Below are 57671 nucleotides of genomic sequence, written 5' to 3' on the forward strand. Positions count from 1 at the left end.
ATTATTGGGATTGACTTGATAGCTATTGGTATTTTTTGTGTTGTTGGCAGCCAAGAGGATGCTATCGCTAGATATATCATTAGAAGCCATTCCTCTTCCTTGCATAGATTTTATCCACTCTGCAAATTGTATATCTTCTCTATGAGGGTTGGATAATTTAGCCAATCTTGTTTGTGTGTTCAAAGAAGAAATGAAATTTGTCATTTGAGCACTCCTTTGAACCCCAGCATTCAAAGAAGAGAATTTCTTTTGATCATTATGGATGGTTTTGAAAGCTTGTTGTTGAGCTTGAGATAGAGCTACCAGTGAATTGACTTTGAGGAGGTTGAGCTTGAATTTATTACTTATTGATTCAAAGGTTTCAATCGGGTGATTTGTTGCAGGTAGATTCATTAAATTACTTAATGCAATGAATCCATCGAATTTTTTTGTTACTTCTTTTATTTTGTCCAGAGCATCTTGTATTGAATTCAAATCATTAGGAGTAACTTCACCTTTTTGTATTGCCTCATAATAATTTTTACTAGCTGCGATGTAATCATTTACTACGTCTGGTGAAAGGTGTAATATTGGATTGGAAGCAGTTTTTTTAAACATTTCGTATATATTTATGATATTTTGTTTATTTGCTTCTTTATCTTCTTCTAGGATATCAGAGAGTGCTTTATTATAATCTTGTTGATTATACTCAATAACATCTTTTAGAGAAGGATAGTTTGGCGGCTTAACAGGTTTCAACTTATTTGGAAGAAAATCTTCGTATATTTTTGAATCATCAAATACATATATTCCTACTGCCTTTAAATCACTGACCCCCCCCCCATAAGCAATCAAGCAAAGTATTGTTGAGATTTTCAAGTATGTTTTTTTCATTTTCATTGTAGAACCTTTTGTCAAATGTTTAGAATATTATAAAACTTATTTTCATAAATGTCAATATAAAATTGATTTTTTTACTTATGGGGGGGGGGGTATAGTAAATTAATTGCTTTCAAAGAAATTAAAGATTTTAATGAAAGATTTTAATGATTGATAAGTTTTTAAGGTTTTTTTATAGAGTAGGGATAAGTTGACCACCCAAATACATCCAATGAATTAGAATTAGGCGATATAACACAAATCAATCCACACAAACTACCAAATTTTGACCTTCTTATCTCCGGATTTCCTTAAAACTTTTAGCATTGTAGGAAAAAGACAAGGTTTAAAAGACCAAAAAAATGGTCAAATCATTTATCATTTAGCCAAAATTCTTCAAATCAAACAACCTTAAGAAGAAATCGACAAGGATTGCTATATGTTTTCAACAAAAATCTCTATAAAATCAGTGCTATAGAAGCATTAAAACTACAAGGATTTGACAAAATTAAAAACTTAGAGGAAAAAGTATCTATTTAAAAGAAAGTGATATTTTAAAACAATATGGAAATGCTATGAGCGTAAATATAATTCAAAAAATAGCAAAGGAAGGGTTTATATAATCTAAAAACATTTTTCAAATGATTATGTCTTTATAATTTTGGAGCGATTTTTGCTAGATATTACGAAAAAATATTCGGAGTATTTCAGTGGAAATCAATTCCCATTTGCCAAAAACATCTTTATACGATCTCCTCAGTCATCAAATGACAAAAGAGCAAAATCCTCCTGATCAAATAAGACCAAAACAAGCAGAAAAAATCCCACAAAACTCAAAGGAAATGAATACAGAAATCCCAAATCCATTCCCTGAAAAGAGAGAAACTTATGGATTTTTAGTCTTAGAATTGATGAGTGATGATGAATATGAAGCTTTTCAAAGAGCTACAGCAGGGATGAATGAAGGAGATAAAATGCTCGCAGCACAATCCCTTTATAGCCTCACAAGTTTCTATAATGGCAAATTCACTCAAGATGATAAATTAAAAGATGAAAACCCTTATGAAAAAAATGCTCAAAAAGCCTTTGGGATAGATGCTCAAAATAATTTCCTCCAAAAATATAAAAATGCTTATAATGCGATTCAGAAAGTGGATATTACCCTTTAATTATTGACTTTTAGAGGTATTTGCCTTATAATTATAGACTTTTTTAGGTCAGGGTAGCTCAGCTGGTTTAGAGCGCTGGTCTCATAAGCCGGAGGTCGGGAGTTCAAGTCTCCCCCTTGACACCAAATCAATATCCTTTTACCTACACTTCACTTTGATGAATTTTTTATTTGCTGGAATCAAAAAAAATGTAAAATAATAATTCGAATTTCAAAAAGAAAGTGAAAATAATATGAATCATGAATCCATAAAAATCATCCCTGAATGGAAAGAATTACTCAAAGAAGAATTTGAAAAACCTTATTTTTCATCCATCAAATCACATTATCTGGAAGCCAAACAAAAAGGAAAAACAATCTATCCTCCCGGTAAGCTAACTTTTAACGCACTCAACCTTACCCCTCCACAAAATGTAAAAGTCGTAATTTTAGGTCAAGACCCGTATCACGGGAGTTTTTCATATAATGGGGTAGAAATCCCTCAAGCAATGGGTTTAAGTTTTTCTGTCCCAAAAAATGTCCCCATCCCTCCAAGCTTGAAAAATATTTATAAAGAATTGAACAATTCATTAGGTTTTCAAGTCCCAAATCATGGAGATTTAAGTACTTGGTGCCTCAAAGGAGTATTGCTTTTGAATACAATTTTTAGTGTGGAAAAATCTAAAGCAGGCTCTCATGCATATTTTGGTTGGGAAAATTTCAGTGATGCTATTATTGCAACGCTTTCAAATCACTATGAAAAAATCATTTTTATGCTTTGGGGAAATTATGCAAAAAAGAAAACACTTCTTATCAACCAAAACAAACACATCGTGATTACAGCACCCCATCCTAGTCCACTAGCACAAGGTTTTGTTGGAAGCGGAGTATTCTTAAAAGCCCAAGAAGCACTTAAAAAATTTGGCAAAGAACCTCTTGATTGGAGTTTACCTATCAATTAATTTTACTCTTCTGGGGATTCAAAATCAAAAAATTCTGTACTCAAATACCTTTCACCTGTATCACACAATATTGTGACAATATTTTTACCCGGAAAACGTTTTGAGAGTTCAGCAGCAGCCCAAAGATTTGCACCTGAAGAAATACCGACTAAAATACCTTCCAATTTAGCCAAATTTGATGCAAAAAGATAAGCATCTTGAGTCTCTACCTGCAAAACCTCATCATACAAATTAGTATCAAGCACTTTTGGAACAAAACCTGCTCCAATGCCTTGAATTTTATGGGGTGCTGCCCTTCCTCCAGAAAGTACAGGAGATAAAGCAGGTTCAACAGCAAATATTTTGACTTCTGGATTTTTTTCTTTAAGTACTTCGCCTACACCTGTAATAGTTCCACCCGTACCTACACCTGTAACAAAAACATCTATTTCACCCTCTAAAGCATCAATAATTTCTTTTGCAGTAGTTTTTTTGTGTGCATCAGCATTAGAAGGATTATCAAATTGTTGCAAAATAAAAGAGTCTGGAATCTCTCTTGAAAGTTCAATAGCTTTCTGGACTGCACCACTCATTCCTTTTTCTGGAGGAGTTAACTCAAGCTGTGCACCAAACATCTTCATCAACTTACGTCGCTCAATACTCATTGAAGCAGGCATCGTAAGGATTAATTTTATACCCAAAGAAGCACAAACTGCTGCCAATCCTATTCCAGTATTGCCACTTGTAGGCTCAATCAAAACGCTATTAATAGAAATTCTTTTTTCGCTTAAAGCTTGCCGAATCATACCAAGGGCAATCCTATCTTTCACAGAACCGCTAGGGTTCATGAATTCACATTTTCCAAAGATATTTGCACCATATTGTGCAGAAAATTTTTGTAGTCTTAAAAGGGGTGTATTTCCAATAATGTCCAATACAGATTGTGCTATTTTCATTAATTTTCTCCTGATGTAAAATATTCTTCAAGTCTATCCTAAGAAAGATTATAATTTTTTAAAACTTGATTACTTTATGAAAACAATAAATCTAAGAATGTGAAGCATAACTACTGATTTCTGACAATTAAACTTTTAGGTAAACCAAAATGATTTATAATTTCCTCTTCTTTCAAACGATGCTCCCCATCATCTTTTTCGTGATCATATCCTAAAAGGTGTAAAATACCATGTATGAGCAACAAAGCAATTTCAAAGTCAATCGAATGCCTCAGCTGCTGACTCATCCTCTTTGCCATATCTACATTAATAACCACACTACCCAATATCAAATCCATCCCGATAATGCCCATATCATCAAAAGGAAAGCTTAAAACATCTGTTGTTTTATCTTGAAAACGAAACTCTTTATTGAGTTCGTGGAGATTTTTATCATCTGTGAGTATCAATTCAATATTTTTTGGACTCAAAAATAATGCAATCTTATCAAACAACTCATAATCTAAAATGGCATCAGTATGATTATTAATTTCTAACATTTATCCCAACACTTTTATTTTAATTTTCCGATTATACAGACCACATTATTAAAATCCAAATTAAGTGTTATAATTTTGAATAAATATTGATTAAATCATTTTGAAGGATAGATGATGGTTGATTATGGAATCAAATTTTGGTCAAATGATGATTTTATCATTGATAATGGGGTAGTCAAAGTCAATCATAAAAATAAACCTGCCATCATTGATATTGTGAATGAAGTCAGAGAAAAAGGATACAAAGGTCCGCTCTTAATTCGCTTTCCACATCTTATCCAAAAACAAATTGAAAAAATATTCTCTACTTTTGAAGCCTCTATTAAAGAATATAAATATAAAGGTAATTTCAAAGCAGTTTTTCCCTTGAAAGTCAACCAAATGCCCAATTTTGTCCTACCTTTAGTAGCCTGTAGTCAAGATAAATGCTATGGACTTGAAGCTGGCAGTAAATCAGAACTCATCATCGCAATGGCATATACAAATAAAAATTCACCAATCACAGTAAATGGATTCAAAGACAAAGAAATGATCAGTCTTGGTTTCATAGCTGCAAATATGGGTCATCAAATCACATTGACAATTGAAGGACTTAATGAACTTGAAACGATCATTGAAGTCGCAAAAGAAATGGGTGCTCCTTACCCCAACATTGGACTTCGTATCAGACTACATAGCACTGGTATCGGTATTTGGGCAAAAAGTGGGGGTATAAATTCAAAATTTGGACTCACCAGCACAGAACTCCTTGAAGCCATCAAATTACTTGAAGACTCTAAATTGCTCAATCAATTCACAATGATACATTTTCATATTGGTAGCCAAATCAGTGATATTTCACCACTAAAAAAAGCTATCCGCGAAGTTGGTAATATTTACGCAGAACTCCGAAAAATGGGTGCAACAAATCTTACTTGCGTGAATATCGGGGGAGGTTTAGCTGTTGAATACACTCAACATGAAGGCAATAACAATCGTAATTATACTTTAAGTGAATTTAGTGGTGATGTTGTATTTTTGCTTAAAGAAATCGTAAAAAACAAAAAAGAACTTGAGCCTGATATATACATCGAATCAGGTCGTTATATCTCTGCAAACCACGCTGTTTTAATTGCTCCTGTTTTAGAACTATTTTCACAAGAATATGATGAAAAAGCCCTCAAATTAAAAGAAAAAAACCCTCCGCTAATAGCAGAAATGCTTGATTTATATCAAAGTATGAGTGAAAAAAATGCAATTGAATACCTCCATGATAGCTTTGATCATATGGAATCTCTGCTTACATTATTTGATCTGGGCTATATTGATCTACAAGATAGGAGTAACACAGAAGTCCTTGTCCACCTCATCATCAAAAAAGTCATCAAATTACTCAAATACAAAAATCATAACGATATCATCCGCATCCAAGAACAAGTTCAAGAAAGATATTTACTCAACTGCTCATTTTTCCAAAGCCTACCTGATTATTGGGGATTAGGACAAAGTTTTCCTGTAATGCCACTTGATAGGCTCAACAGACGCCCTACTAGAAGTGCAAGTTTATGGGATATTACTTGTGATAGCGATGGTGAGATTACTTTTGATTCTTCAAAACCTTTATTTTTACACGATGTTGATGTTACCAAAGAAGAATATTTTTTAGGATTTTTCTTAGTAGGGGCTTATCAAGAAGTATTAGGAATGCGACATAATCTATTCACCCACCCTACAGAATTTATGGTAATGTTTGATGATGATTTGAACAAAGGCTATGAAATACAAAATCTATTAGAAGCACAAACGATTTTGGATGTGCTTGATGATCTTGATTATGATACCAAAGAAATTGAACGTATCTTAAAACAAAGGATTGAAGAAAATCAAGCCATTGATGAAGAAACAAAAAAAGAAGTACTTGGTCAACTTTATATTATGCTAAGCGAAAATGGTTATTTGCGTACTATCACTAATGGTGAAAAAGTTTAAATGGATCAAAAAAAAGAAAAAATTAGCCTTTTCTCTCTCATCAAAGAAGATTTCACTATCCCATTTCAAAAAGATCCAGCTATCCGCTCTAAAATAGAATTATTTTTTAATTATCCAGGATTGATTGCCATCATACATTATCGTATCGCACATAAACTACATATTTCTGGATTTAAAGTGTTGGCTCGAGCTTTGATGGGATTGACACAATTCCTCACCAATATAGACATCCATCCTGCTTGTTATATTGGTCGAAGAGTTTTTATTGATCATGGTATTGGTGTAGTTATCGGAGAAACAGCTCATATCGGAGATGATGTAACGATTTATCAAGGAGTGAGTTTGGGAGGAGTGAGCTTAGAAAAAATCAAGCGTCACCCCACACTTCAAGAAGGTGTTATTGTTGGTGCAGGCTCAAAAATACTAGGCAATATCACGATTGGTAAAAATACTCGAATTGGTGCAAATTCTGTTGTCATCAAAGATGTCCCTGCAAATAGCACTGCAGTAGGAATTCCTGCACGTATCATTAGCAAAGAAGAAACAAAAGAAATAGATACCAGAACAAAACTCCCCGATATAGATAAAGAACTCTTCAAATACCTCCTAAAAAAGATCAATCTCATTGAGCAATCCCTCCCAAATAAACCTCAAAACACCCAAGAAGAAAGGGAGTTACAAAAAATCTATGAACACTATTTGGATTGCTTAAAATAAAAAACTAATTAGAAAAATTATAACGGATATAGACAGCCATATAACTTCTATCAGCAATATTTCTTGGATTACCAGGTACCGGACGACTCGAACCCACACGATAACCAGCCTTTGTTTCATCCCTAAAAAACTCTATAAAGCCTCCCAATAAAATATCTTTTTTTAGATTATAAGAACCTCCAATCCTCAAAGCTTGTTCATTGCTTCGTCTTGCATAAGTGAGACGACCTAAAATATTCCACTCAAAATTTTGATATTTAGCACCACCAAATAAATAAGGCGTGAATGCATCTGCCCCAATAGTATCTGATACAGATTGTCCAATATCATAGACTGAGGCATCCCAAATATCAGCCATCAAAACTGTATTCCCCCTATTGCCTACATATCCGTTCGCACTCCCAAAATTTTTATGAAAACCAAATCCAAAACTGTATCTATCAAGGTTAAAGGTCTGTAAAAATGTAAGTGAAACTGCAAATTTATCAGGCAAATCCCCATACCGATAACGACCTATACCGCCAGGATAATACCTTGCATTATAAAGTTGAAAAGGGGTGAATAATAAAAATTGCGTGTTTGAACCCCAACCTCTTTGCTCAAAAAAATCCTGACTTGTCTGATAAGACACTTTCAAAACAGGGACATTGTAAAGCGTTGGATAAAAATAAAATGCCGGACGAATAGTCAACCCATCTTTTATATAATCCATACCAATAAAATACATCCCTAAGTTTGTAGGTTCTCCTTTTTCATCACTCACCGAATAAGGTGCATACCAATCATACATCCAAGCCATTGAAGCATTTGCGCGTCCAAAACTAGCTTCAAAAAAGGCCCTAAAATACTTATATTTAAAGACTAAATCCACCCCTTGTGTATAAGAAGAAAAAAGATCAGCATAAGAGGATGTAGGAACATTATATCTACCTGCCCATAATTCAAAAAATTCACTATTATAATGCAAATATATCATTGGGATAATAATATTATGCGTATAATTACCAGCTTCCAAAGCACTATAAGGAGCATTCAAAAGGTAGCCTGCCCAAAATCCAGCATAATTATAAGAAAAACCAGCAGGCACATACAACTGCCCATCTATAGTCTTATCTTTTTTAGTAGAATCATAAACAAGTCCACCAATAAAACCTGAAACTCCAAAATTCAATGATGAAGTGTTCCATTTATAAAGCTGCACATCTGCTGCCAAATTGATAGCCATTGTGCTAAAACTCTCAGTTGGGAATACTCCCTTGATTGGATCAATCGTTTTAGGATTACCAATATTAAATCCAACTTTGGTCCAAGAACCAGCCCAGCCATTTAACTGGTATTCAAAACCAAATACAAAAGAAATGCTTGCTATCCATATGAAAATGTATTTCTTCATTTATAACCCTTTTTTTGGTTATTTAAGGCTTCGTTCTATGCCTGATATATAATAGAAAATAAAGCAAGAAATAATTCATAAAGATTTATATTTTTTAGAAATAAAATTTATTTATGTTACTAAAAGTAATTTTATAATCAAATATGCTACATTAAGAAACATTTCTATAAAAAATATTTTGTATAGTTGAATAAAGATATCATAAAGATTAGGATAAAAATCAAAAAACTGCTTTTATATTAATGATAATGCAAGTGGTATTGAATAACAAGAGGTTACATATATGGCGGACAGGGAGGGATTCGAACCCTCGGTAATCTTGCGACTACGCATCCTTAGCAGGGATGTGGTTTAAGCCAACTCACCCACCGGTCCAAAAAATTTAAAGAGGAGTATTTTAGAGAAAAAATCATAAAATACAACTTAACACTTTTCAAATTCTCTTCAAAATGTGATAAAATCACATTTTTAAACTCAAAATTCAAAATACACACTCCAAAAACAAAAGGTTCATCAATGAAATATGCGTTTATTTTCCCCGGACAAGGCAGTCAAAACATTGGTATGGGGAAAGAATTTTATGATAATTTTAGCAGTGCCAAAGAGTTATTTGAAAATGCTTCTGACACAATTAAAATTGATTTCAAAAAACTACTTTTTGAAAATAATGAACAAATCAATCAAACTGCTTTCACTCAACCTGCTATTTTTCTGGTTAGCTATATTGCCCATACTATCTTTCAAGAAGAATTTCCATTGCTTCCAAATATAGCACTTGGACATTCATTAGGAGAAATCAGTGCTTTGAGCATTACAGGAGCACTTTGTTTTGAAAATGCCATCACCCTCACCCATAAAAGAGGAGAATTAATGCAAAAAGCTTGCGAAGGCAAAAATGCAGGGATGATGGTCGTAGTAGGAATAGAAGATGAAAAACTCCAAAATTTTTGTTACCAAAAACAAACTGAAGGAAAAAGCATTTGGTGTGCCAACTATAATGCTGAAGGACAAATTGTATTAGCAGGAAAAAAATCCGATCTCATTGAATCTGAACCTGATTTAAAAGCATTAGGTGCTAAAAGGGCATTACTCCTACCAATGTCAGTGGCAAGTCACTGCCCTATGCTTGAGGATATATGCGAAGAATTCAAAGGATTAGCAAATGCTCTTATCACTGAAGATTTTTCTTTAAGTGTCCTCTCAAATGCGACTATGCAACCCTACAACAATAAACAAGAAGCCCTAGAATTACTCACAAAACAACTCACTCAACCCGTCCTCTATAAACAATCTATCCAAAAACTCAATGACAAAATAGATATTTTCATTGAGTTTGGTCATGGCGGGGTATTAAAAGGGTTGAATAAAAGATTGAGTGAAAAACCAACTTTCAGTATTGCTAATTTAGCCTCACTGAATGAAACAATCTCACAAATACAAAAATAAGGATATAAATGAAAATTGGTATTATCGGTGCAATGCGTGAAGAGATCACCCCATTACTTGAAATTTTTGGCAAATATGAAGAAATTCATTTAGGAGGGAATACTTTTTATTGTGTATTTTATAAAAATTCCCAAATTTATATCGCCTATAGCAAAATAGGTAAAGTGCATTCTGCTTTGACTGCATCAAGTATGATTTTAAAGTTTGGTTGTGAAAAAATCATATTCAGCGGGGTGGCTGGAGGTCTTAGAAAAGATTTAAAAGTCGGCGACTTAATGATTGCCTTAAAATTGTGCCAACATGATGTAGATATAAGTGCTTTTGGTCATCCATTGGGATTTATCCCTGAAAGTAAAATATATATCCAAACAGACCCTGAACTCAATGAAATAGCAAAATCAGTAGCAAAAAAGTATGAAATAAACCTCAAGGATGGGGTTATAGCATCAGGAGATCAATTTATCAACAATGATGATAAAAAACAATTTTTAATAAAAAATTTCCAAGCTGATGCTGTAGAAATGGAGGGTGCATCAGTAGCTGTTGTATGTGATTTACTCCAAGTACCATTTTGTATTTTTCGATCTATTAGTGATAGTGCTGATGGTGAGGCTAATGTAAGCTTTGATGAATTTTTGGATAGTTCAGCTAGGGTTTCAGCCAATTTTGTCAAAAATATGGTTGATACTTTATTGCAATAAAATATTTTAATTAAAAGGAGAAAAATTTATGAGGAATGCTTTTAGTATGATTGAATTAGTTTTTGTTATCGTTATCATTGGTATTATTGCTGCTATTGCTATACCAAGACTTTCTATCACAAGAAGTGATGCACAATATGTTGCTCTGCAAAGTGATATTCAAACTGTATTGAGTGCAGTACAATCAAAAAGTCTAACTGATGATATAACACCTACAAGCTTAAATGGAGATTTAATAATGGAAGTTGCAGGACTCAATCCAACAAAATGGATAGCTACTTCAACAGGGGTACGACTAGCAAAAGATGGCAGTATTGATAATGTTAATAATTGTGTGATGATTGATTTTATAGGCAATTCACTTGAGTTTTCTATTGACAATACGATAAGCTCGGCATTATGTCAAAAACTTTCTAAAATCTATAAAAGAAAATTAACCATCCCATTCAATGATAACAGCATCAAACTCTAATGCTTTTAGCCTTATTGAGCTTGTCTTAGCAATAGTGATTTTTGGCATTATCCTTTCTGTTGCTATCCCCAAATTAAGCTCAAATGAAAAAATTTGTGAAATAAGACTCAGTTCTAAAATAGGTGTCATTCAAAATGAACTCTCAAGGCTTTTTACCCAAGCTTTTTTATCTAATAAAGCCATCAATATCACTAAAATCCACAATCTACTTTATGATATACAAAAAGACAACTCAAATGAGTGTTTTTTAAAATTCGATTCTAAAAATGGGACAATCAAAGCCAAATCCTATTCAAAAATGACAACTTTTGAAATCTCACCTAAAGATTTTTCTACCAATCCAAAAATATTCTGCAACCTCTCAAATTCTCTATGCAAAAGGATAAACCATAAAACCAATAACAAATAAGGAAAAATCTTTTATAATTACAAAAATACCACTAGAGGCAATCAGTGTTTAAAATAACAAATCGTCGCTATACTGGAGCCAAAACAAAACTATTAGAAAATATTTATGGGGTATTGAAAACTTCTCAAGACTTATTGCCAAAAATCTATTTAGTTTTGCAAAGTCTAAATGACTGGGGAAGTAAATAGTATGAAAGCGAAGTCAAGTTAATGATAAATTCCCTCTAAGATTTGATCTTAAGATATAATTTTTTAATTTATCTTATTAATATCTATTATCTTTTGACTTCTTTTCTCTTAATTACCTTTTTGTTTGAACTTAATTTCAAAAGCCCTGCATGCTGATTTTTAATCATCAAAGGCCAATCCATCCATTGTTCTTGAACATTCCATTCAGGATATTTATTATTTTCAAATTCTAAATAATCTTCAATACAAGATTGCTCAATAAGTTTATAACTAATATAAGCATCCTTAACTATCTTTTCTCCAAAAAGCCCCTTAATCTCTTTCTCAAAATTTTCTTGATAAATCATATAAAATTCAATCTTCTTTTGCTCTAATATAGTATGATAAAGAAAATACCATATGCCAAAACTCCTAATACTTGGTCGACCCTTTACTCCACCATCTTGATAAATTGACAAGGTATTTTTGATGCCACCTTCAGATTGAGAACCTCCAATCTTTTTAATCTCACCATCTACGACTATTAAATATACCCTTGCAACATTTTGAGTGAGGATTTTTTGAGGCAAAATCTCGCCTTTTTCATTTCTTAATTCTTTCAAGTAATTGAATTTTAGTTTAGTGCTTCCTTGCACATACTCAACTTCAGCGATTTTAAAAGCTGTTTTTACTTGAGATATCTTCAAAGATTTACTCCTTAATAATCAGTAGTTCATGAGATTTCTTAATATTATGTATATCTCCTCTCTGTATTCTATTCTTACCAATTCGAGTCTCACCTTGTCCCATCGTATACTGCCACTGGGGTTCCAAAATCTTAAAATTTCTATATGTTTCTCTTACCCAACCACAATCATTGTAGCTCAATATAAATTTTCCCTTATGTCTATGAAGTAAATCAGCTAAAAGTTGATGGTCAAATCCATTGTGATGGATAGGAAAATTCCTCTGAGGATATATACCTTTAAACATTTTAGAATCACCATCTAAAAAATAAGGCGGATCAAGATAAAAAAAATCATTTGGATATTTTCCAAAGACCATTTCAAAACTCGCACATTCTACACTCAGATTAGGTAAATAAAAATTCTTAATTTTCTCCAATGCTTTCAAATAACGACTTTTATCTTCATAAATACTACTCATCCAGCCTAAAAATCCAGGACCATAGCTAAGATTAAAATTAAAATAATAATCTCTTGCTAATTTCATAGAGTCTAAAACAATTTCTTTATTCCAATAATTTTTAAGCTCTATTTTTATTTGTTGGTACACTTGCTTTGTAGGTTCAAGTTGACTCAATTCTTTATAAAGTGCTTCTGAATCTTTAAGCAAAACTTTCCAAAAATTTACCAAAATATCAAAAATATCATATGCCTTCACTTCAAGTCCAAGTTCTAATGCACAAGCAATTTCTACACTCCCTCCACCCATAAAAGGACTTATAACCCTATTTAAACTATCAGGAAAATATTCAATTATAAATCCTACTGCTAAGGACTTCCCTCCTCCATATCGGATAGGACTGCCACAATAACGTTTATATGGATTTGCTTTTCCTCTGAGAGATTCTAATAATTTTTTTTTACGTTCAAAATAAGTTAAATTTGTTTCATCAAAAAATAAAGTATTTTTGTTTGCTTCTATCATTGCATTCATTTGAGTATCTCTTTAAAAGTATTTAAACTTCTTATTTGTATTGTAACATAATCTAGCTTTAAAGGCATTTTTAGGATATTTTATAAAATTTTACTTCTTTTTATCAACTTAAAAAAAAATTAGTGTATAATTATCCATCTTTAAAAGCATTCAAAACTTGAGAAAATATGAATATCTCATAATCAATACCCTGCTTTTACTTTAAGAAATCAATAATAGGAGCAAAATAAATATGGCAACAGTAATAAGACTAACCCGAATGGGTAGAAAGAAAAAACCTTTTTATCGAGTTGTTGTTACTGACTCTCGAAAAAGAAGAGATGGTGGTTGGATAGAATCTATCGGTTACTACAATCCACTAGCCGAACCCGCAATAGTCAACATAGACACAGAAAGACTAAATTACTGGAAAAGTGTTGGGGCAAAAATGAGCGAAAGAGTCAGTAAATTATCCTCAGGAAAATAAATATATTGAGTTAAAATATGGTAGAAAAATTTTTAGAAAATTATGTCAAGAAAATAGTACAACATCCAAATGAGGTATCTGTCTCTATTGATTCTTTTGAAGAAGGCTATAAAGATATTGTTATTTATACCTCTTCATTAGATATGGGTAAAATCATTGGTAAAGATGGCAGGATGATCAGTGCACTTAAAACATTTATTTCAGGGGCAAAAGCAAAGGATGGCTTTACCTATAGGATAGTTGTTGAGTCAAATGATTCACAACAATGAGCTTCTTTCTCTTATAGAAGTAGGCAAAATAGGAAAAAGTACTGGTATAAATGGTGGACTCAAATTTCATTTGAGTACCGATTTCCCTCAAAGCCTTCAAAAAGGTCTTGTTCTACAACTCATATCACCCTATATAAGATATACACATATCATTAAACATTTTGATAATAAAAAAAACATTATTTTTTTCGACGGGATAACAGATATTGATCAAGCCAAAAGTTTGACAAATTTGATCGCTTATACCAGCCTTGAAGATACTAAAAAATTCTGTACTTTAAAAGAAGGAGAATATTTTTGGTTTGATCTCATTGGCTGTGAAATTATTGAAAATAATGAAGCACTTGGAGAAATCAATCATATTGAACGTATTGGGATGACAGATTATTTGATTATCAAGACTTCACAAAATCTCATAAACCAAAAACTCCCAAAAATCTTTTTACTCCCTTATATTGAACCCTTTATCCTCAAAACCCTACCCGAACAAAAGATAATCTTTACGCAAGGGGCAAAATCAATCCTAGAAGCAAGCTAATGCAATTTAGTTTCTTGACTCTCTTCCCCAACCTCATATCTTCTTATTTCGAAGACTCTATCCTGAAAAACGCTATCAAAAAAAAATTGATTCAAATCCATATTTCTAACATCAGAGATTATGCAACAGATAAACACCAAAAAGCAGATTATCCTCAAATAGGTGGGAGTGCTGGACAAGTCTTAAGACCCGACATTATCCAAAAAGCTCTAAAAAATATCCCTGATCCTAAACACATCATTTTCCTCACACCTACAGCGACAAGATTTACACATAATGATTCTATTCGTTTATCTTTTGAAAAACATATTGTATTAGTATGTGGTCGTTATGAAGGTTTTGATGAACGTTGTATTGAAATGTGTGCTGATGAAGTATTTTCTATAGGGGATTTTATCCTTACAGGTGGTGAATTGCCTGCATTATGTTTATGTGATAGTATTTCAAGACAAATCAAAGGAGTTTTAGGGAATCCACAATCTCTAATAGGCGAAAGTTTTCAATCACATCTTTTAGAAGCACCAAATTTTTCAAGAACTCTAAATCTTGAAAAAAACTTTGAAAAATTCTTTCCACCTTCAGAGTATTCAAAGGGAAATCATAGTAAAATAAAAGAATTGAAAAATAGTCTGGCAATTTTAAAGACACAATACTTCAGACCAGATTTGTATCAAAAATGGAAAGCAACAAAAAAGGCATACAATGAAAAATAGATATATTGAAAACTTTGAAAAATCTCAAATTGGTGATAAAAAAATTCCTCTTTTTAAAGCTGGCGACACCATAAAACTCGGAATAAAGATCAAAGAAGGTGAAAAAAGTCGTATCCAAATCTTTGAAGGCATATGTATTGCTATTCGAGGAAATGGCGTGGACAGAACATTTACGATTAGAAAAATGGGTGCTAACAACATTGGTGTAGAAAAAACTTTTCCTATCTATAGTGAAAGTCTTGAAAGCATTGAAGTACTTAGGATTGGTAGAGTCAGGAGAGCAAAACTCTATTATCTAAGAGCCAGAAGAGGTAAATCTGCTAGAATAAAAGAACTTAGGAAATAAGTCTTTTTACTTAAATTTAAAATGAAAAACTTCCTCCAATCTTTACATCAAAATATTTAGGCATTTTATATCCACGTGCTTCTCCAATTTTCGTTCCACTTTGTAATGCAATATCAAAAATACCTAAAACATTAATCCCGCCTGTAATGATTATTCCCTCATCTTGACGAATATCTTTCATCACACCTGCACGTAAATCAAGATATTTCAAATCAAATTTAACTCCACCACCAATCATCTGGCTTTGTTGTTTTTTATAGTTAAAATTCAGCAATTCATTGGGTAAAATATCTGCATCAAATGCAAGAGTAAAATAACGTTCATTATAAGCGATACCAACTCGATATTGTGGCTTTACAACAATATTGCCTGAAGAATATTTAAAAGTTGGAAAATTAACATTTTTTGCCACAGCACCAAAAGTCAAATAACGGAATCTGGGTAAATCAATCTCATACATCATTCCCAGATCAATCCCAAATGTGTTATAAGATTCATATCCTCTTGAAGCAGTGAATTGCTTCAACTCATTTCGGATATCCATATGATCACTCAAATAAATATTTTGTTTCGCATTGATACCATTCATATACTTCAAAGCAACACCAAGATTGAGATTTGAATTCTTAAAATAAAATGTTTTTGCATAACCAATGGGTATTTCTGAAAGTATAAATGTCGAAGTTATAATTTTATGTGCATCACCTTGTTGGACTGCATAAGCTATAGAATGAGCTTCATAATCAGCCTGTGTCGTTACAGTATAATCATACCCTCCAGCAGCATTAGGACTAACTTTATAATAATTTGAACCGTTTTGCATTATCAATGCCATACGATTAGGATCAGCGGATAATGAAATATTCGCATATAAAGAGCCAAAAAAACCTACCGCTATTGAACCAAACTCTTCCCTAATTACAGAAGAAGATAATTGAAATACTAATCCATTTTGAGAGATAAGACCAAGATTGTTATCTTTCAAAATACCTTGAAGATTTTGCATATCTTGGGGAGATTTAGCAATATCAAGTAGATTGATATTCACGAGTTTATCAATATTTTTTTGACGGTATTGAATACCAACGCTGTAGCCAAATTTAGTTTTATTATCTGCACTCAAAAGAGCGGGGTTATAATACAAACCATAAGGAGAAGAACTCAACGCAACACCTGCACCCCCCATACCTGCCGATACATTCCCTATAGCCCCAAATTCCAAAGCTTCCATATAAGAAGTCAATAAATATACAATACCAGTGAAAAGAAAAATTCTTTTCATTCAGGTCTCCTCAGATAACGATAAATAAAATCCTTATTTTGCGACCAAAACAGGGATAGGCGATGAATTAATAAAACTATTTTGATGAGAATTAAATATCCTATGCAACAAAGAAGACTCGCTAGCTCCAATGACCAACAAATCATATTTATCAGCAATCTCCAAAACAACATCAATAGGATTGCCAGTTTTTAAAATCTTTTGACAAATAATCCCATCTTCTTTAAAAGTTTTTTCAAAATCGTCTAAAATTTCATTAGACTGCTCTTTTTCAATATTCTCAATAGTGCCATAATCCATAATACCACTTTCAGCATAAACTAAAACTTCAGGAGTTACATGCAACAAAGTCAATTCAATCCCTTCTTGATGTCCAAAAAGCTTAATAATTGTCTTTATTGCTCTTCTGCATTCTTCGGTATCACTCACTCCAAATAATAATTTTTTCATTTCCGCTCCTACTTTATACATTGATAAACTCATCTATTGTATCAGAAAATTCCATAACATAAGGTAATACCTTAATTTGTCCTGATATAGAACTTTTATCCTCACCCATCAAAGCAATACTATTACATTCAGCAATAACATTCAAAGCACCAGAACCATATTTTCCATCATTGTAAGGATTAAACTCACCATTTTCAAATTTGCCTAAAATCATATTCACACGTCCATTTTTAAGCGTAAGAGATTTTTTAAGTGTAGCAAAAATAGTTTTAGGATAAAAAGCTCTAGCACCCCTTAAATATTGCAATGTTGGGATAACAATCGTATTAAGATTCAACAAAGCACTCAGAGGATTACCGGGCAATGCAAAAACCTTACATTGCTTTAAAGTTGCTAACATTATTGGCTTACCAGGTTTAAGTTTTATGCCATGGTAAAGTATATTCGCCCCACAATCCAACAAAGATTTTTTCATAAAATCTGCATCCCCTACACTCACTCCACCACTTGTGATGATAACATCATAAGCATCAAAAGAAGCTATCGCTCTACATTGACTATCAAAATCATCTTTCAAAATCCCTAAATATTGAGCCTGATGTCCATAAGAAGACAACAAAGAAATGATACCGGCAGCATTTGCATTGTAAATTTCATATTCAGCTGCTAACGCACCAGGCTCAATGACCTCATCTCCACCTGAATAAACCCCAATTTTCAAACCATCATACACTTCTATGCTCTCAATGCCTTGTGTAGCTATCAAAGCAATCAGTCCGTAAGTAAGCACATCACCTTTTTTAGCAATTTGATTTCCTAAAGTCTTATCTTCACCCTTGAATCGTATATTTTGACCTTTTTTAATACCCATTGAAGCTATCAAATACCCATCATCAAATACATTAGACTCTTCAATAGGGACAACAACCTCTGTGCCTATAGGCAACATAGCTCCTGTCATCACCTTAATACATTCGCCTTCTAAAACTTTTAATCCCTCCGGATTTTCTCCAGCTAAAATTTTAGAAGTTATTTTAAGTTTTTTCCCTAAATCAGAAACCTTTAATGCATATCCATCCATCGCAGAATTATCAAATGCAGGCAAAGATTTTAAACAAACAATATCTTCAGCCAAAATCTTTCCGCAAGCCTCATAAATATTTTTTCTCAAAGTTTTTAAAATAGGACGTTCCAATGTATAATTAAAATCCATTGCCTCTTTAAAAGAAATCATACTTATCCTTAAAATAATTTGTTCAATGCTAAAAAAACAGCATTGAGTTCATTTTTAAATCGCATCATTATCGCAGGAATAACTAAAATAATCACTACCAGAGCTATGACAATTTTCACAGGAAAACCAATTGCCAAAAGATTAAACTGCGGGTGAGTCTTCATAATCATACCAAAAATAATATCACTCAATAACACCAAAGCTAAAATTGGAAATGCCATTGCAAAACCAATAAGAAACATATCCCCAAAAGCTTTTATCAAATAATTCATCATATCTTGATTCAATACAAACCCACCCAAAGGAATACTTGAAAATGTATGAGATACAAACATCAATAAAAAATGATGGAAATTAACACTCAAAGCCAACACAATAGCCAAGATTGCTATGACCTGACCAACAATTGGTTTTTGAGAGCCTGAAATAGGATCATATGCACTTGCCATTGTCAAACCCATCGAAAAACTAATGCTATCACCAGCAAAAGCAATTGCTCCAAAAACAATCTGCAAGCCCAGCGAAGCAACAAACCCCAACATCAATTCCATAGCACCAGCTAAAAGATATTCTTCTAAAGTAAAATTAAAAGTTGCATGTGGGATAGTTGGATAAAACAAAATAGTCATAAAAAAAGTAAAAGCACCACGTACAGAAACAGGGATAAGGGTACTATCAAAAAATGGGAAAAAAGCAAAAATACCCCCAAAACGTAAAAGTAAGAGAAAAAAAAATCCTACATTCCCATCTGTAAGACTAGACAAAAGTTCCATCAGACAAAATCCCTAAAAATTGCCCCTATATCTACACCCCGTATTATGCTTTTTCCACATTTATCAAGAATATTTTGTGCCCCATCGCACAATTCTAGACTTGATATGCCATGTCCAATAGAAATCCTTGCTTCTAAAAAAGCACTTAAGTTATCGCAGATTTTTAAAAATTCACCATAAACAGGGCTATACTCATCAGAATTGAAACAATCCATCAACTCATCCCCACTAGATACAACCCTATTAAAACATTCCAATTGATAACGATTGCTGAATTCATTTTGAGTAAAATAAATAATATCTTGTGCAATATTTGGAGGAACGATTGAAAGGATTTTTGTCTCTACAGCCTTTTCTTCTATCTTTTTAATATGTTCATCAAGCCCTGCAACATTGCGTTTTATCGGAGAAATAATATCACGAGTAAGTATCTCAGGAAGGTCATGAAAAAGACCACATAAAAAATGATTGATCCTCATCTGCTTACACGCACCAATATCTAAACTTAATAAATATGCACTCACAGCAACCATTAAAGTATGCCCCAAAACACTTGTGGCAGGAACTCTAGGTGTTTGACTCCAACGTTTTTGAAATCTTAGCTGCCCAAACATTGTTACAAGCTCATTTACATTTTTAAACATCACGATTTTTTGAATACCGCATAAATGGTAATGTTCTTCCACTTCATTATCAATGATTTTTTTAATATTGTCCACATCATACATATATGGATTGAAATGATAAATAATGTCAAATTCCCACTTTGAAGCATAATAATGTGCTGCACGTAAAATCTCAACCTCAAGTCCTGTTGGCTGAGAATGCAAATAATCTTTCATCAATTTAAAAAATTCATAGTCTTGAAGTTCATGTTTGAGGTTATCAATGACATAATATGCTAATTCTGCACGATGATGTCTTTGAAGTTCATGAAAAACAGGAGGCTTAATATCAGTCAATACAATGCGAGCAAAAAATTCAAAACAAAAATATAAAATTAATTTTTCCCAATCAATTTCAATACCCTTTTCTTGTTCTTCATAACGAGCCAATAAATAAGCGATGACTATTTTATGAGCCTGCTTGTCAAGCTCTACAAATTCAACTGGACAAGCTTGATCATTCCATCTACGTATCGAAGCAGCTACAAAAAATCTCCTCAAAAGAGAGGATTTTATCCGGGGTTTGAAAGGCATCATATCTCCGATTGTAAAATATAGCTAAGATTTTAGCATAATTTTGTCCTTGAACTGGCTTTTGAAGACTTAAGCTTTTTAAAATTTATAACTCACATAAACTGTGACAGAACGACCAGGTGCAGGCTGTCTACCCTTAGGAGAAGTACCTATCCCTCTGAAATAATATTTCATATTAAAAATATTATTCATTGCCAAACTACCCTCAATACTTTCACGCCCAGATTTCCAAAAAGTTCGGCTTGCTTGTGCATTCCATATCCAATACCAAGGGAGTTGCCCCGCATCTTCTGTTGTATTCTCTTCCTTAGTATTCAAAATATCACTATAGGCAGGGCTATAATAATAACTTGACACACCAAAATTATTTTTCCCCAATGTATAGAGAGCATCAAAAACAAACTGATGAGGAGATACATAAGGCAATCGCTTCCCTTTAATATCAACTCCTATTTTAGTTGTCTTATTATTAGCCGCTTTTGCATTGACATAAGTATAAGCTGCATGCAAAGTCAAGTTTTCTATAGGAGAATAATAAGCTTCTAACTCTACACCTTGAGAAATAGCCGAAATTGGTTCAGTTGCAAACTTACCAATCCGGTAATTATCTGCAAAAATAGCAAAATAATTTGCATTCAGACTAAAAACATCATTAAAAAAATAACGCCCCCCCCCCTCAAGTGTTTGAAAAGTGGTTACATAATTAGTCTGTGTACCATCAATATCACCTGTTTGAGGTGGCAAAAAACTCCTTTGATAATTCGCATATAACAAAATATCTTTGATGGGTTTGAAGCCAATATTGATAGCAGGATTAAACTGATTGTCCAAACGATGATGAGTGCCTGCTCCTTTTCCAGTAGTGTATTGACCTATTTTTGTGTAATTCAAAAATTCATAACGCAATCCAGGTGCGATAGTCAACATCCCATCAAGCAAACTCACAGAATCACTCAAAAACAAAGCTGTATAATTATTGTGCAATACATAAGGGTTAGAATCAGTTGAAGAACCATATGGGTGTGATAAATAAGACATTGCTTCTGTGAGTAGTTTTGTATGATAACCATGCCCATAAACATCTTCAGTCAAAAACCTACCTCCAAGTATAATATTTTGTTTGACACTACCAGAGTTGATAGTTAAATCTAGCTTTGGTTCAATAGAATTCACAACAAAACGACGTATATTATCAATTACCTCTGTTGGACTCTTGTCATATTTTTCAGAGATTTTATTGTAATTACTGTCAATAGTAAAATTCCTTGTCATATCGTGGGTAAAATAAGTCAAGCTAAAATTGCCTCCAATTTTATCAGTGTCTCCAAACTCATTATTATAAACAACTCCAAATCTTTTTGCCACACCATCTTGACCATTAAGGGGTCGTTTGTTTTGAAATCTATCTTGTGCATAGTCTGCTGCACTCAATGATCCAGGATCTTTGGAATAGTAACTATAATATTGATAATACATTTTTACATTATTTTGATCATTGATCTTATATATACCCTTGAGCATATAGTTTTGTATACCAGTGTTACTATTTTCTCTAAAACTTTGTCCAGCTACATAATTAGCCTCTGCTTGGACACCAAAATGTTTATTGATCATCCCACCTGTCTTAAGGTAAGTATCAAAGAGCATATTATTTGCTACAGGCTCAGTAGTTTTTCTAAAAAAGCCTCCTGTATCCTTCCCCCAAAATGTTATCCTTTCTGAAACCTGATTTTCCCATTCTTGAGGTATTTCTTTTGTAATGATATTAATAACTCCTCCAAAAGTATTTGGACCATACTGCACACTCGCTCCACCTTTGATAACATCAATCCTATCAACTGCCTGAAAGGTTACAGGAAAAATTGCTAATTCAAGATTTGAATAAGGACCTCCATAAATAGGAATACTGTCTAAGAGAATAAGACCTGTATTGCTATGCCCGTTTCCAGCACCACCAAAACCCCTAAAACTGATTTTTGGTAAAATACCAGTACCAGTATAATCACGCACTTGCACACCCGGAATGTTCTGTAATGCCTCATCAATACTTTGGTTAGCTGTTTGTTTAAGTTGTTTGTTTGAAATAATAGTTTGAGAACCTGTAAAATTTTTTATGCTTTCTGAACGCCAACTAATATCTTCATTTTTTTGAGCAGAAGCCTCAATTTTTTGTAATGTAATATCTTGTGTTTCTTCAGCGTTCAAAATCATCATTAAACTAAAAGCAATTATAATTACTTTTTTCATTATATATCCTTGAAAATTAATTTAATAATAATTATCATTTATTTTTGCTGAAAATTTATTGAATTTCAATTAAAAATTCATATTCAAACTGATCCAAAATCTTCTACCCTCTTGAGTTACATTATAACGATTTACAATAATGTCGTGTCCCTTGCTATCTTTCTTAACATAAGTATAATCTTGAAAATTTTTATCTGCTAGATTATAGATACCAAAACTCGCACGCAAGTTTTTGCTGAGTGCATAACTCATCACCAAATCAAATACAGCATATGGATTATAATGGCCAATCGTTGATTTTATTTCACTACCTTTAGCACCATTAATAACTGCACTTGTGGGTAAAATAGCTCGTGAAGATTTATAATTACCCATTACATAGATATCAAAAGCTTTATAATTATAGTCAAGTTTGCCATAAAGTTGATTTTTTGGAGTGTCTACTAAAGGAGATCCTTTGAAAATACCTTTATTGTATTTACTATCCAAAAATGTATAAGAAGCCTGTAAAGAAAAACCATAAAATTTAGCTGTGTCAAAATGAACTTCAATTCCCTGCACATAAGCAGAATCTTGATTAGTAAACATATTACAATAGTTGTCAGTTCCAGTTGTTTCAAAAGGTATACATCTAGGTGTGTCACTTTCGTGGACAACAGCTTTAGCAATTTTATCACGAAAATCATTGAAAAAATATGTTATGCTCGCATCCCCAAATCTTTCAAAATCAAATACAGCAGAAAGTTCATAAGTTATACTATGTTCGGGCTTTAATGTTGGGTTACCAATATAAGGAAAAGCTCCTTGATTCCCATAACCATTAATACCCGGTACAAGTTCATTGATATAAGGAGCTTTGTAGCCTGTAGATACACCGCCTTTGAGGGTAAAAAACTTAATAGGAGTATAAGAAATATAGATTCTGGGAGAAAAATTAGAATGATAAGTTTGATTATAGTCATAACGTAATCCTAAAGTCACTGAAAGTGAATCAAGCGGGTCCCACTCATCTTCTACAAACAAAGCTCCTGTATTTTGAGAAAAAGTCTGGGCATCCACAAGCAAATCACGCATCCATTGGAACCAATAACGACCTCCTACCGTCAAATTATTACTATACCAAGAAGTTCCTAAAGCAGAAACTAGCTTGGTATCCAAAATCACATCTCTCCCCTCAAGTTTACGATTATCATAATTCTTAGTTTTTCCAGGTTTATGCCCAATAACCCTCCCTTTATTAGCTGTATCATTATATTGAAGCGAGGTTTCCCAATTCCCAAAATCATATTTACCCTGATGATCCAAGATAAAATTTGCCCTTGTATTGACATAATTTTGCCTTGCACTCAATTCACCCCCTAATTGCTGCTGTGAATTGTCATAATCATCATAAAAATACTGAGCATCTATGTAAGTATAATTTTTATCATCAACCTGCCAAGCAAGCCTACCACCAATATCATAAATATTTGCCTTTGTTGGTAATCCTAAATATACAGGAGTCGCAGGAGTTCTGATTTCAGTTTTGCCATCTTTTGTGTAAGGAACAGCAGTATCCCAAGGTGTGCGAAAATATTCCCTACTTCTTAGAGAAAAAGCAAGCTTGTTTTCTACAATAGGCATACTCAAATACATATCTGAAGAATATTGTGCTCCATATTTATCTTGATGCTGGTTTTGAACAGTTGAAATATCTGCAGCTCCTTCAAAATGTTTCATATTTGGTTTTTTAAGGATAATATTAACAATCCCACCAATGGCATCACTACCATAAAGTGTACTCATCGGTCCACGAATAACTTCAATATGATCAATTGAAGAAATAGGTGGCATAAAACTTGTAAATGCTTGTGACCAACCAACATTATCTGTAGCCACATTCCCTCCAGCATCTTGTCTATGTCCATCCATCATTATTAATGTGTAATCAGAAGGCATCCCCCGAATACTAATATTTAAGCCTCCTGTTTTGCCCATTTCTGTTCCTATATCTACACCCGGGACTCCATTAACAGTACCTGCAAGATCAAAAACCTGCTTTGAACGCAACCATTTCCCATCAACAATCGAAATGCTTGCAGGGGCATCTTGCAAATTTTGCTCAAAGCCGCTTGCAGATACAACAGATTTTGATAAAGTATAAGTTTCTAATCCATTATCCTGAGCTCCTAAAAGTAGTGGTAATAGTAACCATAGCTTTTTATTCATTACATTTTTCCTTAACCAATGAATTTTTAAAATACTATGGTAACAATTCTTATAACTAAATTAAATTATGAATAAAATGTGGATAAATAATCAAATATTTAAGGATTATAAAATAATCCTTAAAGTTCGATAAGAAGTAAAAAATTATTTTTTGATGATATAAGGAACCCCATTTACGCCTGCTTGAGCAAGTTCCTTACCTATAGTAATGATTTTAGAAGTGTCAATATTTTCTTTTGGCTTATAAGTTTTTTCAAAAACAGATTTCAACAAAGCAATTTTATCTTCTTGAGATTTTTTTGTTTTCATTTCCTCATAAAAACTTGCTGCTTTTTTTGCAGAATCCATCCCCAATGCACCTACAACTAAAAGTTCGACATTTGATCCAGACAATATAGAATCAAGTTTTTGTATCTCTTGATAACAATAAGGACAATTAGGATCAACTACAAGATAAGTCGTCTTAGACTTATCTTTACCTTGTAGTTTTACCACATTGCTTTTATCGTATTCTTTAAAAATTGCTAGGACTTGATTGTCTGTGATTCCTTTGTTATGCTTCATAGAATCTTCATAAACCTTCTTAAGGCTATCTTTGAAACCATCATCACTTGAAATTAAAAGCTCTGAAATTCCTATGATTGTTTTTCCATCATTGCTCGCTAAAACAGGAATCCGCAATCCATTGGGTTGCTCTAAAGAAACAATCTGTATGCCTTTAATACCAGTTGGCTTAGAATCCACTACTTTAACATCAATCCCTTCATTGTCTTTAATCGTTTTTTGCAAAGTTGCATTATCTGCCATCAGAATACCAATACAAGCACAACCTATAATCCACAAAAAAGCTTTTTTCATTTTTTATCCTTTGAATATTTTGATATTATAATATTCAACTTTAGTAATTATTGAAATATTTTTATTTAAGAACTTTAAGATAACCCTGATCTTTAAGCAATTTTACAATCTCTTTAAAAATTGGGGCAGCAGTTTGAGATCCATAATACTCTTCGCTCCCATGTGATCCAAAGGCTACTACACCTATTGTATAAATATTCTCATCATCTTTTACAAAACCAAAAAAAGAACCATTATACAAACTACCATATTTCCCTTCTTTTGCAATCCTTGCAGTCCCTGTCTTACCGCCAACAATAACACCATCAACTTTGGCAGAACGACCTGTTCCATTGCTAACAACCTTTATAAGCGTATCTTGCATTTTTTGAGCTGTAAGGTTATCTATGACGCGTTTTTTAGGTGGAAGTTTGGGGATATAAATATCGCCATTTGGAGCAATGAGATTTTGAGTCAGGTAAGGCGTGATCAAAAAACCACCATTTGAAAATACACTGTAAGCACGTAGTAATTGCATAAATGTTGTCCTCAAGCCATATCCATAAGAAGCACTTGCTTTATAAATTTCTCCACTCAAAAGTTTTACACTAGGTATCAAGCCATTTTTTTCATAAGGCAAATCAATACCTGTAAGCTCTGAAAATCCAAAGCTTTTAAGACCATCATAAAATTCTTGTCCACTAAGCCGTTGAGTGAGTTTTATCATCCCTACATTGCTAGACCTAATGATCACATCTTCAATCACTGGTTTTTTTATTGGGAGGGTATCATCACGGATTATATATTTTCCAAGACGATAGATTCCATTGTTCAAATCAATACTTTGCATTGGATTGATAAGGTGTTTGTCTAATAATATTGAATATATAATTGGCTTTATTGTGCTACCTGGCTCATATGAAACCTCAATAGCATCGACATTCAAATATGGATAATCTGATTTTTTAATATTTTTAGGATCAAAACGATTTGTTGTTGCTAGTGAGAGTATTGCTCCTGTTTTAGGATTGATGATACCTACTACAATTTCATTGGATTTATATTTTTCTTTTGCTGTATCCAAAATTTCTTCGACTTTTTTTTGTAATTTCAAAGGGATACTCAACTCTACATCAAATCCATCTTGTCTGGGTCTATATTTAGAATCTTTATTTTGGATAATATTAAAGCCAATATCCCTCTCACCACGCAATTTACCATCCTGTTTTGGGGATAATATACCATCACGATATTTTTCAATCCCTTTTACACCCTCTGTAACTGTAATTTTCCCATTTTCAACTTTTTTGGTATAGCCAATAACAGGTTCAAGCATATCACCATAATTATAAATCCTACTCACACCACTCACTTCAATGCTAATACCCATTTTTTGAACAATTCTTCCATTTTTGTCTTCATATTCTCTAAAAACATCATAAGCTAAAAATTTGGAGTTGAGCTGCCTAAGATTAGCTGCTGTATTAGGGCTAATATTATAAGAAATTACAATATAGCCCTTTTGGGAAATCTTATCTGTAATGACTTGCTTAGGGATATTACTATAAATAGAAAAAAGATTGATAAAAAGCTCTTTTCTATCTGGATCAATGGATTCTGTATTAACACTGACTTTATAAAGCTTTTTGCTAGATGCTATATCAAAACCATCTTGGCTATAAATACTCCCTCTAGTCGCAACATCTGTCTTTGAAACAACTAAAGTAGGTATCTTTCGAGGAAAAATAATCTTAGTATAAACAATACTTACAAAAACAAGAAAACATAAACAAAGGATGGCAAATACAATAAGTAATTTTTCTGATTTTTTTGGAGCACCATCCATTCAAATACTTAGATCTGTGTCCTTAGAATCTCTTTATAAGCACTGATTGCCTTATTCCTGACTTCAAGCATTAGTTTCATGCTTGTTTCAGCTTTTCCAATTGCAATAGCAGCTTGATGTAAATCTTTTATCTGACCACTGGCCATATCTGCTAAAGCTTTATCAGAAGTTTCTTGTGCTAGATTAAGTTCTTCAATGGATTTTTTTAAAATTTGGGAAAACTCACCTTGAACAGCATCATTTTTGGTATTTGATATAGATGAAGTGTTTGAAAGTGATGGGATAAGCCCTGCATTATTTTTAATATTTTCCATTTTTTTCCTTCAGAAATTGCCAAATATTAAGCTTGCAACATCAAAATCGCATTGCTTGCCATATTTTTCGCACTTTGAAAAGCTGCAACATTTGCTTGATAAGCCCTTGTTGCCTCAATCAAATCAGCCATTTCAACCACAGGGTTTACATTCGGATAAGCCACATATCCCTCAGCATTTGCATCTGGATTGCTAGGATCATATTTCATCAAAGGCTCCCTATCGTCTCTAACGACTTTATCAACATAGACGCTCATTATAGCAGGTTTTGGCAATTTTCCAAAATCTCCTTCATCAAGAGGATCTTCATATTCAGCAAGACCATTATCCTTAGCAAGCCTTTCATTCAAAACTTTATTAAAATCAAATGCCTTAAAAATAACTTCTTGTCGTCTATATGGACCCCCTTCATCAGTCCTTGTTGTATTAGCATTAGCTATATTAGAAGAAATCACATTGACACGAAATCTCTGAGCAGATAAACCATAACCGCTAATGTCAAAACTTGATAAAAACATTTCAATCTCCTAAAAATTACAAATTCTTACCTGAATCAATCGCATAAGCAAAAATACCCTTATGCTTTTTCAAAGCTGTAGTCAATGCCTGATACATCAAGCTATTTTTACCCATTTCACTAGTTTCTACATCTAAATCAACGCTATTACCATCATTTCTAGCCAAATGACCATCTCGAAAAAACATCATCGCTTGATTATCATCAAAATTTTTTCCTGCAAAATGGTTGGGAGATGTTTGTGCCATTTGTAATTCTAAATTAGGTTTGTTATTCAAAATTTTATCTTCTTCTTTAGATAAATAAGTTTCAAAATCAATGTCTTTAGGCCGATAAAAAGGTGTATCTACGTTCGCAATATTGCTTGCTATCATATCTTGTCTGATTGATCGATAATCCAGTGCCTGATAAACCAATGGATAAATCTTAGATGATTCAAAAGATGACCCAATCATAACAAACTCCCAAAATCTTGATTGAAAACAATTTTTATGTATCAAAAGCAATTTTTATTCCAAATAAAATATAGTAAAAATTTTATAATGTGAAATGAATAAGTTCTGCTAAAATCACAACTTGTAAATATCAACATTTTCTATAATCAATAATTTTATCATTAACAGAGGTTCTATGGCAGATACAAAATTATTCATGTATGTTAGTATACTCATTACAATCGGTGTAATTATGAGTTATTCTCTTTCTGAATACACTGTTATTATTTATAATTACCAAGAATTCCATTTCCTAGCTCGGCAACTTTTTTCTGCGATTATTGGAATCTTAATAATGTGGATGTTTTCACAAGTTGACCCAGACAAAAATTTTGAAAAGATTGGTTTTACTCTCTTTTTATTCACCTTAAGCCTAATGGTATTGATGCCTTTCTTACCTGAAAGCATCACCTCATCTGCAGGAGGTGCTAAACGTTGGATACGATTACCTGGTTTTTCACTAGCTCCATCAGAATTTTTTAAATTAGGCTTTATTTTTTTTCTTGCTTGGAGTTTTTCAAGAAAATTTGCATTTCATAATAAAAGAAGCATCAAAGAGGAATTCCTTATAATTCTACCTTATTTAGCTGTTTTTATCGTTGTAGTTTTTTTGATCGCTGTGATGCAAAATGACTTAGGACAAGTAGTACTTTTAGCAATAACATTAGGGTTGATGCTTATTTTTGCAGGAGGTAGCTTGCAATTATTTGGTATTCTTTTCTTTGGTATTATTGGATTAGGGACAATCACTATTATAACGAGTTCTCATAGGATATTGAGAGTCAAACTTTGGTGGGCAAATGCACAAGATTCTATTTTAGGTATACTGCCTCATAACATAGCTAATTATATCCGAGTAGATAATCTACCCGAACCATATCAAATCCACCATGCCACTAATGCTATTTATAATGGAGGTTTTTTTGGAAAAGGTCTTGGAGAAGGGCTTATCAAACTTGGATTTTTGAGTGAAGTACACACAGATATGGTTTTGGCAGGTTTAAGCGAGGAGCTTGGATTCATTGGATTAATGGTTTGTATTTTCTTATTTTGTATTGTCATTTATAGAATTTTTAAAATTGCTAATCATTTAAAAAATCAATCCCATTCACTTTTTTGCATTGGTGTAGCACTGCTCATAGGATTTTCTTTTATCATTAATGCATTCGGAGTGAGTGGTATCACACCTATCAAAGGGATAGCTGTTCCTTTTTTGACCTATGGAGGTAGCTCACTTATTGCGAACTGCATTGCTATAGGTATTGTCTTGAGTCTATCAAGACAATCTAGAATCTAGATTATTTGATCACTCCAATAGGAGACTTATAATCAGGTTCTTGAGTGATTTCTTCACAAATCTCTTTGTATACAATTTTTCCCTCTAAATCAACCACAAATACTGCACGAGTCAACAAACCTTCAAGAGGGCTATCAGCAAGTAAAACACCATATTTTTGTCCAAATTCCTTGTTCTTAAAATCACTAGCAACAATTAAATTTTCAATCCCTTCAGTCGAACAAAATCTTCCTTGTGCAAAAGGTAAATCCATAGAAACAACAAAAACAGTTGCATTTTTTAAAGAAGCAGCTTCTTCGTTAAATTTTCTAGTCTGTGTTGCACAAACTCCTGTATCTAAACTTGGAACAACATTAATTACCTGATACTTTCCTTGAGAGCCTCCAAGCTTAATGGCACTGAGATCTTTACCTATAAGAGTTATTTCAGGAGCCTTATCTCCAACATTTAACTCTTTTCCACTCAGTTTTACTTGATTACCTTTAAATTTTACTGGCATTATTTTTCCTTAATAATTATTTTGTCTCATCTAAGAGTATGCTATTATAATCAAAATTCATAAAGTATTTTAGGTATTTTAGAGCATTGAATACTTTTTTATACTTTAACTCAGAGCTTTTTTCCCAATGCATTAGCTATCAATTCCAATGGATGTGAAAAAATAGCATTCACACCTGCATTATCCATTGCATTATCCAATTGCATCCTGCAAGCACTGCATTCTGCACTTACAATGCTTGCACCAGTTTGTTCAATCATCTTAGCTTTTGGAAGACCTGCATTTAGGACCAAATGATACTTGTCACTCTGCATACTGATACCACCAAATCCACAACACCTACTAGAATCACTCATTTCTACTATAGGATAATTTTGTCTCAAAAGCATTCGTGGTTCTTTATGGATATGCAATACTTTATTTGCATGGCAAGGATCGTGATATGTAATAGACCCTCCTTTATAAGAAGATTCACTGAGCTTTTTTTGGAGTTGTGTATTTTTTTGAAGCCACAAGCTTGCCATTTTCATTTTTGGTATTAGTTTTTCTAAACGATTCATCCATTCTCTGTGTAATTCATCGCCTTCAAGTGCATGCTTCCAATCTTCAATCAACATTGCTCCACAAGTTGCTTCAGGGATCAAGATGGCATCCACTTCATTGATAAAAGACTCAAAATGAATAATATTTTTTTTTATGAGTTGCCTTACTGTATTTATATCTCCTGTAAAATATGCAGGAGCACCACAACATTCTTGCCTAGGGATAAGAGTAGTTATGCCCAATTCATCAAGGATAAAAAGCAAACTCTCCCCTACATTTATATAATTATAATTACTCAAACATCCAATAAAAATTGCCACTTTATTGTGCTGTAAATCAGATTTTTTTGAAGGATTTTTAGGAATTATTTCACCTTGATATTTTTGCAAAAAACTTTTTTTAGAAAATGGAAATACTGTCCTTTTGCCCATTTTTGGAAGTGAAAAACGAAACCTATTTTTTGTTTTATTCCCTTTAAATATACAAGGAGAAATAAAATAAACAAAAGAAAAAATAAAATCCATCAAAGAACGATGTTTAAGTAAATAAAAAAAAATTCTTTTATACCAAGCAATCCCATATTTTTTGGCAATATCCACACGAATTTTTTCAATCATTACATCTACAGGAAGACTAGATGGACAAGTCTGAACACAAGTAGTGCATAAAAAGCATGATTCAAAGATATCTTTAACCCCTTTATCTAATGCTAACCGTCCTTCACCATAAGCACCAAGTAAGTCTAAAAAACCTCTTGGAGAAGTTGTTTCATCACGATTAACCTGATAAATAGTACAACTTGGGATACATTTGCCACATTTCACACAAGCTTGAGAAATGCTTTGAAAATCAATTAAATTCATTTCATACCGTTTTACTAAATCTTCTTTGCTCTAGAGGAATTTTATGGAGATATTCATCAAAAACCATCGCAATATTTCGAATAAGCATACCCCCTGTAGGAGTTGTATAAATACCCTTATTATTTAACATTATCAAATCAGTACCTTCATATTCACTCAAAGATTTTAATTCATTTTTGAAATATTCCTTAAAATCAATATTAAACTTTTTTTCTATTATTTCAAAATCCAATCTGAGATTATTCATCAACCTCATAATAACTTCTTTCCTAATAATATCTTCATTGCTCAATCTCACGCCTCTTTCTACTGGTAAAATCCCTGCCTCAATAGCCTTTTCATAACTTTGCATATCTTTATAATTTTGAGTATAGTAGTCTTTCCCTTCGCCAATACTAGTCAATCCAATACCTATAGTTTGCGAAAAACCTCTCGTTGTATACCCTTGAAAATTTCGCCGTAATTCACCTTTTTGACTTGCCATATAAAGTTCATCGCTTTTTTTAGCAAAATGATCCATCCCAATCATCTTATAATCTTCTTTTTCTAAATAAGCTATAGCATTTTCCAAAATAGTAAGCTTTTCATCAGGAGGAGGAAGAGTTGTTTCATCAATTTTCCTCATTGTTTTTTTCATCCAAGGTACATGTGCATAATTAAAAACTGCTAAACGATCTGGAGATAAAGATACGACTTTTTTAAGAGTTTCTTCAAAACTTTTGTGGGTCTGAAAAGGGAGTCCATAAATCAAATCAAAATTGATTGAATTGATACCAAATTCTCTTGCCAAAGCAACAGAATCTTCAACAAAATCTATTCCTTGTATACGGTGAACAGCTTCTTGAACCTTTGGGTCAAAATCTTGCACACCAAAACTCAAACGATTAAAACCACCCTGTTTAAGCACCTCCATTTGAGCTCTATCAAAATGTCTAGGATCAATCTCACAACTCACCTCTGCATTGGTAGCAAAATTTGGAAATGCTTCCCTTACAAGTTCAATAACTTCTTTGAGTTGCTTTGAGTCAAAAAATGTCGGGGTACCCCCACCAAAATGAAACTGAACAACTTCACGCTCAACATTCATACAATTCTTTAAAATTTCCAACTCTTTTTTTAAGTACCCAATATAACGATCTTTTTTATCTTCTTTGCTCGTATAAATTACATTACACCCACAAAAATAACAAGCACTACGACAAAAGGGCAAATGAACATAAAGAGAGAGAGGAAGTTTTTTCTTTGAATAAGCATCAATATTATCATTACGAACCAAAGAATCTCTAAGAGCTTTATCATCAAAATTAGTATTGAATTCTACAGCTGTTGGATAGCTTGTATATCTAGGACCTGATTTAGAATATTTTAGGAATTTTTTAAAATCTATCATTTTATATCACATTTTACTGATTTATTGTTTTTTGTTTACGAAAATAATCTTCTAAATCAAAGAATAAATTCGGGTGATCTTTTTTGATCTGTTTGACAAAAGATTGAGTATTGATATTAGGCAAACTCCCATCGCTTTTACGAAAAGATTCAAGCTTTTTAATAGCCACAGTCATTACATCATCAAAATCAATAGGTGTATGGGTTGCAATATCTCTCTCAAGCTCAACAATAAGCTTATCTTCATAAGCTTTTTTAATTGTTTGGACAATATTTTTCATCACAGCTTCTGGTATCATGACATATTCAGAATCATTCTCATCTTTGATATACCAAGCCTCTTGAGAATTAAATTCTCCTTTTTGGAGTTCTAAAAGAATTTTTGTATCATCAATATGTTTTGCCATGACTTGATTATTTCCTGTTTCTAAACCCCAATAAATAGACTTAGATTTTTGCGATGAAGACAAATATTTTAAACCATGTTTTTGTGTAGCCATGTCATAATTCCTTTGTGTGCATGAAGCCTATTAGAAGCTTCTTGAAATACCTTACTCTGCGAACCTTCCAAAACACTTTCACTGACTTCTTGCCCTCTGTATGCAGGAAAACAATGTAAAAAAACTGCATTTTCATCTGCCAGACTCATCAAAGCATCATCAACACAATAACCTTGAAATGCTTTTTCACGAATATTTTTTTCATCTTCTTGACCCATTGAAGCCCAAGTATCAGTTGTAATAACACAAGCTCCTTTGACTGCCTCTTGTGGAGAATGGGTCAAAGAAATATTTGCACCACTTTGCTTAGCAAACTCAAGAGCCTCAGATACAACACTATTATCAGGCATATAATCTCTGGGTGAAGCAATACAGATATCAAACCCCAATTTTGCAGCTAAAAACAACCATGAATTAGCCATATTGTTTCCATCCCCGATATAAGCTACCTTCGGATTAGTAATATATGGAAAATTATATTTTCTCTCAGGCATATAAATACCACATTCTATCATTGTAAGATAATCTGCGAGTAATTGAGTAGGATGGAATGAATCGCTCAAACCATTGATAACTGGAACAGGTGAGTATTGAGCAAATTCTTCAAGTCTTTGGTGTGAATAAGTCCTAAGCATGATCATATCAACCATTGAACCAATAGCTCTAGCAGTATCTTTTATAGGCTCTCCTCTGCCTAGCTGGATATCTTTGCTTGAAAGAAACATTCCTATCCCACCAAGTTGATAAATACCAGCTTCAAAACTTACCCTTGTTCGAGTCGAGTTTTTTTCAAATATCATTGCCAAAATTTTATCTGACATAAAAGGTGTAGGTTTTTTTTGATTAAAATCCTTTTTAATCTCAATAGCCAAATCCAAAATATCAAGGATTTCTTCTTTGCTAAAATCCCTCAAAGTTAGAAAATGCCTCATTTATGTATCCTTATAAATCAGATAATGCGAAATATTAAATCAAGATTTTTATTGAGTTAAAAAGGTTAATATACTTTATTTTGGATAATAAAATCCTTAGTTATCAAATACCCTTAGAGGGTCTGATAATTATAATTTTAATGATTAAAACTCCTCAACCTAGCTTTAAAATCAATTATAGATTTTCTTAACATTCTCCATCCTAGCCCCCATATTCAACAAAATCATATCTGCCAAAATCAACGCTAACATGCTTTCACACACTACACTTCCTCTCACAGCAATACAAGGATCATGCCTGCCTTTGAGCATACAAATAGAATTTTTGCCATTCACATCAATAGTTTTTTGTTCCAAAAAAATACTCGGCGTTGGTTTGAAATGTACCTTCACACAAATTTCCCCACCACTACTAATCCCACCCAAAATCCCACCAGAATGATTGCTTAAAAATCCTTCCTCATCCATCAAATCATTATTCTGACTTCCTAAAAACTTTGAAGATTCTACACCATCTCCAATCTCAACTGCTTTTACGCCATTGAGTCCCATCATAGCAGCACCAATCGCCCCATCAAGCTTATGATATAAAGGTTCTCCTAACCCCATAAGCATGCCACCTTTTTGGTGTCTAGCTCTCAACAATGCTACCCCTCCAATACTATCATGAGATTTTTTTGCTTTCATGATAAGCATTTTTTGATCTTCTTCAATTCCTTTATCTAATGTAAAAATTTCACTTTGTTTAGCTTCATCAAAGTTTATCTTTTGAGCTTTTAGTCCTCCAATAGCATAAATACCACTTTCGCAAACTATCCCAATCTCCTTGAGTAACATTTTAGCAATCGCACCTGCAGCCACTCTAGCTACACTTTCGCGTGCAGAACTCCTTCCACCGCCTCTATAATCTCTAAATCCATACTTTTGATAGTAACTCCAATCAGCATGTCCGGGGCGAAAGATAGATTTAATATTCTCATAATCCTTGCTTTTTATATCTTTGTTCCTAATCAATAGCCCAATAGGTGCACCTGTACTCATTCCTTCAAAAATTCCACTCAAAATTTCTACAATATCTGCTTCTCTACGCTTCGTCGAATAACGATTCTTACCCCCTCTACGTCTATCAACTTCAGATTCAATTAATCCTTCATCTATCCTTAATCCTGCTGGCAGTCCATCAATAATACAACCAATACTATTGCCATGTGACTCGCCAAAAGTAGTGATCTTTAATCGCTCTCCAAATGTATTCATATATCAATCCTTAGTGAGTTTGATGTAAGCAATCTTGGCACAATTTTGTTGTGCATCCTTTTTACTTCCACCCTTAGCTCGAGCATATTCTTTGCCTTCAATAAACAATGTCATTTCAAATTCTTTATGATGATCTGGACCACTTTCATTCACTAATACATATTTTGGTATCTCAAAAAACTTAGCTTGAGTGATCTCTTGTAAAGCTGTTTTGTAATCCACAAATACACTTCCAAAATCCATATCCGGATAAACTTTTTCCAAAAGTCCATAAACAATCCCACGCACTCTCTCTAATCCGCTTTCCAAATACACAGCCCCCATCAAAGCTTCAAAAGCACTAGAAAGGATAGAAGGTTTATCCCTGCCATTATTGCTTTCTTCACTTTGTGAGATATGAAGATATTCACCCAGTCCAACAACTTGAGCTAATTTCATAAAACCTTTTTCATTCACAATGGCTGCACGCATCTTAGAAAGGCTGCCCTCTGCACTTTTTGGAAATTGACAAAATAAAAATTCACCAACCAACAAATCCAAAACCGCATCTCCAAGAAACTCAAGCCTCTCATTATTAGGATACTTTTTACAACTTTTATGGGTTAATGCTTCTAAAAAAAGATTTTTATCTTCAAAAATATAACCTATTGTTTCCTCAAGTTTAGTGGTTGGGATTATCATTATTTTCCTTTTTATATTTCAAAGCTTGGGCTTTAGCAATGCTATCACACCTTTCGTTTTCAATATGTCCATTATGCCCCTTTACCCAATAAGTTTCAATAATATGAGGTTTTGATATGGCTAAATATTCTTGCCATAAATCAATATTTTTAACATTTAAAAAATTTTTTTTTATCCAATCTTTTAACCAAATTCCAATCCCATCACAAACATACTTTGAGTCACTATATAAATGAATTTTACAAGGTTCTTTAAGGCATTTTAAAGATTCTATAACAGCCTTAAGTTCCATTCGATTGTTTGTACTCATTCCTTCACCTCCACTGATAATTTTTTCATTACCTTGGTATTGCAAAATAGCACAATACCCTCCAGGTCCAGGATTACCCAATGAAGATCCATCACAAAAAATCTTAATCAACTTCATTATTTTTAATGGCCCGCAATTTCAAGATGACATCCATAATACCTGTTTGCGAACAGCTTGGACAACGATAAGAATCAAAAGGAAAAATACGTTTACAGCTATGACAGCGGTATTCAAAATCAATATTACCCCTTAAATGCGAAGGACTAAAGTGTAAAACACGTAAAACTTCTAATTCAAAAATACTACATCCTTTCTCATCTTTAATATAACCCTTAGCACGATAAATATCTGAAATTGCTTTTGAGTTTTTAAGCATTTCAAAAGGTATCTCATCCTTACAAAAATCCCAAAGCAAATCAATAAAATTATCCACTGTTTTTAAAGAAAATATAAATTCCCAAAATAAAGCTTGATTATAAGTTTTGAGGTAATTCAATATGATCTTACTCAAATAAGGAGTTTTATATGCGAGATTCATTATTTGATTTTGTTTTTGCTCCAAAGAGAGAAAATTATCGTTTATAAGCATCATCAAATATAAATAATTTTTATTTTGTAGAATCTGAGTATCTTTTTCATCCAAATCAACCTCAAGTTCATCTAAACAATCTAAAACTTCTAATGCCTTTTTATACTCCCCCATACTCTCATAAGTACGCATAAGATAAGACAATGCACTTGAATTTCTTGGATAGCTTTTAAGGATTTCAATAAAAATCATTTTTGCTCGTTGTAAAAAACCTGCATCAAAATAAGTCACACCCAAAGCTTCTAAAATAGGTATTTTTTCTTTAGAATCAGTTGTTTTTTCTAAAATACTCAAATAAATTTTAATAGCCTGCTCACTATTACCGCTTTTAGCATAAGTTTGAGCTAAAAACATCAAAGTAGGTATTGGATTATTAGCTAAAGCTAAAAATTCAAGCACTCCATCACTAAGACCTGCATATTCATAAGATCTGGCAAGATTTTTTAAAGATTCTGAACGTTTCTTAGATCGATAACGATTCCTGCTATAGTCGGCTAATGCAATGATTGCAATGATTGCAATCAAGATTATGATTCCAAATAAAGGATCTCTATAGATAAAAGCAATATCTTTCATTTATTCTCTTATAATGTGGATATTAGCCTTTACCCTGATTTTTTCAAAATATTCATCTAATACCCTATCTTGTGAACTTTCAATTAACTTTTGTGCTATAAAACTTTTTGCTTGTTCAAAAGACACTTGAGTTTGTCCAATCTTGTCTTTGATAAAAAATGCTACATAACTACCCTCTCCAGCATTTAGCACAGGCGTAAAAGCCTCTTTTTTTGTTTGGATAAAAACTTGGGCTATTTGAGGATTTAGGGACTCTAAAGAAATTTTCTCCTCACCTTTTTCTACGCCTGAAACATTCATCATTGGATTTTCTATGGCTTTTTTGAGTGCTTGAGGATTTTTAGAAACAAAACGGATTGTTTCAACTTCTTTTGGGACACTGAATTCATTTTTATGCTTATTATAATAACTCCGCATTTCGGCTTCACCGGCTGTATTTGCATTAGAAAGTAAAATATTCCTCAAAAGCTCCTGCGTTTCTATCTGCTCTTTGAGTTGATCTTTATATTTACCAAAGTTGATACCCTGGCTTATGAGTGTACTCACAAAAGTATCTCTATCCATACCATTATGTTTGGCAATATTATCGATCTCTGCTTCTATTCTAGAATCATCAACGCGTATATTTAAACGTTTGATTTCCTGATCTTTTAGCCTTTGAGCAATCAGAACATCAATAGCTTTTTTCTTATCAATTTTGAGTTTTTTTTCTTCTTGGTCTATTTGATAAAGGGTAATAGGATCACCATTAACGGTGATAGCGATTCCACCTACAATATCACTTTTATTTTCTCCAGCAGCAAAACACGAAATACAAAACATTATAAAACCAATAAAAATCTTTTTCAAAATATTCCTTTCATTTATATTTTCTCATTTTAACATCAAAAACCTATATTTTAAATTTAGAATACACAAAATTTCCGATACAATCCAAATTTAAAATCTTTTGGATAAAATTGGATAAAATATGAAACCCAACACCTCTAACAAAGCTATTTTAGCACTAGCATTAAGCTCATTTTGTATGGGTGTAACAGAATTTATTGTCGCAGGGATTTTGCCTGATATTGCAAAATATTTCCATATTACCCAGCCCACTGCCGGTTGGCTGGTAACACTTTATGCTATTGGTGTTGTCATTGGGGCACCTTTACTTACCATCCCTCTAAGTCCATTGAATCGAAAATATCAGTTACTCATCAATCTAGGTGTATTTGCCATTGCTAATCTCATCATTGCTATCAGCAATAATTTTTATTTAAGCCTTTTTGCAAGGTTGGTTGCAGGCTTTATGCATGGAGTATTTTTTGTAATCGCTACCATTAGTGCGATAAAAGTTGCCAAAACAGGTAAAGAAAGTCAAGCCATAGCCGTAATGGTTTCAGGACTGACTATTGCTTTAGTCACAGGAGTGCCATTAGGGACTTTTATAGGACAAATTTTTGGATTTCAAGCAGTTTTCTTTCTGATTTTCATCCTGACAAGTATGGCTTTTTTGAGTGTTTTATTCATCATGCCAAATCATTTAAAAGGTTCTCCAACCAAAATAAAATATTTATTTTTAGCCCTAAAAATTCCACCCCTACTCAAATGCTATACAATTACTATATGCACTTGTGGAGCGGGATTTGTACTCTATACATATATTGCAGACTTATTGCTTAATGTCAGTGGATTTGAGAAAAAAATGATAGCTTTTGTCTTATTGTTATATGGAATTTGTGCCATCATAGGAAATTTAGTGGGTGGAAAACTTACTGATCTGAAAGGTTCAATCATGTCTTTACGCATCATCTTATTAGGACAAGTCATTGTATATGCCCTTGTAAGCTTGAGTGCTTATTCACAAACAATGGTTATTGTCAACCTTTGCCTGATGGGTTTTTTTGCCTTTGGTGGGATTTCTCCACTCAAAACACTTGCGATAATAAGTGCACAAAAATACACTCCTAACTTTACAGATAGCTCAATTAGTATCAATGAAGCTGCTTTTAATGTTGGTATTGCTTTAGCCTCTTTTATTGGTGGGTTAGTTTTTGCCCATTTGGGTATTATTTTTAACCCTATCTTTGCTGCAATTTTTGCATTACCAGCATTAATAATTGTATTAAAAAATTCACGCACAATTTGACAAATTATCAAGGAGATAACTTTTAACCAATGCTATCTATCATCTCATTTATTTTACTCATCGTCATTGTTTTATTTTTAGGGCTTTACACTCTGAGTTTAAAATCCAAAGCCACAAAACTTCAAAATGAAATCATCATACAAAAAAATCATTATGAATCCAAGCTTCTAACTTCTGAAGAAAAATTTACATATTCATTACAAAACCTACAATACCAAAACAATACACAAAAAGACTATTATGAAAAATGTCTCTTGGATGAAAGAGAAAAACTACAATCCTTAAAAATTGAACTCAAAGATACTGAAAAAATTAAAAAAGAGCTCAAATTAGAATTTGAAAATCTCAGTCAAAAAATCCTTAAAAACAAAACACAAGATTTTGAAAAAACACAGCTACAAACCCTTGCACCACTTCAAAAAGAAATCAAAGATTTCAAAGATGCTTTTGAAACACTAAAAAATGAACAAACCAAAGAAAGAACTGGATTGCTCACAGAAATCAGACTCTTAAAAGAACTCAATGAAACTATTTCTAAAGAAGCTACCAATCTAACAAAAGCCCTCAAAGGAGAAAGCAAAACTAGAGGGAATTGGGGTGAAATGATCTTAGAATCCTTATTAGAAAAAAATGGATTCATAGAAGGACAAAATTACCATAAACAAGTCCACTTTAAAGATGAAGATTCTAACAAATCCTACCAGCCTGATATTATTATTGATCTACCTGAGAAGAGGATGATTGTCATTGATGCCAAACTAAATCTAAATGCTTATGATGCACTCATTGCTTCAGAAACCAAAGAAGACATTCAAAAAAATACAAGAATGCTTTTGGCAAATATTTACACTCATTTTAATGAATTAGGTAAGAAAAAATACCATTTATTCACCAAAGGTGAAAGTCCAGATTTTACAATTATGTTTATCCCAATAGAAGGGGCTTTTATTGAGGCAATGCGTGCAGATCATGATTTATTCAACAAAGCTTATAACCTAAGGATAGTCATCACTTCCCCAAGCACACTAATGTCAATCCTAATGACTATCGCCAACCTTTGGAAAAATGAAGAAATTGACAAGGATTATCGCAATATAATTGCTAAACTTGAAACACTTAAAGATAAAATGCTCACTTTCTGTAACCATATGAATGAGATAGGTAAGAGCATTCAAACACTTCAAAATCGCTATGAAATTGCTAATAAATCTCTTCAAATTGGCAAAGGCAATATTATAGATAGGATCAAAAAAATTCAAGATTCTGAGTTAAAAATGATTGAAGAATAAATTATTTATCTTCAGAACAAATAAACATAACTGATACGCCATTCTTTGTTCCTGGTGATATCAAAATTTTGTCTCAAAAGTTGTTGTTTCCAAGGATCTGGATCTCCAAAATCATACCAATTTTGAGCATTCAAACTATAATAAGGTATTTTCAAACCAACATTGATACGATTATGCCTACCAATATAAATTGATCCTCCTAGATTGACAAAAAAGCCACTCCCTGAAGCATAAAATTTTTCATTTTTCCCAATGGTTTGATTCTGCCAAGAATGGCTTATTAAAGCTGAGTATTCTACACCACCACCAGCATAAACTCCAAGCTTAAAAAAAGGCATTTTACTCCAAAATAATTGCACAAGATTGTCAATTGGAAGATTCAAGAAAAAATCAAGATTAAGGCTATAAGACATCCATATTCCATTGTCAAAAAGTTGATTTTGAGGATCTGGTACTGGTTGCATTGGAACAGAGCCAATAGTTGGAGTAGTGGCATCTTTCATACCTGTAATAGTCGTAAAATGAGTATCCCTAGCAGGCTGATTGCTTACACTTGTTGGTATAAGATTACCTAAAGTAACACTAGCATATTCAACACTCCCATAAATACGCAATCCTGTAATATAATACTTATCAAAAAATGCTTCATCTCCAAGCATAGCAAAAAAGGAATTATTTGCTTGACCTTGATAAGCCCCACTTGTCTTATTCCCAATACATGTCCCACCTACGCAGCTTGAATTATCTTTGGTAGTTTGTTGCCAAAAATCACTCTGATATCTAGTCCCTAAACCAGCACCAAATCCGGCAAAAATATTATCTTGCACTCCAAAAAGAGGTAAAGCAATTAGGAATAAAAAAAAAAGCCTCATTTTTAATCCTCACACACTTTTTTTATTCAATTCAACCAATAAAGGCAAGTCCGTTTCAAAAATACCTTCATCAAAAAAATTACCAATTTCTTCACGCATTTGTTCTGAAGAAACCATTGCATTGACTCGTGTCCTAAATTCACTAGCATTACTATGACCTTTAGCATAAGCGTGAAGATTTTTGCGAAACATCACCACTCCTCTTTCTCCATAAAAATCCACCATTGCATCAAAATGTTCTAAAACAAGTTCTTTTTTAATGACTACAGGGATTGCATCTGTATTATTTTTGATTTGCCAGAATATCCAAGGACTACTCAAAGCTGCCCTCCCTATCATAAGACCATTAGCACCTGTGATTTCAAGCACTTTTTTTGCCTTTTTTGCACTATCAATCTCACCATTAGCAACTAAAGGTATTTTTAAAATCTTACGCATTTGAGCAATGCTTTGATAATCAATTCTATCTTTTTTGTAGCCATCATTACGCGTACGTCCGTGTACAACAACAAAATCTACTGGAGCATCATTGAGAGCAGAAGCAATTTCATTAGGGATTTTCTTATCAAAACCAAGCCTAACTTTTACACTCGTATAAGGCTTATTTGTAGTTTCTTTGATAATTTTTAACATTTTGACCAACTGAGAAAGGTCTTTTAATAGACCACTTCCATTACCATGATTGGCTACTTTTGGAGCTGGACAACCACAATTAAAATCTATAATATCAATACCTTCTTCTTCATTAAGTACTTCAACAGCTCTTTTCAAAATATCTTCTTTTGAACCTGAAATTTGAACAGAATATGGATATTCAGCTGGAGATTTCTGAACCATTTTTAATGTCTTTTGATTGGCATAGACCAAAGCATGTGAACTTATCATTTCACTTACTGTTACATCAACGCCAAACTTCTTCACTACTTTTCGGAATGGAAGATCGGTGTACCCAGCCAAAGGTGCCAACATCAACAAATTGTCAAAATCTATTTGCATTATCATACCCTACTTATATATCGCCCAATTATAACATATTTGATTTTTTTATCCATATTGTCTATCCATTCCAAGCAGTCCTTTTGCAAACTTTTTAAGCTCATCTTGACGATTTGAAATTTTTTCATCAATGATAGCTTCAAGCATAGCTTCAAGCATAATACCTATTTTTTTTCTTGGCACTCCAATCTCTTTGAGATGATATCCATTAATAGCTAAATCTTTAAGGCTAAATGGTTCATTTTTTTGGATAATTTCTTCAAGCATAATACCTATTTTTTTTATTTTTATGATTCCTTGTGGTTTACCCTCACTTTTATATTGTGCAGATTTTATTCCCAACAAGACTTTAAATCTTTGTTGACCCAAAATATTCAAATATTTTTTTATCCAACTTTTTTCTTCAACAAATTCAATTGGAATATGCCTGATAAGTTCAAAGATAGTCTTTTGGGTTTTTTTATCAAAATATAATTGTGCTAAAATCTCATCAGATCTTTGGAGTGTAATTTGTGATTCATAAATCAAAATAGCTATACGAGGGATAAATTCTTGTGGACAAAAAGCAATAGCCTGTAAAATTTTTTCTTTATCGTGGATTATTCGCTCAAATATATTATTTTCACCACTCCATGCAAAACCAATAATCTCTATATATTCACGCAATACATCTCCTGCCCATTTGCCACAAAGTATACCTTTGATTTCTTCTCTGATACGTTCTTTGGAAATAAATTTTAATAATTTTTTATGCGACCAAATAGCCTTTTTGGTTAGTGTATCAATCTCAAATCCAAACCTTGAAGCAAACCTCAAAGCCCTCAATATCCTAAGAGCATCTTCTTTGAATCTCTCATTAGGATTACCCACGGCTTTAATAATCTTATTTTTCAAATCATTTTTTCCATCAAAAGGATCAAAAATCCCAATATCAGGATGATAAGCCATTGCATTTATCGTAAAATCGCGTCTATAAAGATCATCTTTGAGATTGGAAACAAAAAAAACTTCTTTAGGTCTTCGATGCTTAATATACTCTCCATCAATACGATAAGTAGTGATCTCATATATTTTTTTGCCTATAAGGGCACTGATGGTTCCATGTTTGATTCCAGTAGGAATGACTTGTATTTTAAGAGGCTCAAGCACTCTTCTTATAGATTCTGGCTTAGCAGAAGTGGCAATATCCCAATCTTTAGGATACAAAGGTGAAAATTCATCAAATTGTTCTTTTAGTAAACTATCACGTACACACCCACCAACAACAAATGCCTCAAAATCAGCCTTCTGTAATGCTTCAATGATAACCCTAACTTCTAAGGGTAAAGCAATCTCAAACACTACTTATCCTTTTGTTATCCTTAAAAATTCTTGTATTATATCAAAGTTATTCATTCAATTTATAAGGACAAAAAATGGGACAAAAAATCGTAGTAAGTTTTAGTGGTGGGCAAGATAGCACAACTGTAGCTGCTTGGGCAAAGGAAAAATTTGATGAAGTTGTATTGATTGGCTTTGATTATGATCAAAAGCATAAAATTGAACTTGATCAAGCAAAAATCATCGCTCAAAAACTTTCCTTGCCCTTCCATATCATCCCTATAAAATTTTTTGACCAAATTACAGTATCTGCCTTATTGCAAAATAGTGAAAAAAATGTTAATGATCCTTACGAACAAAATCCTAGCCTGCCCTCTTCTTTTGTGCCTAATAGGAATGCTCTTTTTACGACTATTGCCCATAGTTTCGCACAAAAAATCCAAGCTCAAAATTTAGCATTGGGGGTGTCCCAAGAGGACTATAGTGGCTATCCTGATTGCAGAGAAGATTTTATACAATCAATTGAAAAGACACTCAATAAAGGATCGGATACAAATATTAAAATCCACACCCCTTTAATGCACATAGATAAAGCCAAAGAATTTGCCTTAGCAAAACAACTAGGTATCCTAGAGATCATCCTAACAGATACTCACACTTGCTATAATGGAGTGAGAGGGACTCAGCATATTTGGGGCTATGGTTGTGGGGAATGTAATTCCTGCATATTAAGAAAAAATGCCTATGACAAATTTAGGCATTCAGAGCAAAAAGACTAAATTCATTTCTTCCACTTAATATGACCATTTATATTATGTTTTTCGTATAGCCCCAATACTTCCTCAATAAAATCAACAAGTTTATTTTCACCTTCACGCTTTGCTTCTTCAAGTATTCTAACAAAGATCTTTTTCCCAGTTTCTGTCTGTTTTAGATTTTTCTTCAAAAAATTATGCATTGCACATAGAGTTTGACCATTCTCTAATGTTGCCTTACCACCCAAATCTTTTGGCTTTACATGATCAACATGCACTCCACCCCTTCTTTTTTACCCATGCCACATATAACACATTTATACCCATCACGTTCTAAAATTTGTTTCCTTAATTGTGGGTAAAAATCTTCCAAATCATCTCTTAAAATAAAATTTGGTTCATAACGATAAACACCTTTCTTTACTTTTATCAAATAACCTCTTTGATGCAAGCTTCTAATCCCTCTATCAACATCCCTAAAAACCTTTCGTGTTTTCTCTTTGTATTCATTGCTTATCCAATCAACTGCTTGAGGATGAGAAATATCTTGGTTAGGATATTTTTTAAAATACTCTAATATAAAATCTAATTGTCTAGGCTCTTTCACAACAATTCCTTTTCTTTATTGACAATATCTAAGAATCTTTTTTTAGCCAACTGACAATAATTTTGATCTATATCAATACCAATAAACTCTCTGTGGTTTAAAAAAGCTTCAATCATTGTAGTGCCACTTCCACAAAAAGGATCAAGTACAATATCATCAACATAACTAAAAAGCTTGATACATCTTTTTGGGAGTTCTCTTGGAAAAGGAGCAGGATGCCCTATTCTTTTTTTGCTCTCGCCATTAAAAGTCCATAAACCATTTGTCCAAGATATAAACTCATCTTTTGAAATATCTGATATTTTGCTTCCATTTGTTTTTTTCCAATTTTTTTTATAAAAAATTATTATCAACTCAACAGGAGCAATCACACAAGGTGCAGAAGCAGAAATCCAAGACCCCCAAGCTGTCCTGCGAGAAATATTACCCTCATTCCAAACAATAGTACTACGATAAAGCCAACCTGCTTCCTTAGCAATTCTAGTTATATCAGCACCAACACTTTGCACACCATTTTTATTCTTGTCCAATGGGATATTCAACAAAAAACGACTTTCATCTTTTGCCCAATAAAAACAATTTTCAATCCATTGTCTTGAAAATTCAAGATATTTTCCATAAGCATTGTTGTCATTACTTGAATTATAATCAATGCCTACATTGTAGGGAGGAGAAGTTACAATCAAATCAACACAATCAGGAGGCAATATTGTTTTTTTCAAAACATCATCATTAATTAAATAAGTTTTTTTCTCATAATTGAATGCAATATTTTGCGAATTTATATTCATATAACTCCTAATCATCTATAAAATCTCTATCTGAAGAATAATATCAAATTGAAACATATTATCCAATACCTAGAATCCATAAAACACATATTGTATTTGTTTATTTTTGTAACATATCAAAAATTTTTATTCATTAAATATATAAAACACATATTGTATTTAAAATTATTTTGATAGATTTTCTTTGTTGCAACACAAATTCATTTTAAAAGGATTCACAATGAAAAATAAATCATTTGCACCTGAAACTTTAGCGATTCATCAAGGATATGAAAGAGACACTCAAAAAACAATGAATGTGCCAATTTATCAAAGCACTGCTTATGCTTTTGATAGTTCACAACAAGCAGGAGCTAGATTTGCACTCCAAGAATTAGGCAATATTTATTCTCGCCTTACCAATCCAACTAATGAAGTTTTGGAAAAACGTCTTGCTGCACTTGAAGGTGGAGCAAGCGGCGTAGTTACTGCAAGCGGCTCAGCAGCTATTTTTTATGCCATCATTAATCTTGCATCTACAGGTGATAACATCATAGTAGCAGACAAAATATATGGGGGTTCAGCCAATTTATTCACCCATACGCTCAAAACTTTTGGGATAGAAGCAAGGGTATTTTGTATTGATGATGTCAATACGCTTGAACCACTCATTGATAACAAAACTAAAGCTATCTTTTTTGAAAGTTTGAGTAACCCTCAAATCGCTATAGCTCCTATTGAGGAAATTACAAAAATAGCCAAAAAATACAATATCATAACAATATGCGATAACACAGTTGCCACTCCGATTCTATGCAATCCAATTTCGTGGGGAGTCGATGTAGTTGTCCATAGTTTAAGCAAATATGCAAGTGGTCAAGGTAGCACAATATCAGGAGCTATTATTGATAGGGATGGTTTGAAAGATATTATCAAAGACAATCCTAGATATCCACAATTCAATACCCCTGATCCTAGTTATCACGGACTGATCTATGCTGATGTCCCCTTGCCTATTTTCAACCTCAGGGTCCGCACAGCTTTGCTTAGAGATATAGGTGCAACACTCAGTCCATTCAATGCTTGGCTAGTCATACAAGGACTTGAAACCCTAAAAATTCGTATCCACGAACACAGCAATAATGCATTAAAAATTGCTAATTTTCTAAAATCTCATCCAAAGGTTCATTCTGTAAATTACCCTGCCTTAGAGGAAAATCCTTATTTTGCACGATCCCAGAAATATCTCAAAGACGGATTATGCAGCGGACTTATAAGCTTTGAAATAAATGGGGATTTTGAATCGACTAAAAAAATATGCAACAATACGGAGATTTTTAGTATCGTAGTCAATATAGGGGATACAAAATCACTCATTGTCCACCCTGCTTCCACAACACATTCTCAACTCAGTCCGGAAGACTTGATTAAAGTTGGCATTTTACCTAATACAATCCGCTTGAGTGTAGGGTTGGAAAATGCATCTGATTTGATCTCAGACCTTAAAAGTGCCCTGGAATCTTGATTCATTCAAAAATCACATTCTTTAAAGACCCTATTCCTTCAATATAACACTCTACCTCATCCCCATTTTTGAGGAACAAAGGTGGGGTAAAACCCATACCAACTCCTGCAGGAGTACCCATTGAAATAATACTGCCTGCCTTAAGCAGCATTCCCCGGCTTAATTCTTCAATCACATACCCAATATCAAAAATAAGCAAATCTGTAGAGCTTTGTTGACGCAATTCCTTATTAACATAAGAAGAAATCTTTAAAATCGGAGGGATACTAAACTCATCTTTAGACACGATCCAAGGACCCATTGGCATTGAACCCTCTAAACTTTTGCCAAAATACCATTGTTTATGTTTGAGTTGCACATCTCTAGCACTAATGTCATTGATGATTGTATAGCCAAATACATAATCGAAAGCTTGTTCTTTTTTCACATGCCAAGCATCTTTACCAATAATAACCCCTAATTCTACTTCATAATCTAATTGTTTTGTGATATCACTATGGAGTGGGACTTTTCCACCATCGCCGACAGCCTCATTCACACGTTTTCCAAAATAAACAGCTTCTTCTCGTCTGCCTTCAAATTCTTCTTTTTTAAATTTTGCAGATTCTTTTGCGTGATCTATATAATTGATCCCCAAACAAATTACCTCTTGCCTAGGATGAGGGATTGGAGCAACTTTAATAATATCATCTAAGTAAATATTCCCTTCTTTATGTTGAAATTCTTCTTCTAATTGAGGCTTAATATTATCCCATTTCAAAATCAGACTTTCCATAGAATCAATTGATAAACCCAAAACTTTTTGACCACTTTTGTCCAAAATACCGACTTCATAAGGAGAATTTTGTGTTTTTTTGAAAGTAAGAATCTTCATCATCAGTCCTTTTGTTATAATACATTGTTTTTATTATATAGCAATCAAAATGGAATAAACAAATGAAAATAATAAAAAATTTGACTTTCAAAAGCGATTTACTCAAAATTACCTATGATTGTTATATACCCCAAGAATCTAATGGCATTGTCATACAAATTGCACACGGAATGATTGAACATAAAGGCAGGTATGAATGGTTGTGCAAATCTTTTGCAAAAAAAGGTTATATTATTTTTATCAACGATCATAGAGGACATGGCGATAGCTTCAATAACAAAATCCCTCTAGGAGAAATGGGTAAAAATGGATTTGAAAAAGCAGTAGATGATATGTTCACCCTTAGAAATATCATCTCCAAAGAATACCCTTCTAGTAAGGTTGTCTTATTGGGTCATAGTATGGGTTCTTTATTGGCTAGAAGATTCCTACAGCTTTATGAAAACCAATTAGATGCCCTCATCCTATCAGGCACACCTTCTCCAAATCTATTTTTAGGCTTTGGTAGTTTTTTATTCAGAGTCGCAGATAAATTAGGAATACATTCAAGTCCAAAAATTGGCGATATACTTTCTTTTAATACTAAATTTAAGCTATTTACCAAAAATAAAGATATGATTAAAGGCTATTGGTCTTGTAGTGATGAGTCTGTGGTTAGAGAATATTTGAGTGATATTAAATGCCAATTTCGTTTCAGTACAAATAGTTTTGCTAATCTCTTATCAGGGATGAAAAAAGTTTTTTCCACATACCCTAAAAAACCTCAAAATCCACAATTACCAATATTGTTTGTAAGTGGGGATGAAGATATTTGTGGAGATTTTTCCAAAGGTGTCCAAACAGCCTATCAACATATCCGCTCACAAGGTTATGAAAACACTGCAATCAAGATTTATGAAAAAATAAGGCATGAGGTTTTTAATGAAATAAATAAAGAAGAAATTTTTGCAGATACTATGAGTTGGCTGGAAACACAAAATCTATAGACCATAATTGAGAATCACTCTTAAAAATTTATATCTTATAAATGATTTTTAAAATCTCCACTATATCACGATTGTGTGCATAGCTTAAGATTCCAAAAATCCTAAATAAGCCCAACAATAGATTCTTGTGATTATCATTCAACACCAAATAAGCAAATTCTTTTTTCTCTGCACACCTACCTAGAAGTTGAGTATTATTTTTTGCAATCAACTCCGTAATAGGGAAACAAACATAAATCATTGGCTGGATGCCAATAGCTCTTTGTTTTTCTTTCATAATGATTTCGACTAAAATATCAAACCTTTCAAACTGATGTACCAATAAAGGATATTTCACTTCACTGCAATAAAAATCAATTCCAAGAACCTTCTTATTTTTTGGATGAGTCCTTAAGATTTCAAAGTCTGCATTAGAATCTAAAAAATCATTCATTCTAAGATTATTCAAAAATTCCATTAAGTCTGATATTTCATTATTATTGACAATTCCCCATTTTTTAAAATAATATAAATATTCACTCAATTCATAAAGAGATTTTAATTCCTTGTTTGATCCGATAAATTCTGTATCCTGCAAAGTTGTAAGACCTATTTTTTCTTTATCTTTTTTAACCACATCATAACCAATCATCCATTCAATATAATGCTTTTGGCTAAAGATGTGTTTTCTTGTAGCAACGGGCAATCCATATTCATAAAAACTGTTCCTAATTTTTACCCTTATTTTTCCATGTTGAGCAGTGAGTGGCATATCAATATAAATTTTTTTATTTGATTCCTCTAGTTTATCAATCCTCATAATGATCCCTTAAAAGATTTTTAAAATAATCCATTACCTTACTATTTAAAATTTTTGTTTGGGATGACTTGATAAATTCATCCTCTAATTTCAAAAATCCATCATAATCAATCATAACATCACAATTCCCAAAATAATAAGGAATATGACTGATGATTTGTTTGAACACATCTACAAAACAATAAAGACTATATTTTGATTTTGGGATATAGACTGCATTATTGCAATCTTTAGTAATGAAAGTCTTAGAACGTCTTAGGGCATTAATATCACGCATAGTATAAAACATCGCTACTTTTTGTGATGATAAAACCTTATTTTTATTAGGATATTTATCAATATAATTAGAAATAAAATCAAAATCATTCAATCTGAATGATTTATTTTCTATAGTTTTAAATGTATGATTTTTAATATAATCAAAGTCCATTCCTTCATTATCTCTTTTATAAAGAGCAATCAAGATAGGGAAAAAACTTAAAGAATTTGGACAAAATACTTCTGAACTTATGATAAGCGAATCCACAAGGATATAATTTTTATAAAATTTTTTCATAGATTTAAAATTGGATTCTTTGATCAAATACGAAAGAGGATGTAAAATACAAATAAAATCAGCACATAAATGTGCAAATGACAACAAAAAACTTATCCCCAAATCTCTATGTTTGAGGTCAATATCAACCAAATCAAAATCCTGATTTTTTATATGACTTTTTATAATTGAAGTTTTATCATTATATGGTGGATTGCCTACAATAATTATTTTATCAGATTCTTTAATATTGAATTTTTCTCTTTTGAGATTAAAAAGAGAATTGCCCACCAAAAACAATGGGGATTTTTTAAAATTTTTAAAATTATCCTTAGCTATTTCAATAGCTTTTTTATCAATATCAGCTCCAATTTTTTTATCAAAATCTAAAGGAGTTTTTAAAAAATTTCCATACCCACAAGATGTGTCTAAAAGGATAAAATCTCTAATATCAAAATTTTGATTCAATATTTGCTTTAAAACCATATCATAAACAATTTCAACGATAAAAGTTGGGGTATAAAAACTCCCTAAATCAACAGTTTGTTTTTCATCTAAATGAGATTGAGATATCATATATTCTCTTTATTAAACCGAGTTATTCTTAAGTCTTTATTTTACAATCTTTAGTCATCAATACTAAATCATAAATCATAAAAATTTCTTTCCTTTTTCTTGCTGGATTTTTGCTACTTGTGCAAATATGATCGCTACAGCTTCAAATAAAGTTCTAGGAATTGGTTCATCAATGTCTACTTCTTTGTATAAAGTCCTAGCAAGCTTTGGATTTTCTATGATTTCTATCTCATGCTCTCTAGCAACGGCTTTAATACGAATAGCAAGATGATCAATGCCTTTAGCTACAACAACTGGCGCAGGATCATTTTCTCCAAAACGCAATGCAATTGCATAATGAGTGGGATTAGTAACCACAACATTTGCATTTGGAATGGCACTCATCATTTTGCTCATTGAATTTTTTAACATCATTTGACGGATTTTAGATCGGACTTCAGGATTTCCTTCTTGTTGCTTATATTCATCTTTTACTTCTTGCTTGCTCATTCGGAGTGATTTGATATATTGTCGCCTTTTGATGATAAAATCCACTATTGCCATGATAAAAAACAAAAGCAATAATACCCCTACAAGGATAAAAACCTTATTACGAAACCACAACATTTGATCAAAAACACTAAACATAGCAATATGCTGTAGCTCTTTTAAAAATACCAAAAATACCAAAAATCCTACTCCAAAAGCCAAAAAAACCTTCAGAGTAATCAACCCTCCATCTAAGAGTTTTTTTAGAGAAAAAATATTTTTTATACCACTGATAGGATTGATTTTGCTCAATTTTGGACGGAGTGCTTTTGTACTCAACAAAAATCCAAACTGAGCTATGTTGCCTATAACTCCAGCAATTACTAATACCAAAAAAATCGGTAGAATTATCACCAAAACATTCCCTAATAATCCTAAAAGCATATCAAAAATATTTTCTCGGGTAAAATCCATTTGTATCCACTTCAAAGACTCAATATATATCTTTTCAAATGCACCTAACCAAAATGGAAACAGCACCACGATGCTTAAAAACCCTGTCAAAAGACCTATAATACCTACTACTTCAGGACTCTTAGCTACATTCCCTTCTTCTCTAGCTTTTTGGATTTTATGTGAAGATGGGGCTTCAGTTTTTTGTTCTTCTCCAGCCATTTTTCTCCTTTAGCAAATCTAGGGCTTTTATATAGTCTTGTGGGGTATTGAGATTAAAAAACTCATCTTCATCTTCAAAATAGACATAACCAATATCCATAACTTTGACTAAATCTCCTATTTTATACAAATGATTTTCCAAAGCTTTGGTTACAAAAGAAACACTACTGCGATCCCATAATCCAATGAGATAATGTGATTTTCCACTCGTACAAGCACAGACTATATCACATTTTTTTTCAAAATAACACAACACCTCAATACTACATATTTTTACAAAAGGCGTATCTGTGGTAATGAAAAATATTTGTTCAGATTTAGAATTTTTAAAAGCATTCTCAATCCCTATAAGCGGAGAAAATATTTTATCTTTTTCATATAAAAAATGAGCTTTTATATCAAAATCACTCTTATCTTTTGTGGATATAAACACATTTTTAAAAATATGGCTCATTTTTTGATATTGATATTTGATTAAACTCTCTTCATTCCCAAAAGGCAATAAAGCTTTATTCCTACCCATTCTAGAACTTTTTCCTCCTGCAAGTATCACACAATCTACATTTTCAATCATAGTATATCCTTCGCTATAGAATCTTTTGATTTAATAAAATTTATTGTATGATGATAATATTTAAAGACTTATTTGCAATCAAATTCAGAGCGTTATATAAATTTTTATATCACAGGTAGAAAATGCTTACAGACACTTTTGGAAGAAAAATTGATTATATTCGTGTATCCCTTACCAAACAATGCAATTTTAGATGTCAATATTGTATGCCAAATACACCAATGGAATCTTATGAAGACAAAAATGATGTCCCACTAGAAAATGTTTTAGAATTTTTAAAAGTAGCCATTGATGAAGGTATAAAAAAAATCCGAATCACAGGCGGAGAACCTTTACTCAGAAAAAATATTGATAAATTCATTGCCTCTATCCATTCTTATGCTCCTCATATTGAAATTGCCCTCACTACTAATGCTTTTTTACTCAAAAAATATGCTGCTTCACTTAAAAATTCAGGACTCAATAGTGTAAATATTTCTTTAGATTCTCTCCAAAAAGATAGGGTAGTAAAAATATCAAAGAAAGATGCTTTAAACTCTATCCTTTTAGGTATCCAAGCTGCTATAGAATCCGGATTAAAAATCAAACTCAATATGGTTCCCCTCAGAGGAATCAATGCTGATGAAATCATCCCAATGCTAGATTTTGCCAAAGAAAAATCCATAATGTTACGCTATATTGAATACATGGAAAACATCCATGCCAAAGACGGTTTAGTAGGGCTTAGAGAGGATGAAATCCTTTGGACTATTCAAAAAAAATATAGCTTAAAACAAATCCAAAAAGAAATCTCTGGTCCTGCAAAAATCTATCAGACTTCAGAAAATCAGACCTTTGGAATCATTGCTCCACACAATGATGATTTTTGTAAGAGTTGCAATCGTATCCGATTAACTTCTGAAGGTACAATATGCCCTTGTCTGTACTATCAGGATTCAATAAGCATCAAAGAAGCAATGCTAACTAAAGACAAATACAAAATGAAAAAAATTCTTCTTCAATCCATCATCAATAAACCAGAAAAAAATAACTGGAAAGAAGAAATAACGTCTAATGAAATCTCTGCTAGAGCTTTTTTTCACACTGGAGGATAAATTTTAACTTACTATTTTTGTGATACAATAATTCAAACATCAAACTTAAATAGTCAAAAAAGGAATCATAATGGATCTCTTAGAAAGAGTTCTCAAAGGAGATAATCTGAATGCAAGCGAACTATCCAAGCTATATGAATACGACATTTTTACACTAGGCAAAGCTGCTGATAGTATCCGCAAGAAAAAATACCAAAATAAAGTCTTTTTTAATATGAATCGACATATCAATCCAAGCAATATTTGTGCTGATGTGTGCAAATTTTGTGCATTTTCAGCAGGAAGAAAAAATCCTAACACTTATGAAATGAGTATTGATGAAATCCTTTCTCAAGCCATTGCATCTTATAAACGTGGGGCTAAAGAAGTCCATATTGTCAGTGCCCATAATCCTAATTATACCTATAACTGGTATTTAGACCTCTTTTCAGAAGTCAAAAAAGCCATCCCTGATATTCATTTAAAAGCAATGACAGCTGCTGAAGTAGATTATTTGGACAGGAGATTTAATTTAGGATATCAAAAAATCCTTGAAGATATCGCAAAAGCTGGTGTAAATTCGATGCCTGGAGGTGGAGCAGAAATTTTTGATGAAAAAGTTAGGAAACATATCTGCAATGGTAAGGTAAATTCTCAACGTTGGATAGAAATTCATAATTATTGGCATTCTTTAGGGAAAATGAGTAATTGTACAATGTTATTTGGACATATTGAAAATCGTGAAAATCGCATAGATCATATGCTCAGGATAAAAAATGCTCAGCAAGATACTAATATAGTTGAAGATAAAAAAGGTGGTTTCAATGCATTTATTCCTCTGCTTTATCAAAAACAAAATAATTACCTCAAAGTAGAACAATTCCCTAGTGGTCAAGAAATTTTAAAGACCATTAGTATTTCTAGGATTGTTTTGGATAATGTCCCTCATATAAAAGCCTATTGGGCTACATTAAGTATGAATCTCGCCTTAGTTGCTCAAGAATTTGGAGCTGATGATATGGATGGGACAATTGAAGCAGAATCGATCCAATCAGCAGGTGGAGCAAAAAGTAAATCCGGAATGGGCAAAGATGAAATGGTTTCTCAGATTAAAAATGCAGGCTTTAAGGCAATAGAAAGAGATAGCTTATATAATGAACTTCAAGAGTGGTGATCTATGATTAAGTATATTTTAGATTTTATGTACTCACACCAAGTTGTTACAAATTGTAAATGGCAAAATTAAAAAAATCTTAATTAGCAACCCATACTCTACTATATAAAAATTATTTTTTGATAAAATATATTTAATTATCTTTGATAGAAAAATTTCAACTTTGAAGATAAAACTTAAATGCTTTCGTAATTAATTAAAGCTTACAAAAATATAAAGTAAGAATAATAATTATAGCTAATAAAAGGGTTTCCTAATGATAAAAATATTATCAACATTACTAATGTCGTTCTTCTTAAGCATTCAATTCTCTCATGCAGATACACCTGCTTCAATCATACAAAAACCTACTGACAAACCTAAAGACAGACAAATAAAAATAAAAGTCCATGATGGTGGGATTTTTTGTTATGCTCCCGTATTCAGCGGAGGAGAATCTTATATCCAAATTCAAGGCTGCTCAGAACAAGAAACGATAGCAGCTCGTTATGATGTATTCCAAAGGATAAGCTACAATATTGATGATACATGGCTTTGTATCACTGCACCTGAAAATGTCATCAAGGCAGAAGCTCAATGGGACTATGTCCACCTTAGACCATGTACAGTAAATGATGTCAATCAACGTTGGATAGTAAAAGACAATGCTTTTTGGACTGCAGATGGTATGTATCGTCTTAAAGACTATGAATGGTATGGTTATATTTCAAGGAACTCTAAAGATAATTACAATCATACTTTAGATGTTTCAATGAAAGAATGGTTAAACACAATCGCTACTCCTGGAAATCTTACAATACAAACTTCTCTTGGATGGGATTTGGACTCTGATCGTTATTTTATTAAAAATAATTCGTCAAGTAAAAATACTACTGATCTTTACTATAATGTCGAAAATGGTCATATTGCTCAATATAATATTATCAGTGGAAATCTCTATTGTATGGCTTCAGATATTGGAAAAAATAATTGGGACTGGATTACTTGGGAACTATGTAATGACAAACCATCAAAAAAAGAAAATAACCCTAAATTTTGGGATATTTCATTCATAGGGGATGATGGAGGGGTAATCCGTGATTTTGAAGGCAATGTTTTGAGAGTAT

The 57671-nt window shown here is 32.6% G+C and carries 62 protein-coding genes and 2 tRNA genes (1 of these 64 running past the window's edge); 24 read left to right on the plus strand and 40 right to left on the minus strand.

Annotated features, from left to right (window positions below):
- Nucleotides 1–879, minus strand: an 879-nt coding sequence (locus BKH44_RS02150; protein ID WP_143428289.1) for a hypothetical protein, incomplete at its 3' end; no start/stop codon positions are given.
- A 746-nt stretch (nt 880–1625) separates the two neighbouring features.
- Between BKH44_RS02150 and BKH44_RS08760 the strand changes: the two genes are divergently transcribed.
- The 3 genes from BKH44_RS08760 to ung all read left to right on the plus strand — a co-directional run bounded on the left by BKH44_RS08760 (nt 1626) and on the right by ung (nt 2967).
- On the plus strand, nt 1626–2027 hold the full coding sequence (locus BKH44_RS08760) for a hypothetical protein (protein WP_180674088.1): 402 nt from the start codon (nt 1626–1628) through the stop codon (nt 2025–2027).
- A 47-nt stretch (nt 2028–2074) separates the two neighbouring features.
- Nucleotides 2075–2152, plus strand: a tRNA-Met gene (locus BKH44_RS02160).
- Between the two features lie 107 nt (nt 2153–2259).
- The gene (ung, locus tag BKH44_RS02165; protein ID WP_095269633.1) at nt 2260–2967 is read left to right on the plus strand and encodes a uracil-DNA glycosylase; all 708 of its coding nucleotides are present in this window, start codon (nt 2260–2262) and stop codon (nt 2965–2967) included.
- Between the two features lie 2 nt (nt 2968–2969).
- Here the strand turns inward: ung and cysK are convergent, their stop codons facing one another.
- Together cysK and ybeY are read right to left on the minus strand one after the other, a co-directional pair.
- Complete coding sequence (gene cysK, locus BKH44_RS02170) at nt 2970–3902, minus strand: cysteine synthase A (protein WP_095269635.1); 933 nt, start codon at nt 3900–3902, stop codon at nt 2970–2972.
- A gap of 110 nt (nt 3903–4012) precedes the next feature.
- On the minus strand, nt 4013–4441 hold the full coding sequence (ybeY, locus tag BKH44_RS02175) for an rRNA maturation RNase YbeY (RefSeq protein WP_095269637.1): 429 nt from the start codon (nt 4439–4441) through the stop codon (nt 4013–4015).
- Nucleotides 4442–4555: 114 nt separating this feature from the next.
- On the opposite strand from ybeY, the gene speA reads away from it, so the two are divergent.
- Entirely contained in the window at nt 4556–6409 is a 1854-nt protein-coding gene (gene speA / locus BKH44_RS02180; RefSeq protein WP_095269639.1) for an arginine decarboxylase, read from the plus strand.
- Nucleotides 6410–7126: a serine O-acetyltransferase gene (gene cysE / locus BKH44_RS02185; protein ID WP_095269641.1), complete on the plus strand. Its 717-nt coding sequence runs from the start codon at nt 6410–6412 to the stop codon at nt 7124–7126.
- A 4-nt stretch (nt 7127–7130) separates the two neighbouring features.
- Here the strand turns inward: cysE and BKH44_RS02190 are convergent, their stop codons facing one another.
- Nucleotides 7131–8519: an outer membrane family protein gene (locus BKH44_RS02190; RefSeq protein WP_095269643.1), complete on the minus strand. Its 1389-nt coding sequence runs from the start codon at nt 8517–8519 to the stop codon at nt 7131–7133.
- 284 nt (nt 8520–8803) lie between these two features.
- A tRNA-Ser gene (locus BKH44_RS02195) sits at nt 8804–8894 on the minus strand.
- 141 nt (nt 8895–9035) lie between these two features.
- Here BKH44_RS02195 and fabD point away from each other — a divergent pair.
- The 5 genes from fabD to BKH44_RS08765 are packed head-to-tail and all read left to right on the plus strand — an operon-like array spanning nt 9036 to nt 11735.
- Nucleotides 9036–9965, plus strand: coding sequence for an ACP S-malonyltransferase (gene fabD / locus BKH44_RS02200; protein ID WP_095269645.1), 930 nt, complete (start codon nt 9036–9038; stop codon nt 9963–9965).
- Between the two features lie 8 nt (nt 9966–9973).
- Nucleotides 9974–10666 (plus strand): 5'-methylthioadenosine/adenosylhomocysteine nucleosidase, encoded by a 693-nt coding sequence (locus tag BKH44_RS02205; RefSeq protein ID WP_095269647.1) that lies wholly within the window; start codon nt 9974–9976, stop codon nt 10664–10666.
- A gap of 28 nt (nt 10667–10694) precedes the next feature.
- Nucleotides 10695–11138 carry a prepilin-type N-terminal cleavage/methylation domain-containing protein gene (locus BKH44_RS02210; protein WP_095269649.1) on the plus strand — a complete coding sequence of 148 codons (444 nt, stop codon included), beginning with the start codon at nt 10695–10697 and terminating at the stop codon, nt 11136–11138.
- On the plus strand, nt 11116–11547 hold the full coding sequence (locus BKH44_RS02215; protein WP_095269651.1) for a prepilin-type N-terminal cleavage/methylation domain-containing protein: 432 nt from the start codon (nt 11116–11118) through the stop codon (nt 11545–11547). The genes BKH44_RS02210 and BKH44_RS02215 overlap by 23 nt, the downstream gene beginning before the upstream one ends.
- 44 nt (nt 11548–11591) lie before the next feature.
- Entirely contained in the window at nt 11592–11735 is a 144-nt protein-coding gene (locus BKH44_RS08765) for a hypothetical protein (protein WP_180674084.1), read from the plus strand.
- An 86-nt stretch (nt 11736–11821) separates the two neighbouring features.
- Here the strand turns inward: BKH44_RS08765 and BKH44_RS02220 are convergent, their stop codons facing one another.
- Together BKH44_RS02220 and BKH44_RS02225 are read right to left on the minus strand one after the other, a co-directional pair.
- A complete protein-coding gene (locus BKH44_RS02220) occupies nt 11822–12421 on the minus strand; it encodes a type II restriction endonuclease (RefSeq protein WP_095269652.1) in 600 nt (199 codons plus the stop codon).
- 4 nt (nt 12422–12425) lie between these two features.
- Nucleotides 12426–13385, minus strand: a complete 960-nt coding sequence (locus BKH44_RS02225; RefSeq protein ID WP_095269833.1) for a DNA adenine methylase — start codon at nt 13383–13385, stop codon at nt 12426–12428.
- A 241-nt stretch (nt 13386–13626) separates the two neighbouring features.
- Here BKH44_RS02225 and rpsP point away from each other — a divergent pair, with 241 nt between their 5' ends.
- From rpsP to rplS, 5 genes are read left to right on the plus strand one after another with little or no spacing between them, the layout of a single operon-like run.
- On the plus strand, nt 13627–13860 hold the full coding sequence (gene rpsP / locus BKH44_RS02230) for a 30S ribosomal protein S16 (protein WP_095269654.1): 234 nt from the start codon (nt 13627–13629) through the stop codon (nt 13858–13860).
- Between the two features lie 17 nt (nt 13861–13877).
- Nucleotides 13878–14129, plus strand: a complete 252-nt coding sequence (locus BKH44_RS02235; RefSeq protein WP_095269656.1) for a KH domain-containing protein — start codon at nt 13878–13880, stop codon at nt 14127–14129.
- Nucleotides 14113–14667, plus strand: coding sequence for a ribosome maturation factor RimM (gene rimM, locus BKH44_RS02240; protein WP_095269658.1), 555 nt, complete (start codon nt 14113–14115; stop codon nt 14665–14667). The genes BKH44_RS02235 and rimM overlap by 17 nt, the downstream gene beginning before the upstream one ends.
- Nucleotides 14667–15380, plus strand: a complete 714-nt coding sequence (gene trmD, locus BKH44_RS02245; protein ID WP_095269659.1) for a tRNA (guanosine(37)-N1)-methyltransferase TrmD — start codon at nt 14667–14669, stop codon at nt 15378–15380. The genes rimM and trmD overlap by 1 nt, the downstream gene beginning before the upstream one ends.
- Nucleotides 15370–15726 carry a 50S ribosomal protein L19 gene (gene rplS, locus BKH44_RS02250; RefSeq protein ID WP_095269661.1) on the plus strand — a complete coding sequence of 119 codons (357 nt, stop codon included), beginning with the start codon at nt 15370–15372 and terminating at the stop codon, nt 15724–15726. Before trmD ends, rplS begins: the two co-directional genes overlap by 11 nt.
- Nucleotides 15727–15742: 16 nt before the next feature.
- Here rplS and traF read toward each other — a convergent pair whose 3' ends face one another.
- The 12 genes from traF to flgB all read right to left on the minus strand — a co-directional run bounded on the left by traF (nt 15743) and on the right by flgB (nt 29088).
- Nucleotides 15743–17008, minus strand: coding sequence for a conjugal transfer protein TraF (traF, locus tag BKH44_RS02255; protein ID WP_095269663.1), 1266 nt, complete (start codon nt 17006–17008; stop codon nt 15743–15745).
- A gap of 33 nt (nt 17009–17041) precedes the next feature.
- Nucleotides 17042–17458, minus strand: coding sequence for a universal stress protein (locus BKH44_RS02260; protein ID WP_095269665.1), 417 nt, complete (start codon nt 17456–17458; stop codon nt 17042–17044).
- A 13-nt stretch (nt 17459–17471) separates the two neighbouring features.
- Nucleotides 17472–18692 carry a molybdopterin molybdotransferase MoeA gene (locus BKH44_RS02265; protein ID WP_095269666.1) on the minus strand — a complete coding sequence of 407 codons (1221 nt, stop codon included), beginning with the start codon at nt 18690–18692 and terminating at the stop codon, nt 17472–17474.
- An 8-nt stretch (nt 18693–18700) separates the two neighbouring features.
- The gene (fliR, locus tag BKH44_RS02270) at nt 18701–19468 is read right to left on the minus strand and encodes a flagellar biosynthetic protein FliR (protein WP_180674089.1); all 768 of its coding nucleotides are present in this window, start codon (nt 19466–19468) and stop codon (nt 18701–18703) included.
- Nucleotides 19465–20667, minus strand: coding sequence for an HD domain-containing protein (locus tag BKH44_RS02275; RefSeq protein ID WP_095269670.1), 1203 nt, complete (start codon nt 20665–20667; stop codon nt 19465–19467). Before BKH44_RS02275 ends, fliR begins: the two co-directional genes overlap by 4 nt.
- Nucleotides 20668–20742: 75 nt before the next feature.
- Nucleotides 20743–22911 carry a TonB-dependent receptor gene (locus BKH44_RS02280; RefSeq protein WP_095269671.1) on the minus strand — a complete coding sequence of 723 codons (2169 nt, stop codon included), beginning with the start codon at nt 22909–22911 and terminating at the stop codon, nt 20743–20745.
- 69 nt (nt 22912–22980) lie between these two features.
- Entirely contained in the window at nt 22981–25119 is a 2139-nt protein-coding gene (locus BKH44_RS02285; RefSeq protein WP_095269673.1) for a TonB-dependent receptor, read from the minus strand.
- A 144-nt stretch (nt 25120–25263) separates the two neighbouring features.
- Entirely contained in the window at nt 25264–25977 is a 714-nt protein-coding gene (locus tag BKH44_RS02290; protein WP_095269675.1) for a hypothetical protein, read from the minus strand.
- A gap of 61 nt (nt 25978–26038) precedes the next feature.
- Nucleotides 26039–27802, minus strand: coding sequence for a penicillin-binding protein 2 (locus tag BKH44_RS02295; RefSeq protein WP_095269677.1), 1764 nt, complete (start codon nt 27800–27802; stop codon nt 26039–26041).
- 8 nt (nt 27803–27810) lie between these two features.
- Nucleotides 27811–28116 carry a flagellar hook-basal body complex protein FliE gene (gene fliE, locus BKH44_RS02300; protein ID WP_095269679.1) on the minus strand — a complete coding sequence of 102 codons (306 nt, stop codon included), beginning with the start codon at nt 28114–28116 and terminating at the stop codon, nt 27811–27813.
- A gap of 26 nt (nt 28117–28142) precedes the next feature.
- Nucleotides 28143–28634 carry a flagellar basal body rod protein FlgC gene (gene flgC, locus BKH44_RS02305; RefSeq protein ID WP_095269681.1) on the minus strand — a complete coding sequence of 164 codons (492 nt, stop codon included), beginning with the start codon at nt 28632–28634 and terminating at the stop codon, nt 28143–28145.
- A 16-nt stretch (nt 28635–28650) separates the two neighbouring features.
- Nucleotides 28651–29088 carry a flagellar basal body rod protein FlgB gene (gene flgB / locus BKH44_RS02310; RefSeq protein WP_095269835.1) on the minus strand — a complete coding sequence of 146 codons (438 nt, stop codon included), beginning with the start codon at nt 29086–29088 and terminating at the stop codon, nt 28651–28653.
- Between the two features lie 175 nt (nt 29089–29263).
- On the opposite strand from flgB, the gene BKH44_RS02315 reads away from it, so the two are divergent.
- A complete protein-coding gene (locus BKH44_RS02315; protein ID WP_095269683.1) occupies nt 29264–30424 on the plus strand; it encodes a putative peptidoglycan glycosyltransferase FtsW in 1161 nt (386 codons plus the stop codon).
- A 1-nt stretch (nt 30425) separates the two neighbouring features.
- Here the strand turns inward: BKH44_RS02315 and tpx are convergent, their stop codons facing one another.
- The 10 genes from tpx to BKH44_RS02365 all read right to left on the minus strand — a co-directional run bounded on the left by tpx (nt 30426) and on the right by BKH44_RS02365 (nt 39412).
- A complete protein-coding gene (tpx, locus tag BKH44_RS02320; RefSeq protein ID WP_343217632.1) occupies nt 30426–30926 on the minus strand; it encodes a thiol peroxidase in 501 nt (166 codons plus the stop codon).
- Nucleotides 30927–31033: 107 nt separating this feature from the next.
- Entirely contained in the window at nt 31034–32329 is a 1296-nt protein-coding gene (locus BKH44_RS02325; protein ID WP_095269687.1) for a (Fe-S)-binding protein, read from the minus strand.
- Nucleotide 32330: 1 nt separating this feature from the next.
- Entirely contained in the window at nt 32331–33719 is a 1389-nt protein-coding gene (hemN, locus tag BKH44_RS02330; RefSeq protein ID WP_095269689.1) for an oxygen-independent coproporphyrinogen III oxidase, read from the minus strand.
- Nucleotides 33720–33732: 13 nt separating this feature from the next.
- On the minus strand, nt 33733–34218 hold the full coding sequence (locus tag BKH44_RS02335) for a DUF2603 domain-containing protein (RefSeq protein WP_095269691.1): 486 nt from the start codon (nt 34216–34218) through the stop codon (nt 33733–33735).
- Complete coding sequence (gene argF / locus BKH44_RS02340; protein WP_095269693.1) at nt 34194–35150, minus strand: ornithine carbamoyltransferase; 957 nt, start codon at nt 35148–35150, stop codon at nt 34194–34196. The genes BKH44_RS02335 and argF overlap by 25 nt, the downstream gene beginning before the upstream one ends.
- 171 nt (nt 35151–35321) lie before the next feature.
- Nucleotides 35322–36407, minus strand: coding sequence for a chorismate synthase (aroC, locus tag BKH44_RS02345; protein ID WP_095269695.1), 1086 nt, complete (start codon nt 36405–36407; stop codon nt 35322–35324).
- Nucleotides 36408–36410: 3 nt separating this feature from the next.
- Entirely contained in the window at nt 36411–37088 is a 678-nt protein-coding gene (gene rnc, locus BKH44_RS02350) for a ribonuclease III (protein ID WP_095269697.1), read from the minus strand.
- On the minus strand, nt 37069–37515 hold the full coding sequence (gene rnhA, locus BKH44_RS02355) for a ribonuclease HI (RefSeq protein ID WP_095269699.1): 447 nt from the start codon (nt 37513–37515) through the stop codon (nt 37069–37071). Before rnhA ends, rnc begins: the two co-directional genes overlap by 20 nt.
- Entirely contained in the window at nt 37502–38563 is a 1062-nt protein-coding gene (locus BKH44_RS02360) for a tetratricopeptide repeat protein (RefSeq protein ID WP_095269701.1), read from the minus strand. The genes rnhA and BKH44_RS02360 overlap by 14 nt, the downstream gene beginning before the upstream one ends.
- Nucleotides 38564–39412 (minus strand): peptidylprolyl isomerase, encoded by an 849-nt coding sequence (locus BKH44_RS02365; RefSeq protein ID WP_095269703.1) that lies wholly within the window; start codon nt 39410–39412, stop codon nt 38564–38566. It lies immediately after the preceding gene.
- Nucleotides 39413–39533: 121 nt separating this feature from the next.
- On the opposite strand from BKH44_RS02365, the gene BKH44_RS02370 reads away from it, so the two are divergent.
- The gene (locus BKH44_RS02370) at nt 39534–40697 is read left to right on the plus strand and encodes an MFS transporter (RefSeq protein WP_095269705.1); all 1164 of its coding nucleotides are present in this window, start codon (nt 39534–39536) and stop codon (nt 40695–40697) included.
- A 29-nt stretch (nt 40698–40726) separates the two neighbouring features.
- Nucleotides 40727–41986: a DNA recombination protein RmuC gene (locus tag BKH44_RS02375; protein WP_095269707.1), complete on the plus strand. Its 1260-nt coding sequence runs from the start codon at nt 40727–40729 to the stop codon at nt 41984–41986.
- A gap of 11 nt (nt 41987–41997) precedes the next feature.
- Here the strand turns inward: BKH44_RS02375 and BKH44_RS02380 are convergent, their stop codons facing one another.
- From BKH44_RS02380 to BKH44_RS02390, 3 genes are read right to left on the minus strand one after another with little or no spacing between them, the layout of a single operon-like run.
- Nucleotides 41998–42858: an outer membrane beta-barrel protein gene (locus BKH44_RS02380; RefSeq protein WP_095269709.1), complete on the minus strand. Its 861-nt coding sequence runs from the start codon at nt 42856–42858 to the stop codon at nt 41998–42000.
- Nucleotides 42859–42867: 9 nt separating this feature from the next.
- The gene (locus BKH44_RS02385) at nt 42868–43848 is read right to left on the minus strand and encodes a tRNA-dihydrouridine synthase (protein ID WP_180674090.1); all 981 of its coding nucleotides are present in this window, start codon (nt 43846–43848) and stop codon (nt 42868–42870) included.
- Between the two features lie 54 nt (nt 43849–43902).
- A complete protein-coding gene (locus tag BKH44_RS02390) occupies nt 43903–45195 on the minus strand; it encodes a hypothetical protein (RefSeq protein WP_095269713.1) in 1293 nt (430 codons plus the stop codon).
- Between the two features lie 74 nt (nt 45196–45269).
- Here BKH44_RS02390 and queC point away from each other — a divergent pair, with 74 nt between their 5' ends.
- Nucleotides 45270–45953 (plus strand): 7-cyano-7-deazaguanine synthase QueC, encoded by a 684-nt coding sequence (gene queC, locus BKH44_RS02395; protein ID WP_095269715.1) that lies wholly within the window; start codon nt 45270–45272, stop codon nt 45951–45953.
- A gap of 2 nt (nt 45954–45955) precedes the next feature.
- Here queC and BKH44_RS08935 read toward each other — a convergent pair whose 3' ends face one another.
- From BKH44_RS08935 to BKH44_RS02405, 3 genes are read right to left on the minus strand one after another with little or no spacing between them, the layout of a single operon-like run.
- A complete protein-coding gene (locus BKH44_RS08935; protein ID WP_257842570.1) occupies nt 45956–46207 on the minus strand; it encodes an HNH endonuclease signature motif containing protein in 252 nt (83 codons plus the stop codon).
- Nucleotides 46189–46536: a hypothetical protein gene (locus BKH44_RS08940; protein ID WP_257842571.1), complete on the minus strand. Its 348-nt coding sequence runs from the start codon at nt 46534–46536 to the stop codon at nt 46189–46191. The genes BKH44_RS08935 and BKH44_RS08940 overlap by 19 nt, the downstream gene beginning before the upstream one ends.
- Nucleotides 46533–47327 (minus strand): site-specific DNA-methyltransferase, encoded by a 795-nt coding sequence (locus BKH44_RS02405; RefSeq protein WP_180674085.1) that lies wholly within the window; start codon nt 47325–47327, stop codon nt 46533–46535. Before BKH44_RS02405 ends, BKH44_RS08940 begins: the two co-directional genes overlap by 4 nt.
- A 220-nt stretch (nt 47328–47547) precedes the next feature.
- On the opposite strand from BKH44_RS02405, the gene BKH44_RS02410 reads away from it, so the two are divergent.
- Nucleotides 47548–48831 carry an O-acetylhomoserine aminocarboxypropyltransferase/cysteine synthase family protein gene (locus BKH44_RS02410; protein ID WP_095269719.1) on the plus strand — a complete coding sequence of 428 codons (1284 nt, stop codon included), beginning with the start codon at nt 47548–47550 and terminating at the stop codon, nt 48829–48831.
- A 1-nt stretch (nt 48832) separates the two neighbouring features.
- Here the strand turns inward: BKH44_RS02410 and BKH44_RS02415 are convergent, their stop codons facing one another.
- The gene (locus BKH44_RS02415; RefSeq protein WP_095269720.1) at nt 48833–49705 is read right to left on the minus strand and encodes a fumarylacetoacetate hydrolase family protein; all 873 of its coding nucleotides are present in this window, start codon (nt 49703–49705) and stop codon (nt 48833–48835) included.
- Nucleotides 49706–49767: 62 nt separating this feature from the next.
- On the opposite strand from BKH44_RS02415, the gene BKH44_RS02420 reads away from it, so the two are divergent.
- Nucleotides 49768–50691: an alpha/beta hydrolase gene (locus BKH44_RS02420; protein ID WP_095269722.1), complete on the plus strand. Its 924-nt coding sequence runs from the start codon at nt 49768–49770 to the stop codon at nt 50689–50691.
- Nucleotides 50692–50719: 28 nt separating this feature from the next.
- On the opposite strand, the gene BKH44_RS02425 is transcribed toward BKH44_RS02420, so the two are convergent.
- The 4 genes from BKH44_RS02425 to mobA all read right to left on the minus strand — a co-directional run bounded on the left by BKH44_RS02425 (nt 50720) and on the right by mobA (nt 54318).
- Entirely contained in the window at nt 50720–51490 is a 771-nt protein-coding gene (locus tag BKH44_RS02425; RefSeq protein ID WP_095269723.1) for a R.Pab1 family restriction endonuclease, read from the minus strand.
- Nucleotides 51480–52601 carry an SAM-dependent methyltransferase gene (locus tag BKH44_RS02430; RefSeq protein ID WP_095269725.1) on the minus strand — a complete coding sequence of 374 codons (1122 nt, stop codon included), beginning with the start codon at nt 52599–52601 and terminating at the stop codon, nt 51480–51482. Before BKH44_RS02430 ends, BKH44_RS02425 begins: the two co-directional genes overlap by 11 nt.
- Before the next feature lie 75 nt (nt 52602–52676).
- On the minus strand, nt 52677–53744 hold the full coding sequence (gene flhB, locus BKH44_RS02435; protein WP_095269726.1) for a flagellar biosynthesis protein FlhB: 1068 nt from the start codon (nt 53742–53744) through the stop codon (nt 52677–52679).
- The gene (mobA, locus tag BKH44_RS02440; RefSeq protein WP_095269728.1) at nt 53719–54318 is read right to left on the minus strand and encodes a molybdenum cofactor guanylyltransferase MobA; all 600 of its coding nucleotides are present in this window, start codon (nt 54316–54318) and stop codon (nt 53719–53721) included. The genes flhB and mobA overlap by 26 nt, the downstream gene beginning before the upstream one ends.
- A gap of 122 nt (nt 54319–54440) precedes the next feature.
- Between mobA and moaA the strand changes: the two genes are divergently transcribed.
- The 3 genes from moaA to BKH44_RS02455 form a co-directional block, all read left to right on the plus strand.
- Nucleotides 54441–55412, plus strand: a complete 972-nt coding sequence (gene moaA / locus BKH44_RS02445; protein ID WP_095269730.1) for a GTP 3',8-cyclase MoaA — start codon at nt 54441–54443, stop codon at nt 55410–55412.
- A 70-nt stretch (nt 55413–55482) separates the two neighbouring features.
- The gene (gene mqnE, locus BKH44_RS02450; RefSeq protein ID WP_095269731.1) at nt 55483–56565 is read left to right on the plus strand and encodes an aminofutalosine synthase MqnE; all 1083 of its coding nucleotides are present in this window, start codon (nt 55483–55485) and stop codon (nt 56563–56565) included.
- 256 nt (nt 56566–56821) lie between these two features.
- Nucleotides 56822–57671 carry the start of a DUF1561 family protein gene (locus BKH44_RS02455; protein WP_095269733.1) on the plus strand. 1022 nt of this gene lie beyond the right edge of the window, so only the first 850 of its 1872 coding nucleotides appear in the window; the start codon lies at nt 56822–56824; the stop codon falls past the right edge of the window.

Origin of the sequence: Helicobacter sp. 13S00477-4, from assembly GCF_002272785.1 — a bacterium.
GTDB lineage: Bacteria > Campylobacterota > Campylobacteria > Campylobacterales > Helicobacteraceae > Helicobacter_J.

Excerpts from the sequence above, each read along its gene's own strand:
- traF (WP_095269663.1), bottom strand. The coding sequence starts at position 17,008 with ATGAAAAGAATTTTTCTTTTCACTGGTATTGTATATTTATTGACTTCT.
- BKH44_RS02295 (WP_095269677.1), bottom strand. The coding sequence starts at position 27,802 with ATGGATGGTGCTCCAAAAAAATCAGAAAAATTACTTATTGTATTTGCC.
- mqnE (WP_095269731.1), top strand. The coding sequence starts at position 55,483 with ATGGATCTCTTAGAAAGAGTTCTCAAAGGAGATAATCTGAATGCAAGC.
- BKH44_RS02275 (WP_095269670.1), bottom strand. The coding sequence starts at position 20,667 with ATGATGCCTTTCAAACCCCGGATAAAATCCTCTCTTTTGAGGAGATTT.
- BKH44_RS02405 (WP_180674085.1), bottom strand. The coding sequence starts at position 47,327 with ATGAATATAAATTCGCAAAATATTGCATTCAATTATGAGAAAAAAACT.
- flgC (WP_095269681.1), bottom strand. The coding sequence starts at position 28,634 with ATGTTTTTATCAAGTTTTGACATTAGCGGTTATGGTTTATCTGCTCAG.
- fabD (WP_095269645.1), top strand. The coding sequence starts at position 9,036 with ATGAAATATGCGTTTATTTTCCCCGGACAAGGCAGTCAAAACATTGGT.
- BKH44_RS02375 (WP_095269707.1), top strand. The coding sequence starts at position 40,727 with ATGCTATCTATCATCTCATTTATTTTACTCATCGTCATTGTTTTATTT.
- BKH44_RS02315 (WP_095269683.1), top strand. The coding sequence starts at position 29,264 with ATGGCAGATACAAAATTATTCATGTATGTTAGTATACTCATTACAATC.
- BKH44_RS02380 (WP_095269709.1), bottom strand. The coding sequence starts at position 42,858 with ATGAGGCTTTTTTTTTTATTCCTAATTGCTTTACCTCTTTTTGGAGTG.
- BKH44_RS02430 (WP_095269725.1), bottom strand. The coding sequence starts at position 52,601 with ATGATATCTCAATCTCATTTAGATGAAAAACAAACTGTTGATTTAGGG.
- BKH44_RS02225 (WP_095269833.1), bottom strand. The coding sequence starts at position 13,385 with ATGATAGAAGCAAACAAAAATACTTTATTTTTTGATGAAACAAATTTA.
- argF (WP_095269693.1), bottom strand. The coding sequence starts at position 35,150 with ATGAGGCATTTTCTAACTTTGAGGGATTTTAGCAAAGAAGAAATCCTT.
- fliE (WP_095269679.1), bottom strand. The coding sequence starts at position 28,116 with ATGGAAAATATTAAAAATAATGCAGGGCTTATCCCATCACTTTCAAAC.
- BKH44_RS02285 (WP_095269673.1), bottom strand. The coding sequence starts at position 25,119 with ATGAATAAAAAGCTATGGTTACTATTACCACTACTTTTAGGAGCTCAG.
- BKH44_RS02425 (WP_095269723.1), bottom strand. The coding sequence starts at position 51,490 with ATGAGGATTGATAAACTAGAGGAATCAAATAAAAAAATTTATATTGAT.
- cysE (WP_095269641.1), top strand. The coding sequence starts at position 6,410 with ATGGATCAAAAAAAAGAAAAAATTAGCCTTTTCTCTCTCATCAAAGAA.
- BKH44_RS02420 (WP_095269722.1), top strand. The coding sequence starts at position 49,768 with ATGAAAATAATAAAAAATTTGACTTTCAAAAGCGATTTACTCAAAATT.
- BKH44_RS02360 (WP_095269701.1), bottom strand. The coding sequence starts at position 38,563 with ATGAAAGATATTGCTTTTATCTATAGAGATCCTTTATTTGGAATCATA.
- moaA (WP_095269730.1), top strand. The coding sequence starts at position 54,441 with ATGCTTACAGACACTTTTGGAAGAAAAATTGATTATATTCGTGTATCC.
- mobA (WP_095269728.1), bottom strand. The coding sequence starts at position 54,318 with ATGATTGAAAATGTAGATTGTGTGATACTTGCAGGAGGAAAAAGTTCT.
- BKH44_RS02265 (WP_095269666.1), bottom strand. The coding sequence starts at position 18,692 with ATGATTTCTTTTAAAGAGGCAATGGATTTTAATTATACATTGGAACGT.
- rnc (WP_095269697.1), bottom strand. The coding sequence starts at position 37,088 with ATGATAATCCCAACCACTAAACTTGAGGAAACAATAGGTTATATTTTT.
- BKH44_RS02205 (WP_095269647.1), top strand. The coding sequence starts at position 9,974 with ATGAAAATTGGTATTATCGGTGCAATGCGTGAAGAGATCACCCCATTA.
- BKH44_RS02215 (WP_095269651.1), top strand. The coding sequence starts at position 11,116 with ATGATAACAGCATCAAACTCTAATGCTTTTAGCCTTATTGAGCTTGTC.
- cysK (WP_095269635.1), bottom strand. The coding sequence starts at position 3,902 with ATGAAAATAGCACAATCTGTATTGGACATTATTGGAAATACACCCCTT.
- ybeY (WP_095269637.1), bottom strand. The coding sequence starts at position 4,441 with ATGTTAGAAATTAATAATCATACTGATGCCATTTTAGATTATGAGTTG.
- BKH44_RS02280 (WP_095269671.1), bottom strand. The coding sequence starts at position 22,911 with ATGAAAAAAGTAATTATAATTGCTTTTAGTTTAATGATGATTTTGAAC.
- BKH44_RS02235 (WP_095269656.1), top strand. The coding sequence starts at position 13,878 with ATGGTAGAAAAATTTTTAGAAAATTATGTCAAGAAAATAGTACAACAT.
- aroC (WP_095269695.1), bottom strand. The coding sequence starts at position 36,407 with ATGAATACATTTGGAGAGCGATTAAAGATCACTACTTTTGGCGAGTCA.
- flhB (WP_095269726.1), bottom strand. The coding sequence starts at position 53,744 with ATGGCTGGAGAAGAACAAAAAACTGAAGCCCCATCTTCACATAAAATC.
- BKH44_RS08760 (WP_180674088.1), top strand. The coding sequence starts at position 1,626 with ATGACAAAAGAGCAAAATCCTCCTGATCAAATAAGACCAAAACAAGCA.
- rpsP (WP_095269654.1), top strand. The coding sequence starts at position 13,627 with ATGGCAACAGTAATAAGACTAACCCGAATGGGTAGAAAGAAAAAACCT.
- BKH44_RS02325 (WP_095269687.1), bottom strand. The coding sequence starts at position 32,329 with ATGAATTTAATTGATTTTCAAAGCATTTCTCAAGCTTGTGTGAAATGT.
- BKH44_RS02415 (WP_095269720.1), bottom strand. The coding sequence starts at position 49,705 with ATGAAGATTCTTACTTTCAAAAAAACACAAAATTCTCCTTATGAAGTC.
- BKH44_RS02260 (WP_095269665.1), bottom strand. The coding sequence starts at position 17,458 with ATGAAAAAATTATTATTTGGAGTGAGTGATACCGAAGAATGCAGAAGA.
- BKH44_RS02190 (WP_095269643.1), bottom strand. The coding sequence starts at position 8,519 with ATGAAGAAATACATTTTCATATGGATAGCAAGCATTTCTTTTGTATTT.
- flgB (WP_095269835.1), bottom strand. The coding sequence starts at position 29,088 with ATGATTGGGTCATCTTTTGAATCATCTAAGATTTATCCATTGGTTTAT.
- hemN (WP_095269689.1), bottom strand. The coding sequence starts at position 33,719 with ATGATAGATTTTAAAAAATTCCTAAAATATTCTAAATCAGGTCCTAGA.
- speA (WP_095269639.1), top strand. The coding sequence starts at position 4,556 with ATGGTTGATTATGGAATCAAATTTTGGTCAAATGATGATTTTATCATT.
- BKH44_RS02410 (WP_095269719.1), top strand. The coding sequence starts at position 47,548 with ATGAAAAATAAATCATTTGCACCTGAAACTTTAGCGATTCATCAAGGA.
- queC (WP_095269715.1), top strand. The coding sequence starts at position 45,270 with ATGGGACAAAAAATCGTAGTAAGTTTTAGTGGTGGGCAAGATAGCACA.
- BKH44_RS02210 (WP_095269649.1), top strand. The coding sequence starts at position 10,695 with ATGAGGAATGCTTTTAGTATGATTGAATTAGTTTTTGTTATCGTTATC.
- BKH44_RS02335 (WP_095269691.1), bottom strand. The coding sequence starts at position 34,218 with ATGGCTACACAAAAACATGGTTTAAAATATTTGTCTTCATCGCAAAAA.
- BKH44_RS02290 (WP_095269675.1), bottom strand. The coding sequence starts at position 25,977 with ATGAAAAAAGCTTTTTTGTGGATTATAGGTTGTGCTTGTATTGGTATT.
- trmD (WP_095269659.1), top strand. The coding sequence starts at position 14,667 with ATGCAATTTAGTTTCTTGACTCTCTTCCCCAACCTCATATCTTCTTAT.
- ung (WP_095269633.1), top strand. The coding sequence starts at position 2,260 with ATGAATCATGAATCCATAAAAATCATCCCTGAATGGAAAGAATTACTC.
- rnhA (WP_095269699.1), bottom strand. The coding sequence starts at position 37,515 with ATGAAGTTGATTAAGATTTTTTGTGATGGATCTTCATTGGGTAATCCT.
- BKH44_RS02370 (WP_095269705.1), top strand. The coding sequence starts at position 39,534 with ATGAAACCCAACACCTCTAACAAAGCTATTTTAGCACTAGCATTAAGC.
- rimM (WP_095269658.1), top strand. The coding sequence starts at position 14,113 with ATGATTCACAACAATGAGCTTCTTTCTCTTATAGAAGTAGGCAAAATA.
- rplS (WP_095269661.1), top strand. The coding sequence starts at position 15,370 with ATGAAAAATAGATATATTGAAAACTTTGAAAAATCTCAAATTGGTGAT.